Source organism: Mameliella sp. CS4, assembly GCF_019392335.1.
Taxonomy (GTDB): domain Bacteria; phylum Pseudomonadota; class Alphaproteobacteria; order Rhodobacterales; family Rhodobacteraceae; genus Antarctobacter.
The window spans coordinates 52997-108429 of sequence record NZ_JAHXRQ010000011.1; the positions used below are offsets into that span (position 1 = coordinate 52997).

The following is a 55433-nucleotide window of genomic DNA, read 5'->3' on the forward strand; positions in this document are numbered from 1 at the left end:
AGGGGTTCCTCAAGGCGATCGAGGTCACAAAGGAGATCTGCGGGACCGAAAAGGTCAACGCTGTCGGCTATTGCATCGCCGGAACGACGCTCAGCCTGACGCTGTCGCTGATGAAGAAACGCGGCGACAAATCGGTGAAATCGGCCACCTTCTTTACCGCGTTGACCGATTTCAGCGACCAGGGGGAATTCACGCCCTTCCTGCAAGACGATTTCGCCGACGGGATCGAACAGGAGATCGACCAGGAAGGCATCCTGCCGTCCTTCATCATGGCGCGCACCTTTTCCTTCCTGCGCTCGAACGACCTGATCTACGGCCCCGCGATTCGATCCTACATGATGGGGGAAACGCCACCTGCCTTCGATCTGCTTTACTGGAACGGCGATGGCGCCAATCTGCCGGGGCGGATGTTCAGCCAGTACCTGCGCGGGCTCTGCCAGCGCAACGAATTCGCCGAGGGCACATTTGAGATGTTCGGGGAAAAGCTGAGCGTCAAGGACGTGGACGTGCCACTGATGTCCATCGCCGCCGAGACCGATCACATTGCCGCGGCGCGCGACGTCTATCGCGGCGTGCAGATGATGGGATCGCGGTCCAAGCAGTTCGTCGTCGGCCAGTCCGGCCATATCGCCGGCATCGTCAATCCGCCGTCAAAGGGCAAATACGGTCACTACGTCAACGACGACCTCACGGGCGATTACGACACCTGGAGAGAGGCCGCCGAGTTCCACGAGGGCTCTTGGTGGCCGCACTGGGAAGGCTGGCTGCGCAAGCGGTCGGGCAAGAAGGTCCCCGCGCGTGAGCCTGGCGATTCGGGCTACGCGCCGCTGGCGCCCGCCCCGGGCACCTATGTAAAGCTGAAGGCGGCCCAGCAAAACCAGTGACTTGTCAGTGACATGCTGCGGCGCAGAAATTTTCCTTGAAATGCCGCGTCGCAGCATGCATATTCCAGTCAGTTGCTGAACGACGGGGCGGGCCCGGGGCAGCAAAAGACAAGGATTGACTGAGATGGCACAGACCCAGGACATCACCGCGATGATGAAAGAGATGATGGGCGCATTCCCCGTGGACACGAAAGCCATGGAAGACGCGTTCAAAACCACCGCGACCATGAATGAAAAGCTGTCGGCGGTTGCTCTGGAAGCCGCCGGTAAGTCGACCGAGCTGTCGGCCACCTGGACCAAAGACACCCTGTCCAAACTGGCAGACATGTCGAAAGCCAAGGCAGAGCCGGCCGACTACGCAAAAGCGATCACCGATTTCGCATCGGGTCAGGCCGAAGTGGCAGCCGAGAACATGGCCGCCTTCGCCGAGATCGCCAAGAAAGTTCAGATGGACACCGTCGAGCTGCTGATGGCAGCCGGCAAGGACTTCTCCGAGGACGCGACCGCGGCCGTAAAGAAGGCCACTGACGAGATGACCGCGACCGCCAAGAAGGCAACCGCCGCGGCCAAGTAATCGGTTTCGACCGAAAGATTTTGCGCCCTCTCCTCCCAAATTTGGCGCAATATCCTGGGGCAGGATCTTCGGATCCTGCCCCTTTTTCTTTGCCTGACAGGAACTTGCCATTTGCCTATTTATGCCTGCGACAGGGGGTGCGACATAATTTTTGCTGCAGCGCAGCAGAAAAATCTTGAAATGCTGCGATGCAGCATCCATCTTTGGGTCAGTGAACACAGACCGCCGGAAACGGCGCAACATTGAAAGAAGGATCAAGACAGATGGCAAAGACCGACGATATCACCGCGATGATGAAAGAGATGATGGGCGCATTCCCCATGGACACCAAAGCCATGGATGACGCCTTCAAGACCACTGCGACCCTGAGCGAGAAGCTGTCCGGCGTCGCGCTGGAAGCCGCCAAGAAATCAACCGAACTGTCGGCCAGCTGGACCAAAGACACCTTGTCCAAGATGACCGAGATGTCGAAAGCCAAGGCAGAGCCGGCCGACTACGCCAAGTCGATGACCGATTTCGCATCCGCTCAGGCAGAGATCGCAGCAGAAAACACCTCGGCCTTCGCCGAGATCGCCAAGAAGGTCCAGATGGACACCGTCGAGCTGCTGATGGCTGCTGGCAAGGATTATTCCGAGGACGCCTCCGCGGCGGTCAAGAAGGCCACCGACGAGATGACGGCGACCGCCAACAAGGCGACGACCACCGCCAAGAAGGCCGCAACGGCCAAGTAATTCGGTTTAGACCGGACGGGAATTGCGCCTTTCCTCCCACACAGGCGCAAGGACCTGGGGCAGGATCTTCGGATCCTGCCCTTTTCTTTTGGTCCGCATGGCCGAAACGAAAAAGGGCGCGACCCGGCGTGTCGCGCCCTTCGATCCGAGATCTTTCCGGGGATCAGACGAGGGTTGCCTCGGTCGCGGCGCGCAGCTCTTCCTCGGTCACGCCCTCGGCGCATTCGACGATTTTCAAACCGCCTTCAACCACGTCGAGAACGCCCAGGTTGGTGATGATCCGGTCGACCACGCCCTTGCCCGTCAGGGGCAACGTGCATTCCTTGAGCAGCTTCGAGTCACCGTGCTTGTTGGTGTGGTCCATCACCACGACCACCTTCTCGACACCGGCCACGAGATCCATCGCGCCGCCCATGCCCTTGACCAGCTTGCCCGGGATCATCCAGTTCGCCAGGTCGCCATTCTCGGCCACTTCCATCGCGCCCAGAATCGCCGCCGCGATCTTGCCGCCGCGGATCATGCCAAAGGACATGGCGCTGTCAAAATAGGATGTCCGCGCCAGTTCCGTGATGGTCTGCTTGCCGGCGTTGATCAGGTCCGGGTCCTCTTCGCCCTCGAAAGGAAACGGCCCCATGCCCAGCATGCCGTTTTCCGATTGTAGCGTGATGTCCTTGTCGCCCACGTAGTTGGCGACCAGCGTCGGGATACCGATCCCGAGGTTCACGTACATGCCGTCTTCGAGTTCCTGAGCCGCGCGCGCGGCCATCTGGTTACGATCCCAGGGCATTACGCTTCCTCCCGCTTGCGGACGGTCCGCTGTTCGATCCGTTTCTCATGCTCGCCCTGGATGATCCGGTGCACGTAGATGCCCGGCAGGTGAATGTGATCGGGGTCGAGCGAGCCGCGCGGCACGATTTCCTCGACCTCGACCACGCAGACCTTGCCGCACATCGCCGCCGGCGGGTTGAAATTCCGCGCCGTCTTGCGGAACACGAGGTTCCCGGTGTCGTCCGCCTTCCAGGCCTTCACGATCGACAGATCGGCAAAGATGCCTTCCTCAAGGATATAGTGCTCACCGTTGAAGACCTTGACTTCCTTGCCTTCACCGATCTGCGTGCCGTAGCCGGTCTTGGTGTAGAAGCCCGGGATGCCAGAGCCGCCCGCGCGCATCCGCTCGGCCAGGGTGCCCTGCGGATTGAATTCCAGCTCCAGTTCGCCGGACAGATACTGGCGCATGAACTCGGCGTTTTCGCCCACGTAAGAGGACATCATCTTCTTGATCTGCTTGGTGTCGAGCAGCTTGCCCAGGCCGAACCCGTCGACGCCGGCGTTGTTCGATGCAACCGTCAGATCCTTCACGTCGCTCTCGACGATCGCGTCGATCAGAAGTTCAGGGATGCCGCAGAGGCCAAAGCCCCCGGCGGCAATCAACATGCCGTCTTGTAGAAGACCGTCCAGCGCCTCAGCCGCCGAACCGTAGACCTTTTTCATGGGACTCCCCCTGTTCACCTGAATTGGCGCAAGTTGTCGCCGCTCTGCAGCAAAGAGTCAACGCGGGCACGCCGCCCTGGACGCGCCCGCGAGATATAGGAGACGACCTAAAGGGTATCAGATCAGGCGAACCTGTGTGCCGATCGGGGTGATCTCGTACAGTTCGGCGATCTTTTCATTGTAGAGACCGATGCAGCCATCCGACGACGGGCGCCCGATCTTGCGCGTGTCGTGGGTGCCGTGGATCAGGTAGGCGGGCCAGTCGAAATACATCGCATGCGTGCCAAGGGGATTGTCCGGAGCGCCCCCTTTGACCGGGCGCCAATCCGGGAAACGTTCCATCTGCGACGCGGTCGGCGTCCAGGACGGCGCCTCCTTTTTGCGCACGATCTTGGTGTATCCGCGTTTCGTCAGTTCGTCGGTCTTGGGAACCGAGGTCGGGTAGACGCGATAGTCGCTGCCGTCCGCGTTCCAGTAGTGCAGCGCCCGGCTGGCGGTATCGCAGACGATGCAGCCAACGCCCAGGTCGTCGAAGTGATCACGCCAGTCCTGGCTCGAAAAGCTCGAGATATTGCGCCGCACGCCAGTCGACTCCTGGCGCACCTCGGCCCGGGCCCGTGCCGGGACGATCAGCGCCGCGCCGCCCGCGATCAGCAGGCCGCGGCGGGACAGTCCGTTGTTCATGATGCTCTCCTTGCCTGTATTCCAAGGCAAGCCATACCCTTCGCCGCGATGCGGCACCAATCACATCCAGTTGACGAAATGTGTCTTCAGCTCTCGTCGTCCGCGGCCTTTTTCGCAGTGGATTTCTTGGCGGTAGTCTTTTTCGTCGTGCTCTTCTTGGCCGCCGGTTTCTTGGCGGCGGCTTTCTTGGGCGCGGGTTTCTTCTTGCCGCTCTTGGCAGCCTTCTCGTTCACCAGCGCCACAGCCGCATCCAGCGTGATCTCTTTTGGATCGGTGTCCTTGGGCAGGGTCGCATTGACCTTCTCCCACTTGACGTAAGGCCCATAACGCCCTTCGTAGACGCTGAGCGCGCCACCGTCCGGGTGGTCGCCGAGCTCGCGCAGCGGCTTGGCTGCCGCGCCGCGTCCCCGCCCCGGGTTGGCGCGTTTTTCGGCCAGCATTTCCACCGCACGGTTCATGCCGATCTCGAAAACCTCCTGGAATTCCTTGAGGTTGACGTAGACCGGTTTTTCCTCGTCCGGCTTCTGGTGCATGATGAACGGACCAAAGCGGCCCAGGTTCGATTTGACCACGCCGCCTTCTGGGTGCATCCCGATCTCTCGCGGCAGTGTCAGCAGGGTCAGCGCCTTTTCCAGCGTCATTCCATCAGGCTCCCAACCCGGCAGGAACTGGCCGCGTGCCTTGGGCAGCGAGGCCCGCGGCGGCTTCTTGTTCTCGGGGGTGGGTTCGCCGCGCTGGACATAGGGGCCAAAGCGCCCGGCCTTCAGCCAGATCTCGTCCCCCGCGTCTTCACCCAGCAGGCGTTCCTCGCCCTCTGCGCCCTCGCCCGCGATGGGACGGGTATAGGTGCATTCCGGGTAATTGCCACAGCCGACAAACCCGCCGGTGCGCGAGGTCTTGAGGTGCAGTTGCCCCTGCCCGCATTTCGGACAGATGCGCGGATCGCTGCCGTCCTCGCGCGGCGGGTAAAGCTGCGGGGCCAGCGCCTCGTCCAGCACATCCAGCACCTCGGAGATGCGCAGCTCTGAGGTTTCGGCGATGGCCGCGCTGAAGTCGCGCCAGAACTTGGCCAGAAGGTCCTTGTAGTCCTCGTTGCCTGCGGAAACGCTGTCCAGCTCATCCTCGAGCGCGGCGGTGAAATCATATTCGACGTAGCGCTTGAAGAAGTTCAGCAGGAAGATCGTGACGATCCGGCCCTTGTCCTCGGGGATCAGGCGGTTCTGCTCCTTGCGGACGTATTCCCGCTCTTGGATCGTGGTGACGATCGAGGCGTAGGTGGAGGGGCGGCCGATGCCCAGCTCTTCCATCCGCTTGACCAGCGTCGCCTCGGTGTAGCGCGGCGGCGGGTTGGTAAAGCTCTGCGTGGCCAGGGTGGCGCCGTCATCGGACATGACGGCATTGCGCGCGTCACCCACCGCCTTCTCGACTGCCTTGGCATGTTCGCCTTTCAGGGCGCCCGCGTCGAACTTGGCCGCCTCGCCCTGCATGATCTGCGGCAGGCGCTTGTCGTCATCCTCGACCGGCTCGTCGCGCCCTTCTTCGTAGATCTTGAGGAACCCGTCGAAGAGGACCACCTGCCCGGTCGCGCGCAGGCCCACCTGGCCGTCGTCGCTGCCGATCTCGACAGTGGTGCGTTCCAGCCGCGCCGCTTCCATCTGGCAGGCCAGCGTCCGTTTCCAGATCAGGTCATAGAGCTTGCGCTGGTCGGGCTCGGACAGGCGCAGGCTCTCGGCGTCCTTGGTCATGTCCGTGGGCCGGATGCACTCGTGCGCTTCCTGCGCGTTCTTGGCCTTGTTCTTGTACATGCGCGGGCTGTCGGGGACGTAGTTCGCGCCGTAACGATCCTTGATCGCATCGCGCGCCGCCGTCACGGCCTCTGGCGCCATGTCGATGCCGTCGGTCCGCATGTAGGTGATATGCCCGGCCTCATACAGGCGCTGTGCCGCGTTCATCGCCTGGCGCGCGCCCATGCCGAACTTGCGGCTGGCCTCCTGCTGCAGGGTGGAGGTCATGAAAGGCGCGGACGGGTTGCGCGACGTCGGCTTGGCCTCGACCGAAAGGACCTTCAGCGCGCGTTTCTCGATAGCGCTGACGGCCATTTCGGCATCGGTGAGATTGGCCAGGTCGTAACGGTCGAGCTTCTTGCCCGCGAGATTGGTCAGCCGGGCCTCGTAGCTCTGCCCGCGCGGCGTGGTCAGCTGCGCCTTGACCTGCCAGAACTCGCGCGGCTTGAAGGCCTCGATCTCCATCTCGCGCTCGACGATCAGGCGCAGGCAGACCGACTGAACCCGGCCCGCCGAGCGTGCGCCCGGCAGCTTGCGCCACAGAACCGGCGACAGGTTGAACCCTACCAGGTAGTCCAGCGCGCGGCGCGCCAGATAGGCCTCGACCAGCGGCGCGTCGATGTCGCGCGGGTTCTTCATCGCCTCGCTGACCGCCTGCTTGGTGATCGCGTTAAAGGTCACGCGCTCGACCTTGGTTGATTTCTTGATCGACCGGCGCTTGGTCAGCGCCTCTTTCAGGTGCCATGAAATCGCCTCTCCCTCACGGTCGGGGTCGGTGGCGAGGATCAGTTCGTCGTCTGTTTTGAGCGCTTCGGCAATCGCCGCGACGTGTTTTCGCGAATCGTTTGCGATCTCCCATTTCATCGCGAAATCATGATCGGTATCGACCGACCCATCCTTGGGAGGCAGGTCGCGAACATGGCCGTAGGACGCCAGAACGGTGTAGTCGGACCCCAGATACTTGTTGATTGTCTTGGCCTTGGCAGGGGATTCGACGACGACGACGGGCATGGGGTTCTGCTACCTCGTAAAATTTCTTTGAGGCCTTGCGAGGGCCTTGTCTTGAGCCGCGTATGGCGGCGCAAGATGTGGTGCGCAAGGAGGATTTGTCAATCCGGGGCGCCGTGACGCTGGCGATGCCGCTTTCCGCGCCGCTCCGTTTTCGGCTAGATTCACCGCATATCACGGAGAAAGTGCCATGACCCGATTTGCCCCCATTCTGGCCGCCATCGCGCTGGCCATCGCCCCGTTGTCGGCCAACGCCTGGGAAGAACCAGCACGCGGCACGGCCCTGCGCGGCAACCTGATGGATGCGGTGCGCCCGCATGCAGAATGGGTGCTGGGGGCGCCGGTTATCTTCGTCGTAAATGACCTGCGGGTCAGTGGCGACGTCGGGTTTGCCAGCCTGCATCCGGTCCGCCCGGGTGGGCGGGAAATCACGCGGGGCGAGATCCCGGTCCGGCCCGGCTGGGACAACCCCTTCGACTGGGGCGGGCCGAACATACAGGTGCTCTACCAGCGCTCCGGGGCGACCTGGGTCGCCGTCCAGCACGCCATCGGGGCCACGGATGTCTGGTGGTCGGACCCGGCCTTCTGTCCCATCTGGGGGCCGGTGATCCCCGAGTTCTGCTGACCCCGGGGTCAGTGTCGAACAACCAGTGACAGCAGCCCGCCCGGCTGGCGCCTGATCTGCCCATCCAGTTCAAGGTCCGTCAGCACTGGCGAGACCTTGCCCGCAGGCGCGCCAAGGTCGCGGATCAACTGGTCCTCGGCCACTGGTGAGGGGCCAAGCCGGTCAAGGATCTGCTGGTGCAGCGCCGCAACCTTGCGGAGGGCCGGGTTTCCGGCCGAGGCTGTCCGGGACGGTTCCGCGCAAGACGCGGCCTGCTGCCGAGGTGCAAGGCCCTCGTCCGGCTTCGGAAGATCAAGTTCGGGCTGGGGCCCGGCGCGCGGCGTCTCCATCGGCGGCAGCGCCTCGACGATGTCCTCGACGTTGCGGATCAGGCGCGCGCCATCGCGGATCAGGATGTTGCAGCCGCTGGCGCGGGCATCCATCGGGTGCCCCGGCACAGCCAGAACTTCGCGCCCCTGGTCAAGCGCCGTGCGCGCGGTGATCAGCGACCCGGATTTTGCCGCCGCCTCGACCACCACGACACCGCACGACAGTCCAGAGACGATTCGATTTCGGGTCGGAAAATGCCGGGCCACCGGCTGCAGGCCCATCGGTTGCTCGCTCAGCCGGCAACCGCCGTTCTGACATATCTCGTCGGCAAGGCGCGTATTCTCTGACGGATAGAGCACGTCGACCCCACCGGCCATGACGGCAACGGTGCCGCTTTGCAGCGCACCGACATGGGCCACGGTGTCGATCCCCCGGGCCAGCCCCGAGACAACCACGAACCCGGCCTCGCCCAGCCCCTCGGCCAGGCGCCGTGCCATGCGCGTGCCCAGCGAAGAGGCACTGCGCGCGCCGACCAGGGCGATCATGGGCCGGCGCAGTACCGCCCGGTCACCGATCCCCCAGAGCAGCGGCGGCGCATCGGGAAGTTCGGCCAGATCAGAGGGATAACCCGGCTCTCCGCGGCAGAGCAGCCAGGCCCCGGCGCGACGCCCGGCGGCCAGTTCCGCCTCGGCCACGCCGCGCGGGCAGGCCTCGTATTTTTCGACCCCGGCGGCACGGGCGACATCCGGCAAGGCCTCGATCGCGGCAGCCGCGCTGCCGTGTTCGTTCATCAATCTCCAGAAGGTCGTCGGCCCCACACGACGCGAGCGCAAGAGACGGAGCCAATCCACACGATGATCTTCCGTGGTGGGTGGGAGTGGGGGGTGAGTGGAAGAGTAGCTTTCGTCGCGCATCCTGACCCCGTCTTCTTGCAGGACAAGTGATAGCGCCGGAGTGGTTAATCACAGGTAAACCAAAACGCATTCTGTGCCCGTCACAGGACTAACCCCTTGCAATCGCGGCAGAACAGAGACCCGCCGGGTGATCCCTGGCGGGCCCGCCCGACGAAGGGTCAGGCCTGGGCGCCGCCGACCGTCAGCCCACCGATCATCACGGTCGGCTGACCGACGCCCACCGGCACCCATTGGCCCTGCTTGCCGCAGTTGCCCATTCCCGGGTCCAGTTCCATGTCGTTCCCAAGCGCCAGGATGCGGTTCAGCGCATTTGCCCCGTCACCGATCAGCGTCGCCCCTTTGACCGGGGCCCCCACCTTGCCGTTCTTCACGCGGTAGGCCTCGGTACAGGAAAAGACGAACTTGCCGTTGGTGATGTCCACCTGTCCGCCACCAAAGCCTACGGCCCAGATGCCATCCTTGAGGTCGGCAACAATATCAGCCGGATCCGAATCGCCGCCCAGCATGTAGGTGTTGGTCATGCGTGGCATCGGAATATGCGCATAGCTCTGCCGCCGCCCGTTGCCAGTCGGTTCGACACCCATCAGGCGCGCGTTCTGCCGGTCTTGCATGAAACCGACCAGCTTGCCGTCCTCGATCAGAACGTTCTTGCCCGAAGGCGTGCCCTCGTCATCGACGGTAATCGATCCGCGCCGATCAGGGATCGTGCCGTCGTCCAACACGGTCACACCCTTTGCGGCCACCTGCTGGCCCATCAGACCGGCGAAGGCGGAACTGCCCTTGCGGTTGAAATCGCCCTCCAGGCCGTGGCCTACCGCCTCGTGCAACAGGATGCCCGGCCAGCCGGGGCCAAGCACGATGTCCATGACACCCGCAGGCGCCGATTCTGCCTCGAGATTGACCAGTGCGACGCGCAGCGCTTCGCGCGCCTTGGCCTGCCAGTCCTGCGGTGCAAGCAGCCCGTCCAGCGCGACGCGCCCGCCACCGCCCGCGGTGCCGGATTCGCGGCGGCCGTTCTCCTCGACGATGACCGATACATTGACCCGCGTCATCGGACGCACGTCAGAGACAAGCGTGCCATCGGCGCGCAGGATCGAGACCTCCTGCAGCGAGGCCGCAATTGTCGCCGTCACCTGTACCACACGGCGGTCGAGATCGCGGGTAAAGGCGTCGATCTCGCGCAGGGTTTCCAGCTTGACCGGGAAACTGGCCCCTTCGATCGGATCGGCGTCCGTATAAAGGTGCCGGTTGGTGCCCGCCGGCGGCGGCGCCATGATCCCGCCGCCATCACCGATGGCCAGGCGCGCGGTTTCCACCGCGCGTTTCAGCGCCGCTTCGCTGATCTCGGAGGCATGGGCATAACCCGCCACCTCGCCGCGTACCGCGCGCAGGCCGAAGCCCTCGGAGGAATCATAGCTGGCGGTCTTGACCCGCCCGTCATCGAGGACAAGGGCTTCGGATCGGGCGCGCTCGATGAAAAGCTCGCCGTCCTCGGCCCCAGAGAGCGCATCGCGGACAAGCGCTGTGGTGGCATCGAGGTCCAGATGGGTCTCGAAGGGGCGAAAGGGAGCATTGGACATGTGAAACTCCGGGATCGGTCATGGCGTCTGTTGCCCACAGACCTAGCCCATCGGCATCGGCTTGGCCACGGCGGAGGCCGGGCACATTTGGGAAAGGCGGCCGCTCGTGGTAGGCTGCGAGATCTTTTGGGAGGACGATCCATGCGCACGACAGTTGCCACACTGATCCTTGCCATCTGCGCCACCGGCGCTTCGGCCCAGTATATCGACCTGATCGAAATGATACAGGCGCCCCCCGGCAGCGCCGGGGCAACTGTGGACCCGCACACGCGGACCCTGACCATCGAAAAGCCCGGGGCCCTGCCGCCCATGTCGGAAAACGTGCCGCACAAGGTGGACGGCGCCGGGATCGGCATAGAGACCGGGCCAGACACCAGGGGCCAACCCATCGGCAAGTAACCGGACCTGTCCGCCCAGCGCTTCGGGGTTGCAAAATCTGCCCGCCGAAGGCTGGAAACAGCGCCCGAATTGCCCTTGCGGGACAAAGACTGCGACACCGTTGCTTGATCTGGATCAAAAAAAGCGGCGGTTTGCCGCAAGGACCGAGCTTTCCCGGCATTCCAGAATATGATTTTAAACAGACAGAACGCAAAGGGGGGTGCGTGAACTGCCGTGTCCACCGCGGTGTTCCTCCCGTCCGACCACACTCGCAACCGATCAGGGTGAGACATGCAAAGCAAACCGATGCTTTTGGGCCTTCTGAGCGCCTTCATCGCCGCGCCGGCACTGGCGCAGGACCTTCCCGTCGTGGGCAAACCCCATGACGGTGGCATGGGCTTTCAGCCCGCCGCCACCGAACTGGCGGCCGATCTGCAGTGGCTGGACGGCATGATCCTCGTGATCATCACCGCCATCTGCCTGCTGGTCGTCGCCCTGATGGCCTTCATCTACGTGCGCTTCAACCGCAAGGCCAACCCGACCCCGGGCACCTTTACCCACAATTCGCCGCTTGAGGTGGCCTGGACCATCGGGCCGATCGTCATCCTGGTTTTCATCGGCGCCTTCTCGCTGCCGGTCCTGTTCAAGCAGCAGGAAATCCCCGAGGGCGACATCACCATCAAGGTGACCGGCTACCAGTGGTACTGGGGTTATGAATATGTCGGCACCGACCTCGCCTATGACGCCTACATGATCGGGTCTCCCGCCACCGGCGGCGATAACCGCATGACCCCGGCTGTCGAAGAACAGCTGGTCGATGCCGGTTTCGAAAAGAGCGACTTCCTGCTGGCAACCGATACCGCCATCGTCCTGCCCGTCGGCAAGACCGTCGTGATGCAGGTGACCGGTGCGGACGTGATCCATTCCTGGACCATCCCTGCCTTCGGCGTGAAACAGGACGCGGTCCCCGGTCGTCTGGCCGAACTGTGGTTCACCCCCGAGAAAGAGGGCGTCTACTACGGCCAGTGCTCGGAACTCTGCGGTATCGCGCACGCCTACATGCCGATCACCGTCAAGGTCGTCAGCGAAGAGGCCTACGAGGCCTGGCTGCAGCGGTCGATCGACGAAGGTGGCTACACCGACGTCCGCGCAGTCCTGACCAACTGAGTCCGGATGGGTTTGAAAGCCCATCCTACGCCAAACCTGCAAGGTGCGCCGCTCCGGCGCATCTTTTGACCACAGGGACCCACGATGAGCGACGCCAGCCTGCACGCCAGCCCCTACGAGAACGAGGCCCAGTTCGGTGACTATTTCGCCCTGCTGAAGCCGCGGGTGATGACGCTTGTCGTCTTTACCGCCTTTGTCGGCCTGCTGGCCGCGCCGGTCGGTGTGCACCCCTTCGTCGGCTTCTGCGCGGTGCTCTTCATCGCCGTGGGCGGCGGTGCCTCGGGCGCGCTGAACATGTGGTACGATTCGGACATCGACGCGGTGATGAAACGCACCGCCAAGCGCCCGATCCCCGCCGGCAAGGTCACCCGGGACGAGGCGCTGGCCATCGGCCTGACCCTGTCCGTCTTTGCCGTGGTCTTCCTGGGCCTCGCCACCAATTGGGTGGCGGCGGGCCTGCTGGCCTTTACCATTTTCTTCTACGTCGTGGTCTACACCATGTGGCTCAAGCGGCTGACGCCGCAGAACATCGTGATCGGCGGCGCCGCCGGGGCCTTCCCCCCGATGATCGGCTGGGCCGCCGCGACCGGTGACATCTCGACCGCCTCTGTCCTGATGTTCTGCCTGACCTTCCTCTGGACGCCGCCGCATTTCTGGGCGCTCGCCCTGTTTGTCCGCATGGACTATGACAACGCCACTGTGCCGATGCTGACCGTGACCCACGGCCGCCGCGCCACCCGCCGTCATGTCCTGGTCTACACCGTGCTGCTGGCCGTCTTTGCCATCGGGCTTGGCTTTACCCAGGTCGGCGGGCCGGTCTACCTGGCCACTTCGGTGCTGCTGAACGCATTGTTCCTGAAAGGCGCCGTGCAGATCGCACGCCGCGACGAGGCGCAGGCCGAGGCGGACAGCTACAAGGTGGAAAAGAAATTCTTCAAGCTCTCGCTGCTCTACCTCTTCGCGCACTTCGGCGCGATCCTGGTGGACGCGGGGCTGGATCGCCTGGGAGTCTGGGGATGAGCCTGGTCAAGGAACACGAACTGCACAAGCGCAGGCGGGGCCGCAACATCGGCGTCGGCCTGGTGCTGGCAGCCTTCATAGCCATCATATTCGGGCTGACCTTTGTGAAAGTCACCCGGGAGAACTTCCAGGTGCAACCGCAACAGGGAGTGACTGATGGGAATTGACGGCAAGTCTAAAACGGTTCTGCAACTGGTTGGCGTTGTCGTCCTCATGGGCGGGCTGGCCTGGGCCTCGGTGCCCTTCTACAACTGGTTCTGCCGGGTCACCGGCTTTGGCGGCACGACCAACGTCGCGACCGCAACCACCGGCGAGATTCTGGATCAGACCATCAAGGTCCGGTTCGACGCCTCGAAGGATCGCGGCATGCCGTGGGAGTTCAAACCGGTCCAGACCGAAATGACCCTGCGCATCGGCGAACAGGGGCTGGCCTTCTACGAAGCCTACAACCCCACCGACCGGCCCATCGCCGGGCAGGCGACGTACAATGTCGCCCCTTATGAAGCGGGCGCTTTCTTTTCCAAGATCGACTGCTTCTGCTTTACCGAACAGGTGCTGATGCCCGGTGAGCGCGTGCAGATGCCGGTCAGCTTTTTCGTCGACCCCGAGATCGTCACCGACCGGGATGCCAAGCACACCAACCACATCACACTGTCCTATACCTTCTACGAGATCGACCTGCCCGAAGAGACGCAGGCCGCGCTCGACGCCAAGAATGACGCGAAAGCGTCCGTGAACTAACGCCTAACGAGGGAACCGCAATGGCGCATGCAAAGAACCACGACTATCACATTCTGAACCCCTCTATCTGGCCCTTTCTCGGGGCGGTGGCCGGCTTCGTCATGTTGTTCGGCGCGGCGCTGATGTTCCATGACCACGGGCCCTGGATGTTCCTGATCGGTTTCGTCGGTGTGCTCTACACCATGTTCGGCTGGTGGTCGGACACGGTGACGGAAAACCAGGTCGGCGATCACACGCCCGTCGTCCTGATCGGCCTGCGCTACGGCTTTATCCTGTTCATCATGTCCGAGGTGATGTTCTTCTTCGCCTGGTTCTGGTCGTTCTTCAAACACGCCCTCTACCCGATGGGCCCGCAAAGCCCGGCCGTCGACGGCGTCTGGCCGCCCGCTGGCATCGAGACATTCGACCCCTGGCACCTGCCGCTGATCAACACGCTGATCCTGCTGTGCTCGGGTGCGGCCGCCACTTGGGCACACCACGCCCTGGTGCACGAGGACAACCGCAAGGACGTCAAGTCCGGCCTGATCATCGCTGTCTTGCTGGGACTGCTGTTCACCTTCTTCCAGGCTTATGAATACAGCCACGCGGCCTTCGGTTTCTCCGGCAACATCTACGGCGCCAACTTCTTCATGGCGACGGGTTTCCACGGCGCGCACGTGATCATCGGTACGATCTTCCTGTTCATCTGCCTGATCCGTGTCTACCGCGGCCATTTCACCGCCACGAACCACCTCGGCTTCGAAGCGGCGGCCTGGTACTGGCACTTCGTCGACGTTGTCTGGCTGTTCCTCTTCGCCGCTGTCTATATCTGGGGCGGCTGAAGGTGCGGCGGGGAGCCCCCCGCCCTACATCAGGCCTTGAACCTCACGGCCCACAAGGTACACCAAGGCGCGCCCACACCGGGCGCGCCTTTTTCGTTTCCGGAGCCCCTGCTTGAGACGCTACATCGCCCCCCTGCTGATCGGCCTGACAGGCATCGCCATCCTGCTGTGGCTGGGCACCTGGCAATTGCAGCGGCTGGACTGGAAACGCGGCATCCTGAATGAGATAGAGACTACCATCGCGGGCGCGCCGCAACCCCTGCCCCGGCTGGTCGATCCCGGGGCACAGCGCTACCAGCCGACGACCCTGACCGGTGAGATCGGCGCCGAGACGCTGGCGGTACTTGTCTCGGTCAAACAGCGTGGCGCGGGCTGGCGGCTGATCTCCCCCTTCCAGACAGAGGATGGGCGGCGCGTGCTGGTCGACCGCGGGTTTGTCCCCGTCGACCAAAAGGACGCCCCGCGCTACAGCGGACCTGCGGAGGTGATCGGCAACCTGCACTGGCCCGATGACCGCAACTCCTCGACACCGGACAACGACCCCGCGGACAACACCTGGTTCGCGCGGGATCTCGCCCCGATGGCAGACAGGCTCGACACCGAACCCCTGCTGGTCGTGACACGGACGATGTCGCCCGCCGACGAAGGTGTGTCGCCCCTGCCCGTCGATATCAGCGGCATTCCCAACGATCACTTGCAATACGCCCTGACGTGGTATTCGCTCGCCGCGGTCTGGCTCATCATGACAGGCGTCTGGATCAGGCGGCTGAAAACAGGCAGGGAGGCCTGACATGCGTTACATCTCCACCCGCGGACAGGCGCCCTCGCTGACCTTCGAAGAGGCGATGCTCTCGGGCCTCGCGCGTGACGGCGGCCTCTATGTGCCCGAAACCATCCCGCAGATGAGCGCGGGTGACATCCGCGCCCTGCATGGCCTCAGCTACGAAGAGACCGCGTTTCGCGTGATGCGCCCCTTTGTCGGCGACGGGTTCACCGACGAGGTCTTTGCCGACCTGATCGCCAAGGCTTACGCCGGTTTCGGCCACGGCGCACGGGCGCCGCTGGTCCAGCTGGCGCCGGGACATTTCCTGCTCGAGCTGTTCCACGGGCCGACTCTGGCCTTCAAGGACTTCGCCATGCAGCTGATCGGCCAGCTGTTCCAGGAGGCGCTGGAGCGGCGGGGCGAGCGTGTGACCATCGTCGGCGCGACCTCGGGCGACACTGGCTCTGCCGCCATCGAGGCCTTCAAGGGACTGGAAAATGTCGATGTCTTCATCCTTTTCCCGCATGGCCGGGTGTCCGAGGTTCAGCGCCGCCAGATGACCACACCGGCCGAGGCCAATGTCCACGCGCTCGCGCTCGACGGGCATTTCGACGACTGCCAAGGCCGGCTCAAGGACATGTTCAACCATTTCGAGTTCCGCGACAGCGTACGGCTGGCAGGCGTCAACTCGATCAACTGGGCGCGCGTCCTTGCGCAGGTCGTCTACTATTTCTCCGCTGCCGTGTCGCTGGGTGCGCCCGATCGCAAGGTCAGCTTCACCGTGCCCACCGGCAACTTCGGCGACATCTTCGCGGGTTACATCGCCAAGAAGATGGGCCTGCCCATCGACCGGCTGGTGGTCGCCACCAACCAGAATGACATCCTGCACCGTTGCCTGTCGTCGGGTGACTACAAGACCTCCGAGGTGCATCCCTCGATCAGCCCCTCGATGGACATTCAGGTCAGCAGCAACTTTGAACGCGCGCTTTTCGACGCCTACGGCCGCGACGGGGCGGCGGTGGCGCAGCTGATGGACGAGCTGAAGGCCGGTGGCTTCAAGGTGTCCCAGGGCGCGCTTGAGGCGCTGCGCGAGCACTTCGATTCGGGCCGCGTGTCCGAGGAAGCTACGCTGGACACGATCCGCACGGCCCATTCCACGATGGGAGAGCTGCTTTGCCCGCATTCCGCCGTCGGTGTCCGCGTGGGCGAGGCACAGCGCCAAGCCGACACACCGATGATCACCCTGGCCACGGCCCATCCGGCCAAGTTCCCCGACGCGGTGGAAAAGGCCAGCGGCATTCGCCCCCCTCTTCCAAATCGCATGGCCGATCTGTATGAGCGTCCGGAACGGGTGACGCGGGTACAGAACGACCTCGCCGCCCTCGAAACCCTCATCCAGGAGCGTATTGCCAAGTGAGTGTTCAGATCGCCACCCTTTCCAACGGACTGCGCGTCGTGACCGAAAACATGCCGGGGCTGCAAAGTACCGCAGTCGGACTATGGGTCACTGCCGGAGGGCGGCACGAGCGCGAAGAACAGAACGGCATTGCGCATTTCCTGGAACACATGGCCTTCAAGGGCACCAAGACTCGCAGCGCCCTGCAGATCGCCGAGGCGATCGAGGACGTGGGCGGTTATATCAACGCCTATACCTCGCGCGAGGTCACGGCCTACTACGCCCGCGTTCTGGAACCGGACGTGGCACTGGCCGTGGACGTGATCGCCGACATCCTGCGGGACCCGGTTTTCGACCCCAAGGAAATCGAGGTCGAGCGCCACGTCATCCTGCAGGAGATCGGCCAGGCGCATGACACGCCCGACGACGTGATCTTTGACTGGCTCCAGGAACAGGCCTATCCGGATCAGCCCATCGGCCGCACGATCCTGGGCGAGGCGGCCCGCGTGCAGGGGTTCGACCGGGGCGATCTGGCGGGCTTTGTGAACGAACATTACGGGCCAGACCAGATGATCCTCTCGGCCGCTGGCGCGGTCGATCACGATGCGCTGGTCAAACAGGCCGAGGCGCTCTTTGGCGACATGGTCCCGCGCAGCGCCCTGTCTGCCGACCCGGCCCGCTTTCACGGCGGCGAGACGCGTCACACAAAGGACCTTGAACAGGCGCACCTGGCGCTGGCCTTCGAGGCGCCCGGCTATCGCGACCCGGAGTTCTATGCCGCGCAGATCTATTCGGTGGCCCTGGGCGGCGGCATGTCCTCGCGCCTGTTCCAAGAGATCCGCGAGAAACGCGGCCTCTGCTACACCATCTTTGCCCAGAACGGCGCCTATGCCGACACTGGCATGACAACGATCTATGCCGGCACCTCGGGCGCCGAGATGCCAGAACTGATCACGCTGACCGTGGACGAGATGAAGCGCAGCGCCGAAGACATGAGCACCGCCGAGATCGAGCGCGCCCGCGCCCAGATGAAGGCCGGCCTCCTGATGGGTCTCGAAAGCCCCTCCTCCCGCGCCGAACGCAGCGCCCGCATGGTCCAGATCTGGGGAGAGGTGCCGGATATCGAACGCACCGTCGCCAAGATCGACGCAGTCACGCGCGAGGATGTCCTGCGCTTCGCCGAGGCGCAGGCCGCCGAGGCCGCCGCCGCGATGGCGCTCTACGGCCCCGTGGCAGAGGCGCCCACGCTCTCCGAGCTGCAGGCACGCCGGGCGGCATGATGCTGGCGTTCCGGCGCAAGGTTCAGCTCGAGACAGAGCGCCTGACGCTGCGCCCGCCCGTGCATTCCGATTTCACGCCCTGGTCGAACCTGCGTCGCGAAAGCCACGAGTTCCTGACCCCCTGGGAACCGTCATGGTCGTCCGACCACCTGACGCGCAAGGCCTTCACCAACCGCGTCTACTGGGCCTCACGGTCGATCGGCACAGGCTCTGCCCTGCCGCTCTTTCTGATCCGCCGCGAGGACCAGGCGCTGCTGGGCGCGATCACGCTGGACAATATCCGGCGCGGCCCGGCGCAGGCGGGCACGCTGGGCTACTGGATCGGCGAACGCTATACCCGGCGGGGCTACATGTCAGAAGCCATCGCCATGATGGTGCACCAGGCCTTCGAGAAGATGGGCCTGAGCCGGATGGAGGCCGCGTGCCTGCCGGAAAACGTCGCATCGCGCGGTCTGCTGGAACAATCCGGCTTCAAATATGAGGGCGTGGCGCAAAGCTACCTGCAAATCAACGGCCGGTGGCGGACCCATGTGCTTTATGCCTCGCTGCGTTCCGACAGGCGCGGTCGGACCGAAGTCGGCTAGAGGCCCCGGGGCCACCCCCTGCTGCACAGAAAAGCGGCCCGGCGCCCGCCGCGCCCCTGACCGGGCCCCACCCGGCGAAATTGTGAATTTGGCCAGCGGCGCGCCCGCGCTACCCTTTCCGGGACGTCACCCGACAGGAGCGCCCGATGATCCGCCTCGCCGCCGCCCTTTTCTTCCTGACCGCCACGCTGGTGCAGGCGCAGGAACAGCGCCGCCCTTCGCATTGTATCGCCATCGCCGATGCGGCCCCCGGAATCGAATACCTGCACAAGGCCAGCTGGACCGCGCCGATCCCCGAATACAGCGTGCGCATCCACTACATCGCCCATGCCTCTTTCCTGATCCAGACACGCGGCGGGCTGGAGGCGGTGACCGATTTCAATGGCAATATCGGCACCACGCGAATGATCCCCGACATCGTCACCATGAACCACGCCCATACGACGCATTGGACCAGCGCCGTCAACCCGGCCATCCCCCACGTGCTGCGTGGCTGGGGAGAGGTCTTTGGAGAAGGCGCGGATCATTACCTGGACCTGGGCGAGATGCTGATCCGCAACGTCTCTACCGACATCCGCTCGGCCTATGGCGGGGATGAGCCGAACGGAAATTCCATCTTCATCTTCGAGGTCGAGGGCCTCTGTATCGCCCATCTCGGCCACCTGCACCACGAACCGACCGACCGGCAATACGCCGCGCTGGGCCGGGCGGATGTGCTGATGGTGCCGGTGGACGGGGGCATGACAATGCCACTCTCGACAGTCAAACGCATCGTCGAACGGCTGAAAAGCTCGATCGTGATCCCGATGCACTGGTTCTCGGGCTACGCGCTGGAACGCTTCCTGGCCGATGTCAGCGACACGTTCCAGATCGACCGGCGCACCACTGCCTCGCTCGAGATATCGCTGCGCGACCTGCCCCGTCGACCCACCGTCATCGTGCTGCAGCCGCGCTACCTGACCGACCCGGACTGACCCGGTCTTCTTTGGGCGGCAAATACTCCGGGGAGCGCGAGGGGCTGGCCCCTCGCTGACCCGCATGCCACAAGTGCGGGCATCCGAATAAAGAGGATGCCATGCCGCTTGCCCCTGCCGATCATGCCTTTGTCCAGCGCCTCTCGGCGCTTCTGCCCGATGATACCCTGCGCCCGACCGAGGCCCGCCACCGCGAAGAACCGCGCGGGCGCTGGACCAGCACGGCGGAATGGATTGCCCTGCCGCGCTCGACAGAAGACGTCGCCACGATCGTACGGGCCTGTGCCGGTGAAGGCGTCGGGATCATCCCCCTTGGCGGCGGCACCGGGCTTGTTGGTGGCCAGTTGAAACCGGATGGCCCCGCCCCTCTGATCGTCTCGCTGGAACGCATGTCGGCGATCCGGGCGGTCCACCCGCAGGAAAATGCCGCCGTGGTCGAGGCCGGCGCGATCCTCGCGGATGTCCAGCGTGCCGCCGCCGATGTGGATCGGCTGTTTCCGTTGTCGCTGGCCTCCGAAGGGTCCGCCCGGATCGGCGGATTGCTGGGCACCAACGCGGGCGGCATCAACACCCTGCGCTATGGCAATGCCCGTGACCAGGTGCTTGGACTCGAGGCGGTCCTTCCCGACGGTTCGATCTGGCACGGGCTGAAGCGGCTGCGCAAGGACAACACCGGCTATGACCTCCGTCACCTACTGATCGGGGCCGAGGGCACCTTGGGCATCATCACGGCCGCCAGCCTGAAACTTGCCCCCTGCCCGGCCGCGACCGGCACGGCCCTGCTGACGGTCCCTTCCCCCGAGGCGGCGCTGACTCTCCTGGCGCTGGCCCGCAGCCAGCTGGGCGAGACCATCAGCGCCTTCGAGCTGATGCACCGCACCGGGTTCGACTTCCTGGCAGAGAAACTGCCCGACCTGCGCCAGCCCTGGGACACACCGCCGGACTGGTCCGTGCTGATCGACATCGGGCTGGGACGCGGCGCCGATCCGGCCGAGGCGCTGGAAACGCTTTTTGCCGAGGCGTACGAGGGCGACCTTGTCACCGACGGTATCGTGGCCCAGTCGCTGACCCAGTCCGAGGCGCTCTGGACCCTGCGAGAGCACATGTCCGAAGCCAACCGTCTGGTGGGCGCTGTCTCCAGCCACGATATTTCCGTCCCGCTTGGTGCCATCCCCGAGTTCATCAGCCGGGCCGGGCCGGCGCTGGCCCGGCTGGGCGACTGGCGCATCAACTGTTTCGGCCACGCGGGCGACGGCAACCTGCATTACAATGTCTTCCCGGCGCCGGGCCGCACCAAGGCCGACCATGTCGATCAGCGCGACGCGATCAAGACCTGTGTCCATGACCTGGTGCATGAACTGGGCGGTTCGGTCAGCGCCGAGCACGGCATCGGGCGGCTGAAGGTCGATGACCTGGAACGCTATGGCGACCCCGCGAAACTCGCCGCCATGCGGGCGATCAAGGCGGCGCTGGACCCGAAGGGCATCATGAACCCCGGCGCCGTCCTGCGGACCTGACCGCGGCGAGGTCCCGGATCAGGTCCGGGACCGGCTCCGCTCTACGGTGACATCACCCGGAACACGCAGCCATCCGAGATCAGCTCGGGCGGGGTCAGGCATAGGCCCTTGGCGACCTGGAAGGCGGCCAGGACCTTGGGCACATAATCCCTCGTCTCGGCATAGGGCGGCACGCCCCCGTGCTGACCGATGGAGTTTTCGCCCGCATTGTAGCCGGCAAGGACAAGGATCGGGTCGCCCTCGAACTTTTCCATCAGGAAATCGAGAAAGGCCACCCCGCCCCGAATATTCTGCACCGGGTCGAAGGCATCCTTGACGCCGAAACGCTCTGCCGTGGCGGGCATCAGCTGCATCAACCCCTGTGCGCCGGCCTTGCTCTGCGCCCGGGGCGCACCGGCAGATTCCACCGCGATCACCGCCAGCGCAAAGGCCGGAGAGACGCGGGTGCCCACCGTCTCACGCAGGAGATCGACACCGTGGACCTGCGCGATGTCCTGCAGCGCCTGCAAGCGCGGGCCGCCAACGCTCTGGCCCTCGGGACCCTTGGTCAGCGTGGCCAGCGCAGGGGCCAGCCGTCCGGGCCCCGTGGCAGAAGCCTCTGGCGAGACGGCGGTCCAGAACCAGGAATAGCTGCCCGTCGGGACAGAGGGCACAGCGGCAAGTGCGGCGGCGGCCTGGGGTGCAGCGGTCGGCGTCTTGGCAGGGGCAGAAGGTGGTGGCGGCGCCACGGCCGGGTTGGCGCGCGGCGCGATCTGAACGGTGATGCGCTTCTTGACACCGGCCTTGGGCGGCTTGACCCGCTTGAAGGTGAAATCCTGCACCGGTGCCCCGGCACCATCCTGTGCCTGAGCGCCCTGCGCACAGGCCAGAGTGGCCGCAATTGCGGCGCAAACTAGCGTTTTGACGACCATGGGCCTGCTCGATCCCCGTTTTTCGGTCTGACTTTTCCACAGTCTCGCACAATCCTTGGAATTTATCCATCAGTGTTGCGAAACACCGAACTGCCGACGTCGAAAGCGGACATTCCAAGGTCGAAATTAACACTTTCAACATACAGAAATTAGTTAATTATCCATATATTACATATGGTTATAGATATTCCTGCAAAAATCTGACCCGGCTACAAAATCAATCCATTGGAGCCACACTCTCGCCCCAAACCAACTGCTTAATAAGTTCATACCGACGAGGGACAGGGCAAGGTGAGAGAGGCCCGCAACGCCCAAGACGGTCGCTGAAAGCAAAGCAAGATATCTACGGAGAGAGACCATGATCAACTTCATCAAGAACTTCCGCAAAGACGAAGACGGTGCCGTGACTGTCGACTGGGTCGTCCTGACCGCAGCCGTCGTGGGCCTGGCCGTCGCTGCCTACACCACCATCGAGACCAACTCGCAGACGCTGATCGACAACGCCGCTGCACGCGTCGCTCTCGAAAACGACTTCTAAGTCGGGCGCGGCCTGAGCGCCGCGTACCCCTCTGGGCCCGGCCGCCTGGCGGCTGGCCCTCCCTACCGCACATGACATGACCGACCGAGAGGTCGACCGGAGAAAACCAATGATCAACTTCATCAAGAACTTCCGCAAAGACGAAGACGGTGCCGTGACTGTCGACTGGGTCGTCCTGACCGCAGCCGTCGTGGGCCTGGCCGTCGCTGCCTACACCACCATCGAGACCAACTCGCAGACGCTGATCGACAACGCCGCTGCACGCGTCGCTCTCGAAAACGACTTCTAAGTCGAGCGCGGCCTGAGCGCTGCGCACCCCTCTGGGCCAGGCCGACGAACGGCCGGCCATCCCTACCGCACATGACATGACCGACCGAAAGGTCGACCGGAGAAAACCAATGATCAACTTCATCAAGAACTTCCGCAAAGACGAAGACGGCGCCGTGACTGTCGACTGGGTCGTCCTGACCGCAGCCGTCGTCGGCCTGGCCGTCGCTGCCTACACCACCATCGAGACCAACTCGCAGACGCTGATCGACAACGCCGCTGCACGCGTCGCTCTCGAAAACGACTTCTGAGTTGCCTGATCGCCCGATGGCGATCACCTGAAGACCCAGGCGCGCGCCGGCCGCGGCGCGCGCCTTTTTCAAAGCCGCATGTCTGCTTGTGCGGTTCCAGCCCGGAGTTACACCATGCGTGATCTGTTGAGTGCCTTCATGGCCGAGGAAGATGGTGCCGTGACCGTGGACTGGGTCGTTTTGACCGCCGCAATCGTCGGCTTCTGCATCGCGGCTTACACTGCGGCGGAAAACTCGACGCTCGGCCTGCGCGATGGCCTCGCCGCCGAACTTGTGCGCCAAAACGACTTCTAAAACCCCTGCTGCCACGACATTTGCAAGGGCGGCCCGTTTCGCGGGTCGCCCGTCGTCGCGTTCGTTGCCCTGTGGCACGTAGGCGTCGCCAAACCGCCCAGCGAGTGTCCCGTTCTTGCCGTATTCCCCCGCCAGGATGATCCGGGCCGGGAGACCGGCGAATCCCAGTTTGTCCAAGTGAGGTGACATATGCGACTCGTATTCGGACTTGTGCTGATCGCCGGCCTCGCCCTGGCGGGCTTTGCCGTCTACATGGCGCAGAATTACATCGGGGCCTATGAGAACGCCCTGGCAGAGGAACGCGCCAAGGCCGGCGCCTCTGTTCCGGTGACCAAGGTCTTCGTCACGAAACGCGCCATCAACTACGGCGAAGAGATCACACCCGAGGACGTGGTGCTGACCCACTGGCCCCGGCAGGCCCTCCCCGAGGATTACTTCGACGAGGAAAACCCGTTTTTCGTCGACGGCCAGGAACCGCGCCTTGCCATGCGCCCGATCGAGAAGGCCGAGGTGCTGATGAAGGTCAAGGTCTCCGAACCGGGCGGCGACGCGGGTCTGACGTCGCGCCTCGACCGTGGTCAGCGCGCCTTTGCGATCAAGGTCGACGTAGCCTCTGGCGTCTCCGGCTTCCTGCGCCCCGGCGACCGGGTCGACGTCTACTGGACCGGGCGCCTGCCCGGCGAGGTCGGCGAACGGTCCCAGGGCGAGGTGACCAAGCTGATCCAGACCGGCATCCGCCTGATCGCCATCGACCAGACCTCGAACACGGAATACAACACCGCGACCATTGCCCGTACCGTGACCGTGGCCGCCAGCCCGCAACAGGTCGCCGCCCTTGCCCAGGCCCAGTCCACCGGCAAGCTGTCGCTGTCGCTGATGTCCCAGCTGGATGACACCGTGGCAGAGGCGATCGAGGTCGATCAGCGGTCGCTTCTGGGTATCGTCGCCGAGGAACGCGCCGAGAAAAAAGTCGACAAGACCTGCACCACCCGCGTGCGTCGCGGCGCCGAAGTGGTCGAGATCCCGATCCCCTGCACCAACTGATCCTGGAATTCGAACGGCGAATTCAACTGCTTGAACAAAAAGGGCCCCTGCCACGGCAGGGGCTCTTTGTTGCGAAAATACCCGGCGTGTTGCGGGTTATCCACATAAACCAATCCGCTGAAGTCATTGATTCTTGCAAATAAACACGAAATACCGCATGTTCAAAAAAAATGCAGGCGTCAGACCTGCGTCCGAGCAGTGATCGAGAGGCAGGTCACATGACCATTGACAGATTCCTGAAGGCGGCCCTCCTGGGCCTGTCGCTTGCGGTTGCGCCTCTTGCGGCGCAGCAGGCGCAGGCAGACAATTTGCGCATCCTGCGCAACGGCACACAACCGATCCTGAACGTTCCGATGAACCGCGCGCTGGTGGTCGAAAGCGATATTCCCTTTGCGGAACTGTCCATCGCCAACCCTGCGATCGCCGATATCTCGTCGTTGAACGATCGCAACATCTACGTTCTGGGCAAGGCGCCGGGCACCACGACACTGACCATTCTCGACGCTGCTGGAGAGCTGATCTCGAACGTCGATATCCGGGTTTCGCCCGATGTGTCCGAATTCAAGGAACGCCTGCGCCAGATCCTGCCGCAGGAAAAGATCGAAGTGCGCACCGCCAATGACGGCATCGTGCTGTCCGGAACCGTCTCTTCGACCGCCCGGATGCAACGCGCCCTGGACCTTGCCCAGCGCTATGCGCCCGAACGGGTATCGAACCTGATGTCCGTGGGCGGCGTCCAGCAGGTCATGCTGAAGGTCCGCTTTGCCGAGATGGAGCGCACCGCCGCCAAGATGCTGCGGACTTCGCTGGCCACCGGCGGATCGGTTGCCGGCGGCGACCTCGGCCTTGAACTGGGCACCTTGAGTGCCGCCTCGGATGCGGCAGTCGATGCCGTCGCCGACAAGCTGGCCCCGCAGGGACTCGACGTCGAAGGCGCGGTTCTCTTCGGCTTCAACGCCGGCGGGCTCGAAGTGGGCATCATGCTGGAGGCGCTGGAACGCAAGGGCATCGTGCGGACTCTGGCTGAACCCAACCTGACCGCGCTCTCGGGCCAGGAGGCCAAGTTCTTGGCAGGCGGCGAATATCCCGTCCCGGTCAGCCAGCAGAACAGCACCATCACCATCGAATACAAGCCCTTCGGCGTGGAGCTGAACTTTATCCCCCGAGTGGTCGATGGCGACCTGATCAACCTCGAACTCGAAGCCGCGGTCTCTTCGATCGACACCAACAACTCGATTGTGCTCTCGGACATCTCGATCAACGGCTTCAAGCGGCGTGAAACCTCGACCACGGTGGAACTGCGCGACGGTGAGAGCTTTGCCATCGCGGGCCTGCTGATGGATGATTTCACCGACCGGAACTCGCAATTGCCGTGGCTGGGCGACGTGCCTGTCCTGGGTGCCCTCTTCCGCAGCGCGGAATACCAGCGGTCGCAGTCCGAACTGGTGATCATCGTCACGCCGCACCTGGTGACGCCGACCCGGGGCGAATACCTCGCCCTGCCCACAGACCGCGTTGTCCCACCGACCGAGCGTGATCTCTTCTTGCGTGGCAAGGTGGCCGGCAAGCCGGGGCAGAAGGCGCCGAATTCCGGGGCCGCGGGTGAGGTCGCCAAGCAGGACTTCACCGGCTCCTACGGATATGTGATGGATTGATGCAGAGGCGAATGATGATCAGGCTCCCCCTTTCCGCCGCGCTAACCGCGGGCCTCTTGATCGCCGGATGCAGCCAGACCCCGGTGGGGTTTGACCGCGAGGCGGGCGCGCTGATCGACACCGGTCATTTCGGCAACGCCACGATGAACAACCATCAGCTGATGACCGGCGAAAAGCAGATCATCTACGATCTGTCGCAGCGCTTTGCCTCCGAAGTCATGACCACGGTCAACTTTGCCTTCAACAGCGCCGTACTGGACCACGGCGCGCGCGACACACTGCGCGAACAGGCCCAGTGGATCCGCCAATTCCCGGAAATCCGTTTCCGTGTCTACGGCCACACTGACAAGGTCGGCAGCAACGGCTATAACAAGAGCCTTGGCCTGAGGCGGGCCAATGCGGTCGTGAACTACCTCGTCAGCCAGGGCATCAGCCGCTCGCGGCTTGAAGCCGTCGTTTCCTACGGAGAGACACAGCCGCTGATCGTGACCGAAGGCCGCGAACGCCGCAACCGGCGCACCGTGACCGAGGTGTCGGGCTTTGTGTCCAGCCATCCCAACGTGTTGGATGGCAAGTATGCCGAAGTGATCTACCGCGAGTATATCAACAGCGCCGAACCCAAGACGGGGTTGACCGGCCAGCAGGGCCAGGACCTCGCGATCACCGAGTGATCCCGACTTGGGGTCGGCAAGGGAAAGGGGCCAATCGGCCCCTTTTTTTCATGTCTGCCCAACGGAGGCCCGTCCTTGCGGTAACCCGATACTCGCATGAATTGACCCGACAATAGTCTTGACCACCGGAGGGAGGCCAAGGTGTTCCCAGCCGGGCTATCAGTCCCTGTTCACCGTACAATTTCGGTTTTTTGGCCCAAATGTTGCCTCGTTTGTGGGGGAATGTCCCCTTGGAGAACCAGTGCGTGCGCAGACCCGAGTCGCGCACCGCGGGTCCGGGGGGACAGGGCTTCGCCACGTCCACCCGGTCCGGCAAGAGTAAAGGACGACAGGCATGACCAACGCGACACAACAGCAAACGGAGCCGGCACCGATCGTCGCCTGCACCATCAGCCGCGACGTCCAGAACTTTGACCTGCTCATCGATGACATGGAAGCCCTGCTTGGCGAAGGCTGGGGGGACCTAGGGTTCGACGAGGCCACGGCCTTTCTGAACCAGCCCGACGGGCGGTCGCTGGAATTCGTGGCAATGGCCATCGACGCCATCGACGAACCGGATTTGCCGATGCTGTCCGGGGTCATCCGTGCCGCCAAGGAAAACGGCGTCAAGGTCATCCTGATCGCCGAGGATGTGACGCCGGCCTCGCTGCACCACCTCTTGCGTGACGGGGCCGATGAATTCGTCCCCTACCCGTTGCCAGAGGGTGAACTGGCCGGGGCGCTGGAACGTCTGCGCCAGCCCGTGCCCGCCGCCGTTCAGCCCGACCCTACGCCAGCCACCAATGCCGAGGGTGTCCGCCTGTCCGGTGGTGGCGATGGCGTGCTGATCGCCGTTCACGGCCTTGCTGGCGGCGTCGGCGCAACCACCTTGGCCGTGAACCTTGCCTATGAGCTGGCCACCGGGGGCAAGGAAAAGCAGCCCAAGGTCTGCCTGATCGACCTGGGTCTGCAATTCGGGTCGGTCTCGACCTATCTCGACCTGCCCCGCCGCGAGGCGGTCTACGAAACACTCTCGGACATCGAGGCGATGGACGGTGACAGCTTTGGACAGGCGCTGGTCAGCTTCGAGGACAAGATGCAGGTCTTCACCGCCCCCTCGGACATCCTGCCGCTGGACATCATCGGCCCGGCCGAGATCAAGCGCCTGCTGGACATCACGCGCGAGCATTTCGACTACGTCATCGTCGACATGCCTTCGGCGGTGGTGCAATGGACGGAAACCGTCCTGGCCGAGGCGCAGCTGTATTTCGCGCTGATCGAACTGGACATGCGCTCTGCCCAGAACACCCTGCGCCTGAAACGGGCGCTGCAATCCGAGGACCTTCCTTTCGAGAAGATCCGCTTTGCGCTGAACCGCGCTCCGAAATTCACCGACCTGCAGGGCAAGAGCCGCGTCAAGCGGCTGGCCGACAGCCTTGCGATTTCGCTGGACGTGCAGCTGCCCGATGGCGGACGCACCGTCATGCAGGCCTGCGACCACGGGCTGCCTCTGGCCAGCCACGCTGCCAAGAACCCGCTGCGCCGTGAAATCGTCAAACTTGCCCAGCAGCTCAACGCAATCGGCGCCAGTGACGCCGAAGCCGCCTGATCCAGGGGATAGACATGTTTTCGCGCTACAAGAAAAACTCCGCTTCCGGCGCCCAGCCGGTCAAGGTCCCTGCCCCGGCGGCCCCCGTCGCCACACAGCCTGCCGCACAACCGAGCGCCGTGCGCCGCAAGGCCAAACCCGCGGCTCAGGCGGGCCCCGTGGACAAGGAGAAGAAGCGCAAGGAGCGGCTTGGCGAGATCAAGCTGGAACTGCACCGCGCCTTGCTGGAAAACCTGAACCTGGCCGCACTCGACAAGGCCTCCGAAGGCGAGCTGCGCGAGGAAATCAGCGCGATTGCCAACGAGACGCTGCAGGAAAAGGGCGTCGTCCTGAACCGCGACGAACGCCGCGCCATGATGGCCGACCTCTACGACGAGGTGAAGGGCCTTGGTCCGCTGGAACCGCTGCTCAAGGACGAGACGATCTCGGACATCCTGGTCAACGGCCCGCAGCAGATCTTCATCGAACAGAACGGCAAGCTGACGCTGTCGGACGTGACCTTCAAGGACGAACGTCACCTGATGCGGATCATCGACAAGATCGTCTCGGCCGTGGGCAGGCGCGTCGATGAATCGAACCCCTACGTCGACGCCCGTCTTGCGGACGGGTCGCGTTTCAACGCGATGGTACCCCCGGTGGCCATCGACGGCAGCCTGGTCTCGATCCGGAAATTCAAGAAGGACAAACTGGGCATCGACGACCTGGTCAACTTCGGTGCCTTCACCGAGGAAATGGCCGTCTACCTGCAGGCCGCCGTCGCCACGCGCCTGAACATCATCGTCTCGGGCGGGACCGGTTCGGGTAAGACAACCACGCTCAACGCGCTGTCCAGCTTTATCGACGACAGTGAACGCATCCTGACCATCGAGGATACCGCCGAACTCCAGCTGCAGCAGAGCCACGTCGGTCGCATGGAAAGCCGTCCGCCCAACGTCGAGGGCAAGGGCGCCGTCACCCCGCGCGACTGCCTGAAAAACGCCCTGCGGATGCGTCCCGACCGTATCATCGTCGGCGAGACGCGCGGCGAGGAAGTCATCGACATGCTGCAGGCCATGAACACCGGCCACGACGGGTCGATGACCACGATCCACGCCAACAGTGCCCGCGACGGCGTGGCGCGGCTTGAAAACATGATCGCCATGGCGGGGATCGAGATGCCGCTGAAGGCGATGCGCAGCCAGATCGCCAGCGCGGTCAACCTGATCGTTCAGGCCAGCCGCCTGCAGGACGGTTCGCGCCGGATGACCTCGATCACCGAGATCACCGGCATGGAAGGCGATGTGATTTCAATGCAAGAGCTCTTTCGCTTCCAGCGCGTCGGCCTGACGCCCGAAAACAAGATCATCGGCCATTTCACGGCCACCGGTGTCCGCAGCGCCTTTGCCGAACGGTTCCGGATGTGGGGCTACGACGTGCCCGCCTCGATCTACGAACCCTTCAGACCGGAGTAACGCCTATGCTCAGCGCAGAACCGATCATCTACGGCGGGATCTTCCTCGGCGTGCTGATCCTGGTCAACGGCGTCTACCTCGTCGCCTTCGGCAAGTCGATCAGCCTGACCAACCGGGTCAACCGCCGCCTGGAAATGCTGGACAAGGGCGAACGCCGCGAGGACGTCCTGGCCAAGCTCCGCAAGGAGATGGACCAGCACATGCAAAGCCGCTCGCTGCCCATCTACTCGATGCTGGCCAGCAAGGCGCAGAAGGCGGCCCTGGCCTTTACACCGCAACAGTTGATCCTCGTCATGGTGGCGGCCTCGGTCTTTGCCTTCGTGGGCCTGAGCATCGGGACAGAGGCAGGCGCCGCCGTCCGTGCGGTGATGTCTGTCTTCATGGGTGTGGGGGGTGTCTATTTCTGGGTCAACCATCGCGCCAAGAAACGCCTAAGCATGATCGAGGAACAATTGCCCGACGCCGTCGAACTGATGGTGCGCTCCTTGCGCGTCGGCCACCCGTTCAGCTCTGCTATTTCGATCGTCGCCAAGGAACTCAAGGATCCGCTGGCCACCGAGTTTGGCATCATCGCGGATGAATCGACCTACGGCCGCGACGTGGGTGAGGCGCTGAAACACATGGCCGAACGGTTGGACATGCAGGATCTGCGCTTCCTTGCCGTGGCCGTGGCGATCCAGCAGCAGGCCGGCGGCAACCTTGCCGAGATCCTCGACGGTCTGGCCAAGGTGATCCGAGCCCGCTTCCGCCTGTTCCGAAGGGTCAAGGCGATCACCGCCGAGGCACAATGGTCAGGCAAGTTCCTGTCCGGCTTCCCGATTGGCGCGCTGATCTTCATCCAGGTGGCCAAGCCCGACTATTACGACGAGGTGCTCGATCACCCCTGGTTCATCCCCGCCTGCTTCATCGTGGGCATCATGCTGGCCGCGAACATGATCGTCATGCGCTGGCTGGTGAACATCAAGGTCTGAGAGAGGCTGCCCCATGTTCGAAACGCTCAACACGATGATCACCGACAAACTGGGCCCTGCCGGTCCTCTGATCGTGGTCGCGGGACTGGCGGCGCTCCTGATCGTCGCCACCATCCCGATGTTCCTCAACTCCCGCCCCGACCCGCTGGACAAACTCAAGCAGGACGGCAGAAAACGCCTGGATGCGGAAACCCGCGCCGTCTTGCGGGAAAAGAGCAAGAACGAAAAGCTCAACAAATACGCGCAGTTCCTGGAACCTCAGGACGCCAAGGAATACTCCGAGATCCGCACCAAGCTGATGCAGGCGGGCTACCGGTCCAAGGATGCGGTACAGATCTACTACTTCCTGCAATTCGCGCTGGGGATCGCCCTGCTTTGCGCTGGCGTGGTGTATTACATCTTCTTCATCGACCCAGAGACGGCCACGATGCAGACCAAGCTGATGTATATCCTCGGCCCCGGCTGCCTTGGCTACATGGCGCCCAAGTACTGGGTCAACAAGCGCGTCGCCAGCCGCCAGGAACAGATCCAGCAAGGCTTCCCCGACAGCCTGGACATGATGCTGGTCTGCGTCGAGGCGGGTCAGTCGATGGACCAGTCCATCGTCCGCGTCGCCCGCGAACTGCGCAGCTCCTTCCCCCCGCTAGCCGAGGAATACGAGATCATCAGCTACGAGATGAAGGCCGGCAAGGACAAGAGCCAGGTTCTCAACGACATGGCCGACCGCTGCGGCTTGCCCGACATCTCCTCCTTTGTGACCGTGTTGAACCAGGCGACAACCTTCGGCACCTCGATTTCCGACGCGCTGCGGGTCTATGCGGGCGAAATGCGTGACAAAAGAGTCATGCGTGCCGAGGAAGCTGCCAACAAACTGCCGACAAAGATGACGCTGACCACTATGATGCTCACGGTGCCGCCGCTGCTGATCATTCTCGTGGGCCCGTCCGCGGTTGGCATTTCCGAGATGGGCTCGATGGCCGTGGGCAACTGACTGCATGAAACAGGCTCTTTGGGCCGCCCTGATGATCCTGCCGCTGGCCGCCTGCACCGCAGGCGGCCCGTTCGCGCATAAGGATCCCGCATCTCCCTATGCCCCCGGCCTCGATCCCCGGGGCGAAGCGGTGGACGGGCTGACCGTGGGACACCGGTTGATGGCAGCCGGCCAGCACGAACTCGCGCTTGAGGCCTTTACGCGCGCCGCAGCCGACCAGGGGCTGACCGCCGAGGTGCTGATGGCACTGGGGTCCGCCAACCTGGCGCTGGGGCGCCTGCATCAGGCCGAACCCCTGTTGCGCCGCGCCGTCAAGGAAGAACCGGACTGGGCCGAAGCCTGGAACAACCTTGGCATCGTGCTGATCGAAAAGGGCGAGACCGCCGAGGCCTCCGAGGTCTTCCGCCGGGCCTTTGCACTGGACAATGGCCAAAGTGACTCAATTCGCGACAATCTTCGCTTGGCGCTCGCAAAAATGGAAAATTCCGGTTATGGTGCGGAGTTAGAGCAAGAATACAAGATCATACGCCGCGGGCACGGGGACTACCTGATCCGGCGCACTGGCGGCTGACGGTCATTCGTCCCGGAAAACGGGGCACAAGAACAACCGCCGAAAAAGGCGGGCAAGAGGCAGAGCAGCACAAGGACGCAGGCAAAATGCGCCATCCCATCATCGTTTCCCTCTGCGTGGCGGGCGCCGTCGCGCTTTCGGCCTGTGACAAGGGCATCGACAGCGCCGAAATGGACCGCAAGTTCCAGGGCGTGAACGTGGTCGACGAAAGCGATCTGAACGAGGTCATGCTGACCGTCGGCGACCCGAACGAGGCCGTGGCTTATTTTCAGCGCACGCTCAAGGAAAACTCCGACCGGATCGAGATCCGCCGCGGGCTGGCCCAGTCTCTGGTCCGGGCCAAGCGCATCCCCGAGGCAAAGGTGGCCTGGGCCAAGGTTGTCGAACATGAGGACTCGACCGATGACGACCGGGTGCAACTGGCCGATGTCCTGATCCGGGCAGGCGAATGGGACCAAGCCGAAAAGGTGCTGGACGCGATCCCCCCCACGCTCGAGACCTACAAACGCTACCGGCTGGAGGCGATGATCGCCGACAGCAACAAGGAATGGAAAAAGGCCGACAGCTTTTACGAAGTCGCGGTGGGCCTGACGACCAAACCCGCCTCAGTGCTGAACAATTGGGGCTACTCCAAGCTGACGCGCGGTGATCTGCCCGAGGCCGAAAAGCTCTTTCTCGAGGCGATCCGCCACGACGACAAGCTGTATACTGCCAAGAACAACCTGGTCATGGCACGCGGCGCGCAGGGCAAGTACATCCTGCCCGTCATCCCCATGACCCAGGTCGAAAAGGCCGAACTGCTGCACACACTGGGCCTGGCCGCGATCAAGAGCGGCGACGTCAAGACCGGCAAGGCGCTCCTGCGCGAGGCGTTGGAGACGCACCCGCAGCACTTCGAGGCCGCGGCCCGGGCGCTGGCGGCCCTTGACGAGGCCTGAGGTCCATGTCGCTGAGTGCCGCCGCGGCCCTGTGGTTCCTGCCCTTCGTCCTGCCGATCTGTGTCTACATCTGCTACACTGACATGAAGGGGATGCGCATTCCCAACCATGCGGTCGTGGCGCTGTTCCTAGTCTATCTTTTCGTGGGCGTGGTCGCACTGCCGCTCGACACCTATTTCTGGCGCTACCTGCATCTTGTCGTGGTGCTGGTGGCAGGCATCGCGCTGAATGCAGGCGGAGCAATGGGGGCCGGCGACGCGAAATTCGCCGCCGCCGCCGCTCCCTTTGTCCATATCGGAGACCTGCGGTTCCTGATGGCGCTCTTTGCCGCCAACCTGCTGGCGGCCTTCGTGGCGCATCGCCTGGCCAAGCGCACGCCCCTGCGCCGCCTTGCGCCGCATTGGCACAGCTGGGAGGCCGGGTCGAAATTCCCGATGGGTCTTGCCCTGGGTGGAACGCTGGCGATCTACCTCGGGCTGGGGCTGTTGTACGGCGCGTGACCGCGCCACAGCCCGTGGCCGGTCATTTCACCATTTTGTGCAGGCACTTGCGCAGATAGACATCATCCACAATGAACTGCGGGTACTTGTTGAACCCGTTTTCGTCGAAATGCGGCGGACAGCGCAGAAGATCGGGCTTGTCGCCATCCCGGTCCAGCTCGCCATAGGGCTGGTTCGCGCAATCCAGGCGATAGCAGATGTCGCACTGGTTGGTACCGCAGAGCATCGACTTGGCAACCGCGTCCGGATTACCCCGGCCCGCCTCCACCTTGTAGCTGACCAGATAGATGCTGCCATCCTCGCTGGCCGGGGCCACCACGACGATATCCTGCGCGCTGTAACTGCGCCCTCCGAGGATCACCAACACGCCCAGATTGTCGTTATCGCTGCCGTCGTCATACTCGATCAGTTGCAGCATCCCGGCGCCCGAAATCGCCGCCTGGATATTTGGATAGAGCACCTGCCCAGCATGCACGGCGTGATAAGTCCCGCGTCCTTCCGGCGGCAGGTAGTTGCGGCCGTCGATCTTGAGGATCAGATCATCCTGCCCGCTGAATTGCTTGTCCAGGAACTCGCCGGCGGCGACACCATATTTTGCCCCGTCATAGAGATCCCCCACGCTGATGCCACCGCTGCCCGCCGCCGCCACCGCCGCGCCGATTGCGCCAAAGGCGAACTTGCCCGCCGAATCCAGCCCCCCTGCGGGCCGGATGTTCTGTATCTTGGTGATGGTCAGCAGATCGGCGGTCTGCCGCGACGGTTCGCTCCAGCACAGGTAGTTGTCGCGCCAGCCGTAGGGATCGCTGCCCTCGACCATCTGCACACAGTTCAGCCCCGCCACGGACCCCGACGGCGACCACCGCAGGGTCAGCGGCGAATTCTGCGGCAAGCATAGGTAATTGTCGCGCCAAGTGTATTGCGCGGGCTCTGCCCCCTCGATGATCTGGGTGCATTTCATGCCGGAAATCGCCCCCGAGGCAGACCAGCGCAGCCCGATGTCGCGGTCCGTACAGAGGTAGTTGTCACGCCAGGTATGGCTCGCCGGTGAGGCGCCCTCGACAATCTGGGTGCAATGTTTCCCGGCGATCGGCCCGGAGGACGACCAGTAGAACCGCGTCGCGGCCTCTGCCGGTTCGGCTGCCCAAAGACCCGCCAGCGCAATGGCAGCGCACAAGATCCCGGAAATCCTCTGTCTCATTTCATCTCCTCCCCAACCCGGGGCGCCGGGCCCCGAACCTTGAGGATACTCCAATCCGGCAGCTATTTTATTGACCGGGATCAGATCGCCCGCGCCGCGCAAGTTTCCCGCCCTTGCCGCGCTGATGACACAATCCGCTGCCAGCCTGCGGGCAAAAGCAGTTGAGGGCAGATCCGACATGAACATGGAGACCGGCACCGTCCTGGCCCCGCCGCAGCCGCGGCGGATCGAGGAAATGCAGCTTCCGCTGGTGATGATGCGTGACATCGTGCTCAAGACGATGTTCCGCAAGAACACCAACATCGTGACGGATCTTGCACGCACCGTCTGCCTGCCGGTGACGGTCACGCAAGAACTGATCGACATGTGCCGGGGCCAGGGCCTGATGGAGGCGATGGGCACGCTCGGCCCCTCGGGCAAGGTTTCCTCCGAGATGCCCTACCAGCTGACCGACAGCGGCAAGGCGCGCGCGCTGGATGCCTTGGCCCAGTCGGAATACTTCGGCGCCATGCCGATCCCGCTGGATGTTTATGCCGAACAGGTCAAGCGCCAGTCGATCCGCAACATCCAGATCACCCGGGATCAGCTGACCGGCGCGATGGGCCACCTGGTCCTGCCCGAAGACCTGATCTCGAACCTCGGGCCCGCAGTCTCTTCGGGCCGGTCGATTCTCATGTACGGTCCGCCGGGCAACGGCAAAAGCTCGATTTCCAACGGGATCCGGGACGCGATGGGCGACAAGATCTACGTCCCCCGTGCAATCGAGTACTCTGGCCAGGTGATCACGGTTTACGATCCGATTGTGCATTCCCAGGCCGAGGACGACAGCGAAGACCCCAACGCGCTGCGGCGGCGCGCCCGCTTTGACCGGCGTTACGTCCTGTGCCAACGGCCGACGGTCATTACCGGGGGCGAACTGTCGCTGAACATGCTCGACCTTGTCTACAATCCCACCGCGCGCACCTACCAGGCGCCGCTACAGCTGAAATCCACGGGCGGCATCTTCATCGTCGACGACCTCGGTCGCCAGGCCGAACCGCCGCAGAAACTGGTCAACCGCTGGATCGTGCCACTGGAGGAAAGCAAGGACATCCTCGCCCTGCAATCGGGCGAAAAGTTCGAGGTGCCTTTCGACACGCTTGTCATCTTCTCGACCAACTTCCACCCCAACGAGATCTTCGATCAGGCCGCGCTGCGCCGGATCTTTTTCAAGATCAAGATCGACGGACCGAACCAGCAGGATTTCCTCAAGATCTTCAGCCTGGTCGCGCGCAAGAAGAAGATGCAACTGGACGAGGCCAGCCTCGTGCACCTGCTCAAGCACAAGTACCCGACGATCAAGAACATCTATGCGAACTACCAGCCGGTGTTTCTGATCGACCAGATGATTTCCGTCTGCGATTTCGAGGGTATCCCCTACAAGATGACCCCCGACCTGATCGACCGAGCCTGGAGCAACATGTTCGTCAAAGACGAGCAAATCGTGAAATAAGACGGGGTTGCCGGGGCCATGCCTTGAGCTGGGGGGACTACCCCTCCCTGATCCGCGCCACCCAGATCGGCAGCAGCAGGCTGAGGATCAACAGCCGCATCACGTGGTGCGCGGCCACATAGGCCGGATCCAGCCCGAGGGTCACGGCGATGGCTGCCATCGCCTCGACCCCGCCGGGCGCATAGGCCGCGATCAACACGGCGGGCGGCACCCCCATGAGGACAAAGGCCACGGACACAGCCAACAGGGTCGTGGCCACGTTCACCACGGTCAGCCAAAGCCCTGCCACAACGGAATTGCGCAGCACCGCCCCGCTTTGCCCCGCGAAACGCGAGCCGATCAGCGTTCCCATGACCACAAAGGCCGCGTCGTCCAGGCCCGCCGAGAGGCGCCCGGGCGTCAGGTCGGACACATGTCCCAGCGCGCTGACCGTCATGCCCGCCATCAGGAAGGCGGCCGGCACCCGCAACGCCTGATAGCCATAGCCCAGCGCAAGCGCTGCAATCGCCAGCAGCCCCAGCGAGACCAGCGTCATGTCTGCCACCGGCAGCAGGTCCGCCCCGCTTGCACCGAAGAACAGGCTGACCAATAGCGGCACGCAGAGCGTCAGGAACAGCACCCGGATGCTCTGGATCACCGCGATCTGCGCCGTGGGGCCACCCTGTTCCAGCGACATGCTGAGCACATAGCTCAGATGCCCGGGCGCAGAGGCCAGGACCGCGTCACGCCGGCTGAACCCCATCCAGCGCACCATGCCCACCTGCGCGATCGCCAGTCCCAGCGGCAGGCTGAGGCCGAGGATGGCCATGCTGAGCGGCCAGGAGGCCGCCGCCTGCAGCGTCTCCGGGGTGACACCGGTTCCGATGTTGATTCCCAGCAGGATAAAGGCCGCCGTCCGCATCCAGACCGGCAGATCGAACCTCAGGCCCGCCAGCCCGGCCAGCGTGACCCCCACGGCGGATCCGGTCAGCGCCGCGGCCGGAAAGCCGATCAGCCCGAAGACCAGCGCACCCAGCGCGCCTGCGAAAAAAGCCAGGAGAGTTCCGGTAAATTGGGACATGCCGCCCCGGTTTATCCATCCCGAATGACCTGCGCCAGCCCCCGGACCAGCCGCCGACGCGACCCCATGCGGAATGCTTTTGCGCGCGCGCGATTTTGCGCTTGACGGCGGCGCGCGGCTTCCGTATCCGACCTCCCACTGCTTGGCGCGGTAGCTCAGTTGGTTAGAGCGAACGACTCATAATCGTTAGGTCGGGGGTTCGAGTCCCCCCCACGCCACCACTTCCCCCCTTATGAATACAATCGCTCGCGGGCCGGACGTCCGGTCAGTCCTCAGACTTCCTGAAACGAAAAAAGGGAGGCGCAGGCCCCCCTTTCCGGTCTGATGCGACGGACCTTTCAGGCGGACAGGTCCATTCCGTCCACCTCGGCCCAGATGTCTCCCCAGACCGCCCTGGCCTTGCCGCGATGACGCGCGGCCTTCGCTGCTTCGAGATTGTCCATCATGCCCTCACCCCTGACCACGATCAGGCCGACCATGCCGACGGCGTAATGTGGCTGACACTGAAAGCCGTAGAACCCGGGTGTGTCAAAGGTCACCTCGATTTCCTCGTTGATCCGGCCCCGGAAGGGCTCTGCGCCCTCGGGGATCATATCGTCGGCAGACTGGGCGTTGTGGCCCTTGTCGGTGGCCAGGAACCGGACGCTGTCGCCGGCTTCGATCACCGAGATGCGCGGAAAGAACACCTGGCGCAATTTGCGGTCCTCGGGGTGCTTGTTCAGCATCTGGATGTCATGCGTCGTGGCCGCCAGCACCCGACCGGGCAGGGTCAGGGCCAACGAGGCCGTCGCAGCAGCAGAGAGAAGCGCGGTGCGTCGCGTGATGAAACGGGTCAAGTCGTCCTCCATCGGGTTTGCACTCCGGTCACTGGGACGGGCCGGCGCGGGATGGCCGCAGGGTGCGGCATTCGCTTGAACATTGTCCAGCACGGCCCGGCCCCATAGGCCGGTTTCCGCGTCTCGATTTATGCCGCCCGGAACGGGGGACACCCCGAACCGGGCAGGATGCGTCGCTTTGTCCCCGGTTCAGACGCAGGCGCGGTTTTGCCGCCAGGAGAGGCCCGCCGCCAGCGCCAGCAGCAGGCCAAACACCGTCAAAATGACGGCGGTCGGTGCCGTCGTCTGGACGCGTGGGACGGCCAGCTCCAGCCTCTCGCCCGGCACCAGGTGCAGGCGGCGTTCCCGGAGCTGCCCGCCAAAGCCATGATCCCGCACCAGCAGATCCACGCCCTCGGGATTGGGCAGACGAAGCGTGATCGGGGCGCTCGGATCATCGGGATAGGCCACGAACCCGGCATAGAGATAGAGATCCTGCAGACCGCGTGGCGCCTCGGGTGCGGGAACACCGCAGACGGAAATCGCCGTCAGCCCGTCCAGCGGGGTGACAAAGGGCAGAGGCTGGTCCAGCGGGTGCACCATCAGCGACATGCCTTCGAACCCCGCTGCCTGCGCGCCGATGCGTGCCTCGACCCTTTCCAACAGGGCGTCCGCGATCTGCCAGGTGCCCTGCTGCAGGCGCTCAAAAGGCACACGCCCATCCGGCCCGGTCAGCAACCGGGCCTCCAGGCCAAACCCCTCGACCGCCGTCAGGGCGGGCATGCCCAGAAAGATCTCGACCGAACGGTCGTCACGGGAGACGATCAGATCAACCTGGTCGGCCACCGCCTGCGCACAGCCCAGGCCGCTTGCGGCAACCAGCGCCGCCCGTGCCAAGATCCTTCGCAGCCGCCGCATCACGTCCTCTTCTCACATTGGCCGGAGGTTCTACCTCCGCCACCCCAGCAGGACAAAGCGCAACATGGACGCAGGCAGCCCGACGGTCATTCGTACCCCGTCATCTCAAGATAGCCGCGTCCCGCATGGCTGCCACTGACGCGCACCGGCCCTTCCCAGTAGGGGATCGAGACCGCCATCCAGGCGCCGGGGTTCACCGCCTCGACCGTCACGTCGATATCCCGCTCTGGCAGGGTCACGCGCCAGACAACCGGCACCTCTCGTCCGGCCACTTCGGCCCCTTGCAGCGGCTCTGCGGTCAGGGCGCCATTGCCGTAGGACTGTGTCCGGCCGTCCGCCCCGATCCAGGTGGCCGAGGTATAGGCGCTGCCATCGGTCTGGCGCAGGCGAAATCCCATCAACTTGTCACCGGCGTCGAAAGACAGAGAGAACCAGTCCCAGCCCGATTGTGTGCTGCTCAGAGGCTGCGAGGAGTATTCGCGGTCCAGCCAGGCCTTGCCACTCACCGCCACCGGGCCGTCGGGCAATTCCAGAGTGCCTTCAACGCGGTAGAAGGGCTGCGAGTAGTAGTAGCTGGCCTGCCCTTCCGCCGATTTCACCGAAAACCCTCGATCGCCGTGAAAGACGAGCGGCCCCTGCGCCTCCAGCCGCAGATCATAGCGGAACTCCGGCCCGCTGGCCGTCAGGGTCACGTTGTCCAGCGTCTCTCCGGCCATCTGCCAGTCGTCGATCCAGGCCTCGAAGGGCTGCGCCGTGACGCCCGCCTGACCGATGCCGCCACGGGCAAAGCGTTCGGCAACGTGGTGTGCCCTGGGCGTGGTCACTGCCGCATGGGCGAACCAGACCTGAGGCGAGGTCCAGCCCGCGCCCTCGCCCGGCGCCAGCGCCGAGCGGAACAGCGTCCACTGCACCCCATAATCGGTGCCATCCGGGCCGGTCAGGTTGGCGGTCACGTACCACCATTCGATGCGGTAATCCGGGTGCGGGCCGTGATCGGCGGGAAAGTCAAAGACCGGGTCCGGAGCAGGCACGGCAAACCCCGTCGCATCCGTCCCCAGCCCGGCAAAACCCTGCCCCAGCGCGGCGACTGGCCAAAGCAACAGGAACACGATCAGCCTATCGTTCATTGGCAAAGACCCTCAGCAATTGCGACACAGGCGTGCGCGCCATGCGCAGCGCCGGCCAGAGCGCGGCCAGCGCCGCCGCCAGCAGGGTCAACAGGCCCAACCGCGCATAATCCAGCGGAAAGAGATACATCGGCAGGCGCCAGCCAAAAGCCTGCACGTTGACCATCGCCAGCAGGACCCAGGCCAGCGCCAGCCCCAGCGGCAGGGCCAGCAGCGCCGTCAGTGCCGCAAGAACCAGCGCCCGGATCAATTCGACCCGCGCAAGCGCGCCGCGCGTCAGCCCCATCGCCCAGACCGGCGCAAGCTGTGGCAAGCGGATAGCAGACAGGGTCAGAAGGCTCATCAGGATGGCAAAGCCCGCCACCGCCAGCGTCAGCACGTTGAGCGCCGCCGTAACGGTAAAGGTCCGCTCGAAGACTCCCAGGGAAAAGGCCTTGACCGATGACTGGTCCACCACGCTGCCCGGCGGCAGGCCAAATCTCTCGCCCAGCGCGCTGCGCAGCTCCTCGGGGTCTAGGCCCAGGACACCGAACTGGCGGGGTGTCTCGTCGGGGAAAACCACGCCAAAGCGCGTCTCGGAGATGACCGCCTGGCCCACCGGGTTGCCATAGTCGCCGTAGACACCGGCCAGCGGCAGGCGCAGGCCTCCGCCAAGATCCAGCATATCGTCCAGCCACAGCCCGGCCCGGCGCGCCAGTTGTTCGTTGACAATCACCGCCTCACCCGCCGCGACCCGGGTCCATGCCTCTGGACGCGCCGCGACAAAGGTCCAGTTGGTCTCATAGGCGGGGCCCACCCGCGCGCCCATCAGCTCTGCCGGGACGCCGGCAAGGCGGCTGTCGACCCGCAACAGAGGCAGGACCGTCGCCCCCCGGTCCTGCAGAAACGCCTCTATCCCGGGCATCCGGTCGCGGTCGACGCCACGGATGTAGGCATCCGCAAACAGGCGCTGATCCAGGAAATCGATGAAAGTCAGGCGAAAGCTGGACACCATCGTCGACACGCCCACATTGGCCGCCATCGCCAGCAGAAGCGCCATGAGCGCAAGACTGAGGCCGGGCAATTGCTGGCGCGTGTCGGCCCAGAACCAACCGCCGATCACGCCTTTGGCGCGCGACTGGCCCAGCGCGAGGACAGCGCCAAGGATCAGGGGCAGCGCCAGTGCGGCGCCGATCAACAGACACCCCAGCAACGCAAAGGCGGCGATCAGACCGGCATCGGCCAGGGCAATCCCCGCCGCCACCGCCAAAAGAAGCACCGCCGCCGCCCCCTGCAGCCAGCGCCCACGGCCCGCGGCCATCGCCCAGGCGCGCGGACGGGCGCTGGCCAGGATCGGCATCCGGGCGATGCGCCAAAGCGCCCCGGCCCCCGCCAGACCTGCGCCCAGCACGGCAATGGCCAGCCCGGACAGCCACCAGACCGGGCGCAATTGCAGACCGCCCGATACCTGCGCGCCATATAGCCCCTCAAGCGTCGCGGCCACGTCGGGCAGCAAAAGGGCGGCGATGACATAGCCCAGCACCACACCGATTCCGCCTGCCAGCAGCGACAGGACCAGCAGCTCTACCGCCATCAGGAGGATCAGCCGCCGCAAAGGCACCCCCAGCGTGCGCAGGGTTCGCACCATGCCGCGGCGCTGTTCAAAGACCAGGCCGATGGTGCCATGCACGATAAAGATGCCCACGGCAAAACTCAGCAGCCCGAAGGCGGTCAGGTTGAGGTGGAAACTGCCGGTCAGCTGCCCCACGTCGCTGCCAGATTGCGCGGCGACGCGCGTCAGGCCCGGCGCGACCTGTTCAAGCGGCGGCAGGCCCATTGGCTGTTCTGGCGCCAGGATCAACCGGCTGAGCCGCTCCGGCCGGTCCAGAAGGCGTTGCGCCACGCCGACATCGGTCAGGGCCGTGTCCGGCGCCACCGAGGTGTCGGTGACAACCTCTTGCGGCAGGTCTGCCAAACGTCCCGCTGTCGCGGCATCCGCGAACAGCACCCCCACCGTCAGAAAGCTGTTCAGGTCAATGTCGCGGGCACCACCGACCGGGCTGAGCGCGCCCGGCGTGGTCAACGGGTCCAGCCCGACGATCCGGACCCGCCCGGCATCGGTGCGCAAGACACCTTCGACCGCCGGCGACACCTGCCACCCCGCCCGTCGCAGCGCGACATAGGTTTCTTGCGGGAGGCTGTCCCCGGCCCTTGGCACCAGTTGGTCAAAGCGCCCCTCGCCCAGTGTGGCGGCGGCGGCGTCATAGCTGGCCCGCGCCTCGGCATTGATCGCCTGCACGCCGGACCACAGCGCCGTCGCCAGGGCAAGCCCGGCGAGAAAGGTGAAAAACTGCAAGGGGTTGCGCCGCCAATGCGCGGCCAGCGCCTGCAGCACCGCGCGCGTCATGCCAATTGTCCGGCGCGCAGATGCAATTGCCGGTCCATCCTTGCGGCCACGGCGGGCGAATGGGTCACCACCATCAGCGCCGCGCCGGTTTCGCCCACCAGCGCCAGCATCTGGTCCAGCACCTCACCCGCCGTCGCCTCGTCGAGGTTGCCGGTGGGTTCATCCGCCAGGATCAACCGGGGCCGCGCCGCCAGCGCCCGCGCAATCGCGACCCGCTGCTGCTGGCCGCCGGACAGCTGTTCGGGGTACTTGTGCCGGTGATCGCCCAGGCCCAGCGCCTCGATCAGACGCGCAACCTGTGCCGCATCCTCGCGCCCCGCCAGCCGCGCCTGGAACCGGATGTTGTCCGCCACGTCCAGCGAGGGGATCAGGTTGAACTGCTGAAAGATCACCGCCACGTCCGAACGCCGCAGAGCCGCCCGCCCGGCCTCGTCCAGCGCGGCGACATCGCGACCGTCGAACAGGACCCGGCCGCCATCGACCGTATCCAGCCCGCCGACGATGTGCAGAAGCGTGCTCTTGCCGGACCCGGACTCGCCCTGCAGCGACATCGTCTGGCCAAGGTCCAGCGACAGGTCCACGCCGGACAGCACGGGAACCGGACCCTCTGCCCCGGCAAAGCTCTTGGTGACGCCCGAAACTTCCAGCAACATGACCTGCCCTCCGAGAGGGCGATATAGCCCCCCGGCGGGCTTAGCAAACCCGGCCCCCGCGCAACAGGCACAGACGAAAAAGGCGCCCCGTTCCGGGGGCGCCCTGTGGTCGCAGTCCGCCCCCCGCAGGCGCGGAAACGATGTCGGTCCGGGTCAGCCCAGGACCTCCTTGACCGCCTCTGCCGTCTTGCCGGCAACCTCTTCGGCCTCTTCGCGAGTAAGACTGAACGGCGGTGCGAAACCCAGGATGTCGCCCTGCGGCATCGCGCGCCCGATCACGCCGCGCGACAGCAGAGCGGAGGCCACGCTGGGCCCGACTTTCTTTGCCGGATCGAAGAACGTGCGGCTGTCGCGGTCGGCGACGAATTCCACCGCCGCCATCATGCCTTCGCCGCGCACTTCGCCGACGTTCGGGTGATCGCCCAGCGCGTCGTGCAGGGCCTTCTGGAAATGCGCCCCCACCTCGCCTGCGTTCTGCACCAGGTTCAGTTCGTCCAGCAGCTTGAGGTTGGCGACACCCGCCGCAGCCCCGATGGGATGCGCCGAATAGGTCCAGCCGTGGCCGATGGGGCCGCTCTCATCCGTTCCCTGCTCCAGCACCTTCCACATCTTGTCGCCAACGATGGACCCGGACAGCGGCGCATAGGCCGAGGTCAGGCCCTTGGCGATGGTGATGAGGTCGGGCTTCAGCCCGTAGTGATCCGAGCCCATCATGGTGCCCAGCCGGCCAAAGCCGGTCACGACCTCATCCGCGATCAGCAGGATGTCGTGCTTTTGCAGAACGGCCTGGATCGCCTCCCAGTAGCCGGGCGGCGGCGGCACGATGCCGCCCGTGCCCAGCACCGGTTCCCCGATGAAGGCCGCGATGGTGTCGGCGCCCTCGCGCTCGATCAGCGCCTCCAGCTCTGCCGCGCAATGGGCGGTGAACTGTTCCGGCGTCAGGTCCAGGTTGTCGCGGCGATAATAATACGGCGCCTCGGTGTGGATCACCTGGGTCAGCGGCAAGTCGAATTTCTTGTGGAACAGCTCCAACCCGGTCAGAGAGCCGGTCATCAGGCCCGACCCGTGATAGCCGCGCCAGCGCGAGATGATCTTCTTCTTTTCCGGACGGCCCAGGATGTTGTTGTAGTACCAGACCAGCTTGATGTTGGTCTCGTTCGCGTCGCTCCCCGAGAGGCCGAAATAGACCTTGGACATGCCCGCAGGCGCACGGTCCAGGATCATCTTGGACAGGGTGATCGACGCCTCGGTGCCGTGGCCGACGTAGGCGTGGTAATAGGCCAGTTCCTTGGCCTGCGCGGCAATCGCCTCGGCGATGTCCTGACGGCCATAGCCCACGTTCACGCAGTAGAGCCCGGCAAAGGCGTCCAGCAGGCGATTGCCGTCCCGGTCCTCGATATGGCAGCCCTGCCCGCCGGTTATCACGCGGTTGGGCACATTGCCCCGGGCGAATTCGGCCAGGTGGGTCGACGGGTGGAAAAAGTTGTCGCGGTCCCACTGGTCCAGTTGATCATTTCTAAGCATCTCGGTCCTTTCCTCGCCTCACGCCCAATCGCGACAGACGTATTTGATGTCCATGAATTCTTCCATCCCCCGGCGGGCGCCTTCGCGGCCAAGGCCGGATTGTTTCGTCCCGCCAAAGGGGATCGGCGCGCCTGTCACCTTGGTGCGGTTCACCGCCACCATACCAAATTGCAGCGCCCGGCTGAGCCGGTAGATCCGGCGCGGGTCCAGCGAATGGACATAGGCGACCAGCCCGTATTCGCCCGCATTGGCACGCGTCACCACCTCGTCCTCTGTGTCGAAGGGCGTGATCGGGGCGACGGGGCCAAAGGTTTCCTCACTCATGATCTGCGCGCTGTCGGGCACGTCGGTCAGCACCGTCGGGTCATAGAACAGCGGGCCCAGCGCGTTGCGTTTGCCACCGCAGGCCAGCTTGGCGCCCTTTTCCAGCGCATCGGCAACATGCTCTTCCTGTTTCTTCACTGCCGCTGCGTTCATCAGCGGCCCGATGTCCGGATCGCCCATGCCCGCGCCGATGCTCAGCGACTTGGTCGCGGCCACGAATTTCTCGCAGAAGGCATCATAGATGGGCCGTTCGACGTAGATCCGATTGGCGCCGAGGCAGTCCTGGCCGGAGGTGGCGAATTTCGCCTTGATGGTCTCGGCCACAGCCTCGTCCAGGTCCGCGCCCTTGAAGACGATCACCGGCGCGTGGCCGCCCAGTTCCATCACCAGTTTCTTGATCGTCTCGGCAGAAGCGCGGTAGAGCAGCCGCCCCACCTCGGTCGAGCCGGTGAAGGACAGCGCGCGCACGCGCTTGTCATCGGTCCAGGGCGGCACCACGGTCGAGGCCCGTCCCGTCACGACATTGAACACGCCGGGCGGAAAGCCCGCGCGTTCCGCCAGTTCGGCCAGGGCCAGCGCGCTGAAGGGGGTTTCATGGCTGGGATGGGCGACCACGGTGCAACCCGCCGCCAGCGCCGCCGCCGCCTTTCGGGTCAGCATGGCCGAGGGGAAATTCCACGGCGTGATGAGCGCGGCCACGCCAACCGGTTCCAGCCAGAGTTCTACCTCGGCGTCCGGCAGGTGGCTGGTCACGCCCTCGATGTTCGGGCGCTTGGATTCCTCGGCGTAATATTCGACGAAACTTGCCGCATAGTCGATTTCGCCCCGTGCCTCGGAAATCGGCTTGCCCTGCTCCAGCACCATGATCCGGGCGAGATCTTCCTTGTGCTTGATCATCAGGTCGAACCAGCGGCGCAGCAGCGTGGACCGCTCCTGCGGCAGGGTCACCGACCAGGACGCAAAGGCGCGCTGCGCGGCGTCCACGGCGCCGGCGCTGTCCTCGGCGGTCAGGCTGGCCACCTCGCCGACCACGGCGCCACTGGCCGGGTCCGTCACCTGCAGCACCGCATTGTCCCGCGCCGCGATCCATTTGCCGCCGACATAGGAAAAGCTGCGGACCAGCGACTTGTCAGAGACTTCCTCACGCGCGGAAAGAACCGTCTGGGTCATGTCACACCTCCATCATCTGGGGTGCAGAATGTCCTGCATCGGGCATGACCTGAGACCAAATCCGCCCACCTGACCAGAGGATTCCACTCCTCAGTGGCCTTGCGGCAGCCCAAACCTTTGGTTTCAGTCACCCAGCAGCGCATCCAACGGCGGCATGGCCGAAGATTTCACCGGCTTTGTGACGATGTAGGTGTAATAGCGCGCCAACCCGATCCGCGCCTCCAGCATGGCGTCGATGAGCCGCTGGTACGAGTCGATGTCCCGCGCGACGATCTGCAACAGGTAGTCGAACCCGCCCCCCAGTGCCCAGCAGTTCACCACCTCGTCATAGCCCTGCATGGCGCGTTCAAAGCCCTGCATGCTGGCTGCCATGTGGTCCGCCAGTTCGGCGGCGACGAAGACCGTGACATGGGGTGCGATCCGCTTGAGGTCGATCTCGGCCCGGTAGCCGGTGATCAGACCCGCCTGTTCCAGCCTCTTCAACCGCTCCCAACAGGGGGTCGCGGACAAGCCGACCTTGTCGGCAAGCGCCGCCTTCGTGATGCGGCCTTCGCGGGACAGCACGCTGAGGATCTTCACGTCGCGGGCGTCAAGACGGGTCATGTGGCGATGACCGTTCCCGCAGTACCACGGGCCTGCATCACATGGGTGGCGATGGCCGTGTCCTGCGCGCCGGTGCCGGTCAGGTCACATATGGTGATGTCTTCGGGCGTGCGCCGCCCCGGAACCTTGCCCGCGATCACGTCGCCCAGTTCCACCGGGGCCAGGTCCAGGCCCGCCGCGCGCGCCGCCTCCAGTTCGCCGCTCACCTCGCACTGGCTGATCCGGTCGCAGACATAGCGATCGGCTCGCGCCAGCGCCGCCGGATCGATTTCGGTCTTGCCGGCCTGATCCGAACCCATCGCCGTCACATGCAGCCCCGGGTGCAGCCAGTCAGCCATCAACACCGGCACGCGCGACGGGGTTGTGGTGATGACAAGCTGGCTTTGCGCCACCAGCTCGCGCGCATCGGTCATGACCTCGGCCTGGATCCCCAGCGCCTGCGCAATATCCGCTGCGCAGGCCGCCGCCCTGGCCGGATCGCGGCCCCAGACCAGCGCCCGTTTGAAGGGCCGCACAAGGTGCGCCGCCTGCATCTGCAAGCGGGCCTGCACCCCGGTGCCGATCACCCCCGCCGTTTCCACCTCTGTCGGGGCCAGATGCCGCGCGGCCACCGCCCCCGCCGCCGCCGTGCGCACATCGGTCAGATAGCCGTTGTCCAACAGCAACGCCTCGACCAACCCGGTCTTGGCCGAAAACAGGATCATCAACCCGTTGAGGCTGGCCAGGCCCAGCTTGGGATTGTCAAAGAACCCCGGGCTGACCTTGATCGCGAACCCGTCGAAACCGGGGATGTACGCGGTCTTGACGTCCACCTCTCCGTTCACCTGCGGCAGGTCCATCGACAGGATGGGCGGCATGACCACCTCTCCCGTGGCCAACGCGGCAAACGCGCGCTCGACCACATCGACCGCCGTCAGGTCCAGCGGCACCGCCCTGCGCAGGTCGGCCTCTGTCAGGATGGTCACGTCACGGCTCATAGCGCGTCCCCTTGATGGTCAGCTCCCCCAGTGTCACGTCCTGCCCGGCCATGATTGCCGCGTGCAACCCCATGTCGAGGTTGCGCCCGGTGATGATCGTGGCCGTCGGGCCGCGCAAACTGACCTTGCCTGCCTGAACGGCTGCAATCCCCACCACGCAGGCGCCTTCGCAGACGATCCGATCCTCGTAGTAGATCGTCTGGAGTGCTTGGTAGATCTCTTCCTCGGTGACCAGCACCACGTCGTCGAGGTAGTCTCGGCACAGCGGAAAGGACAGCCGGTTCTGCAACCCGATGCCGCCGCCCAGACTGTCGGCGAGGCTGGCGACCTCTGTCACCTCAACCGGATGCCCCGCTTGCAGAGAGGCATACATGGCCGCGCCCCGCTCCATCGTGATGCCGATGACACGCACCTTGGGGTTGATCGTCTTGGCGGCAAAGGCGACACCCGCCGCCAGCCCGCCGCCCGACAGCGGCACAAGGATCGTATCCAGGTCGGGCCGCGACTCCATCAGTTCCAGCCCGATGGTGCCCTGCCCCGCAATCACCGCCGGGTCGTCGAAAGGCGAAATCTCGGTCAGTCCCTCCTCGGCCACCAGTCGTTCTGCCTCGGCCTGGGCCTCGTCCTGGCTATGGCCGACGATCCGCGCCTCGGCCCCCAGGGCGCGCACGCCCGCCACCTTGGCCTCGGGCGCCAGATGCGACATGCAGACAACCGCCCGCAGCCCCCGCGCCCGCGCGGCATAGGCCACGCCACGCCCGTGGTTGCCCGTGGAACAGCAGGTCACACCGGCCACATCGCCCTCTAGCCCGAAAATCGCGTTCACGGCCCCGCGCAGCTTGAAGGCGCCCACCGGCTGGGCGATCTCCAGCTTCAACAGGAACTCCTGCCCAAAGCGCGCGTTGAGAACCGACGGAACCAGAGGCGTGTGGTCGGCAATCCCGGCGATCCGGGCCCGTGCGGCGAAGACGCGGTTCAGCGCGAAGTCGGTCATAGAGCCCTCACCCGGTCGTTTTCGGACCAATCGGTGTCGGTCCCCCTGCTGCACAATGACCAATCGCCCCCTACGACTTCAAGCTGTCCCAAGAGGTTTTTCCTTGAAGTTCCTCCGTTTCGCCAAAACATGGCGGAACGGACAATGATAAGAGGTGCAATAAATGTCGGCCCCGAACCTTCCCTTTTCGCAGACGGAATACGACCGGCGCCTGCGCCTGGTCGAGGCGCGCATGGAAACCCTGGGGCTGGATGCGCTGTTCGTCGAAGACCCGTCGAACATGGCCTGGCTGACCGGCTATGACGGATGGTCCTTCTACGTGCACCAGGGGGTTCTGGTCATCCCGGGCGAGGCGCCGTTGTGGTGGGGCCGGTCGATGGACGGCTACGGCGCGCTGCGCACCGTCTGGATGGACCCTGACCGCATCCTTGGCTACGCCGACGATTACGTGCAGGCGACGGATATTCACCCGATGCAGGATCTGGCCGCGCATATCCGGGCGCGCGGGCTGGACACCGGGCGGATCGGCGTCGAGATGGAGAATTATTATTATTCCGCCCGGGCACACATGACGCTGGTCGAGGAACTGCCCGACGCGCAACTGATCGATGCCACGGCGCTGGTGAACTGGCAGCGGGCGGTGAAATCGAACGAGGAAATCACCTTCATCCGGCGCGCGGCGAAGATTTCGGAAAAGATGGTCGACGGCATCCTGGAACGGGTCGAACCGGGCCTGCCCAAGAACGAGCTGGTGGCCGAGATCTATGCCGACGCCATTCGCGGCTCGGACGGTCACTGGGGCGATTACGCGGCCATCGTGCCGCTGCTGCCCTCGGGGCTCGATGCCTCGGCCGCGCACCTGACATGGGACGGCCGCCCCTTTGCCGAGGGTGAGGCCACCTTCTTTGAACTGGCGGGATGTTATCGCCGCTACCACGCGCCCTTTTGTCGGACGGTTTTCCTGGGCAAGCCGCCGCAGCCCATGCTGGATGCGGAAAAGGCCCTGGCCGAAGGGTTGGAAATGGGGCTGGAAGCGGCGCGCGCCGGCAATACCGCCGGCGATATCGCCCGCGCGCTCTACGCGGCGCTGGCCAAGGGCGGCATCCAGCGCACCGGGCGTTGCGGCTATCCCATCGGCCTCAGCTATCCCCCCGACTGGGGTGAGCGGACCATCTCGATCCGCACCAGCGACGAAACCTTGCTACAACCGGGCATGACCTTCCACTTCATGCCCGGCCTCTGGATGGAGGATTGGGGGCTGGAAATCACCGAATCCATCCTGATCCGCGAAGACGGACCGGCGGAATGCCTGTGCGACCGTCCGCGCAAGCTCTTCGTCAAGGACTGACCCGAAAGACTGATATGGACCTGCTCTACCGTACAGAGGAATTGCTGGGCGAGCTGATCGCCTTTCCGACCGTCTCGGCGGACGGCAACCTGGACCTGATCGCCTGGGCCGCGAACTATCTCAAGGACCTTGGCGCAATCTGCGACGTGACGCTGGACGAGACCGGGCAAAAGGCCAATCTTTTTGCCAGTTTCGGCCCCGACGGCGATGGGGGGCTGGTGCTATCCGGCCATTCCGACGTTGTCCCGGTCGAGGACCAGGAATGGTCTTCGGACCCCTTTGTCATGGAGGATCGCGAAGGGCGGCTTTACGGGCGCGGCGCCTGCGACATGAAGGGGTTTATCGCCTGCGTGCTGGCGTTGGCCCCGCGCATCGCCGAATGGCCCTTGACCCGCCCGGTGCACATCGCGCTGACCTATGACGAGGAAGTGGGCTGTTTCGGGGCCCGTGCGCTGGTCGATGATCTGCGCGCTCGCGACATCCGCCCGGCGATGGCGATCCTCGGCGAACCGACGATGATGCGCGTGATCAACGGGCACAAGGGCTGTTACGAGTATACCACCCATATCACCGGCTGCGCCGGGCATGGGTCCGCCCCCGATCACGGGGTCAATGCCGCCGTCTGCGCCGCACGCTATGCCGGGCGGCTGATGGAACTCGAGGGGGAGTTGCGCAGCCGCGCCCCCGAAGGCAGCCCCTTTTCGCCTGCGTGGACCACGCTGAACATCGGTCGCATTTCCTCCGGCCACGCGCATAACGTCATCCCTGACCATGCCGAGATCGACTGGGAAATGCGCCCGGTCCAGCGCTCTGACGCCGATCATGTCCTGGCCGAGATCGACCGTTTCGCCGAAGAAATACTGCCCGCCATGCTGGCCGTGCATTCCGAGGTCACGATCACCCGCGAGGTCATCGCCGAAACCCAAGGATTGCACCCGGTCAAGGGCAGCGAGGTCGCCACCATCGTTTCGGCCCTGACCGGGGCCAACGGACTGGACGTTGTGGCCTTTGGCACCGAGGCGGGGCTGTTCCAGTCGTTGGGCATGGACTGTGTCGTCTGCGGGCCCGGGTCCATCGAACAGGCGCACAAGCCGGACGAATATGTCAGCCGCGATCAGCTCTCCGCTTGCCTGCATATGCTGCAGGGGCTGGAACGGCACCTGACCTGAACGCCCCTCGACAAGGCCCTGCCCCATCCCCATCATGGCGCCCGGAAACGGGAGGAGCCGCAATGAAGACCATCGTCGCCCACGGTGCGCATGACCTGAGGATCGAAGACCGCGAGATGCCCGTTCCGGGGCCGGGACAGGTCCTCGTCCGGTTGGAAACCGGCGGCATCTGCGGTTCAGACCTGCACTACTACCACAAGGGCGGCTTTGGGACGGTCCGGCTGAAAGAGCCGATGATCCTTGGCCACGAGGTCGCCGGACAGATCGAGGCACTGGGCGCCGGGGTCAGCGGGCTGGCAGAGGGGTTGCGGGTCGCCGTTTCGCCCTCGCGCCCCTGCCATGCCTGCCGGTTCTGCCATGCAGGCCAGCCGAACCACTGCCTGAACATGCGCTTTTACGGCTCTGCCATGCCCTTTCCGCACATCCAGGGCGCCTTTCGCGAATACCTTGTGGCCGATGTCGCGCAATGCGCGCCCGCCGGGGAGCTGAGCGCGGGCGAGGCCGCGATGGCCGAACCGCTTTCGGTGGTGCTGCACGCCGCCCGCCGTGCCGGGGACCTGCTGGGCAAGCGGGTGCTGGTGACGGGCTGCGGCCCCATTGGGATGCTGGCGGTGCTGGTGGCCCGCGCGGCGGGCGCGGTCGAGATCGTCGCCACGGACCTCACCGATTTCACGCTGGACATGGCGGCCCGTCTGGGCGCCGACCGGGTTGTGAACATGGGAAAACACCCCGAGGGGCTGGCGCCGCTGGCCGCGGAGAAAGGGCAGATCGACGTGCTTTTCGAATGCTCGGGCGCGGCGCCCGCGCTGGTTTCGGCGATCCCCACCATGCGGCCCGGGGGCGTGATCCTGCAGCTTGGGCTGGGCGGCGACATGACCCTGCCGGTGCAGGCAATCACCGCCAAGGAGCTGGAACTGCGCGGGTCCTTCCGCTTTCATGAAGAATTCTTTGCCGCCGTGGAATTGATGCGGAAGGGACGCATCGACGTGAAACCCCTGATCACCCATGAGGTGACGCTGGAAAAGGCCGAAGAGGGCTTCAAGCTGGCCTCGGATCGGAGCAAGGCGATGAAGGCGCAGATCCGGTTTTCCTGAAGGGTCCAGCACGGGGCACGTTCTACTGAACCCGGCAAAGGCCCGGAGCGGTCACGCCTGCGGGCCCCGTCCTCGGGGCTTTGGTCAGCCGCCGAACCGCGTCCGGTCACCCGCCCTCTTGCCGAACCCGCCACGGGAGATCGCAGTGGCGCGGGACATGGGCTTGGTGCCGATGGTCGAGGCCGGGCGCGTGAACTGGGAGGTGCCAAGCTTGGTCGCGCCCCGGTTGCCCGAAAACACGCTGGTGCCTGCGGCATTGGTAAAGCGCCCGTCCTGCGTCCGGTACAGCGGTTGCGCCGCGGCCATGCCGGACCGCCCGCTCATCATGTTGCCGATCAGGTAGCCCGCGAGAAGCGGCATGAAGATGCTGCCGGACCCGCCTTCTGTTACCGCTGCCTCGGTCCCACAGGCGCCCGGCCCGTGCAGTTCCTCACAGACCTCGCGGCTGTCGTAGCGCGGAGCGGCCTCGACGTGCAGGGCCTGGGCCTGAGTGAACTGGATCTCGCAATCCTGGGCCGAGAACATGCCCCCGCGCAGCGCCTCGTCCTTGCAGGTTTTCAGATCCGGAAAGGCGGAGGCGTCCACCTGTTCCTCCTTGCAGCCCGCAAGGGTGAATGCGGCGGCGCCGACAATCGCAATGGCAACCCGTTTCGAACGTTTGGACATGACACTCTTTCCTTTTGCCCGGTGGGCGTCCCGTTGGTTGCGCGGCTTATGCCTGAATATAGTGGGGTTTGAACCGCGACAAATCCTGCGTGATGCGGGACCTGTCTTCCCTGATGCCGATCCCCACGCAGGCCTGTCCCACGATCCAGGCACCGACGACAGGGCGAAAGCCATCGAATTGAGGCAGGGGCGCATAGGCCTGCACGATGCGCGGGTGTTCGGAATACTCCGTGTTCTGGGCCGCCTCGATGATCTTGCCCGCTTTCACGATCGAGACGGAGGCGCCTTCGCGCGACAGGATCGGTTTGCGCACATGGCCCGCGGCAAGGTCGGCTTCGGCCCGCGCAAAGGCCTCTGCGACCCCGGCGGACGGGGCCCCCGTGCCGGCCAAGGCCTCGGCGATCTCTGCGTCGAAGAACGCGGGCAAGAGGTTGGGGTGGCCTTCGAACATCTGCCAGAGCACCGGCAAGAGCCCCTTGTTCGACAACAACGCCTTCCACGCGGGTTCGAGGAAGAGACACCCCGACCCGTCGATGTGATCGGCATAGTCGTCAAGAAAGAGGTCTTCCCAAGGGTAAAGCTTGAACAGGACGGCGATCCGGCGATCCTCGTCGTCAAGGAACTGGCCATCCTCGCTCAGCCCGATCTTGTCGAGGTCGCAGTAATGCGCGCCAAGCCCCGCCTCGCGCGCGGCCCATCCCATCGCCTCCACCGTGCCGTAGTCTTCCGGATTGTCAGCGACGGCTGTGAAATGCAGGTCGCTGTCGGCCTCAAAGACCTCGCCGAACCGCGCGACCAGCGCCTCGTGGATGCCGTTGAACTGGTCGGTGCCTTCGGGCAGAACACCGGCGGCCAGCTGATCCTCCAGCCACTGCCACTGAAAGGCCGCGCTTTCGTAAAGCGAGGTCGGCGTATCGGCGTTGTATTCCAATAACTTGGCCGAACCCTTGCCGTCGTAGGCGAAATCGAAACGGCCATAGATCTCGGGATCGCCCCTCTTCCAGCTGTCGGCAACCAGGTCCCGGCGGTTTTCCGGGATCGCCAATTGTTCCATCAGGCGTTCGCTGGCGATGATTTCCGCAACCGCCTCGCGGCACATGGCGTGAAGCTCGGTCGCGGGGTCTTCCAGATCGTTTTCGATCTGGTCGAGCGTGAACGCGTAGACCGAGCTTTCGTCCCAGTAGGGCGCGCCGTACATGTCGGCGAAGGTAAAGCCGACCTCCTTGGCATGGTCGCGCCAATGCGGCCGCTCGGGCAAATGGATCTTCTGCACGTGCCTGCTCTCCTGTTGCCTTGCGGCAGCTCGTTGGTGGTGATGTCGGGTGCGGTGCCCGGTCCTGCAAGGGCGGGGCGCGGTCCGTTTACGGGGGAAAAGTCGGCGCCTGGCCGCGCGTTCAGATCTTGAGCTTCTTGAACACCGGCTCGGGGATGTTGCGGATGATCGCCATGACCAGCCGCCAGATGCCGCGCACGTAGATGACGTTGCGCCCCTTCTGCACCGCCTTGAGCACCGCTGTGCCGACTTCCTCCGGTTCGGCGGTGAGTTTCGCGGGCAGGTCCAGCCCTTCGGTCATGGCCGTGTTGACAAAGCCCGGCAGCACCGTGACCACATGCACGCCCTTCTTTGCCAGCCGGTTGCGCAGGCCGGACAGGAAGGCGGTGAACCCCGCCTTGGCGGACCCGTAGACATAATTGGTGGCGCGCCCACGGTCACCCGCGACCGAGCTGATGCCGACCAGCGTACCCGACCCCCGCGCCTCGAACCGGTCGGCGAGCAGGGCGAGGATGCCTGCCGGACCTTCGAAGTTGCTGCGCAGGACCAGAGATGCCTTGTTCAGATCCTGTTCGTTCTGCGCCTGTTCGCCCATGTAACCAACGACGCTGACCGCGACCTGTGGCAGCGCGGGCAGGCCGTCGAGGAAAGGGACAAAGCCGTCGCTGTCCAGCACGTCGAAATCATGCAGTGTCACCTCGACCCCGTGGCGCAGG

The 55433-nt window shown here is 64.5% G+C and carries 56 protein-coding genes and 1 tRNA gene (2 of these 57 running past the window's edge); 35 read left to right on the forward strand and 22 right to left on the reverse strand.

Features of this window, described 5'->3' with window-relative positions; all coding sequences use genetic code 11:
* The 3 genes from KZZ07_RS14500 to KZZ07_RS14510 form a co-directional block, all read left to right on the forward strand.
* Positions 1–884, forward strand: the end of a protein-coding gene (locus KZZ07_RS14500) for a PHA/PHB synthase family protein (protein WP_219515080.1). The gene continues 919 nt to the left of window position 1, outside the view; only the last 884 of its 1803 coding nucleotides appear in the window; the start codon falls outside the window, past its left edge; the stop codon is at positions 882–884.
* A gap of 124 nt (positions 885–1008) precedes the next feature.
* On the forward strand, positions 1009–1458 hold the full coding sequence (locus KZZ07_RS14505; RefSeq protein ID WP_219515083.1) for a phasin, PhaP: 450 nt from the start codon (positions 1009–1011) through the stop codon (positions 1456–1458).
* A 263-nt stretch (positions 1459–1721) separates the two neighbouring features.
* On the forward strand, positions 1722–2189 hold the full coding sequence (locus KZZ07_RS14510; protein ID WP_219515084.1) for a phasin, PhaP: 468 nt from the start codon (positions 1722–1724) through the stop codon (positions 2187–2189).
* A gap of 163 nt (positions 2190–2352) precedes the next feature.
* Here KZZ07_RS14510 and KZZ07_RS14515 read toward each other — a convergent pair whose 3' ends face one another.
* The 4 genes from KZZ07_RS14515 to topA form a co-directional block, all read right to left on the reverse strand.
* A complete protein-coding gene (locus tag KZZ07_RS14515; RefSeq protein WP_219515087.1) occupies positions 2353–2976 on the reverse strand; it encodes a 3-oxoacid CoA-transferase subunit B in 624 nt (207 codons plus the stop codon).
* Entirely contained in the window at positions 2976–3680 is a 705-nt protein-coding gene (locus tag KZZ07_RS14520) for a CoA transferase subunit A (RefSeq protein ID WP_219515089.1), read from the reverse strand. The genes KZZ07_RS14515 and KZZ07_RS14520 overlap by 1 nt, the downstream gene beginning before the upstream one ends.
* Positions 3681–3797: 117 nt before the next feature.
* Positions 3798–4364, reverse strand: a complete 567-nt coding sequence (locus tag KZZ07_RS14525; protein WP_219515091.1) for a L,D-transpeptidase — start codon at positions 4362–4364, stop codon at positions 3798–3800.
* A gap of 86 nt (positions 4365–4450) precedes the next feature.
* Positions 4451–7159 carry a type I DNA topoisomerase gene (gene topA / locus KZZ07_RS14530; RefSeq protein ID WP_219515093.1) on the reverse strand — a complete coding sequence of 903 codons (2709 nt, stop codon included), beginning with the start codon at positions 7157–7159 and terminating at the stop codon, positions 4451–4453.
* Between the two features lie 187 nt (positions 7160–7346).
* On the opposite strand from topA, the gene KZZ07_RS14535 reads away from it, so the two are divergent.
* Positions 7347–7781: a hypothetical protein gene (locus tag KZZ07_RS14535; RefSeq protein WP_219515094.1), complete on the forward strand. Its 435-nt coding sequence runs from the start codon at positions 7347–7349 to the stop codon at positions 7779–7781.
* Between the two features lie 8 nt (positions 7782–7789).
* On the opposite strand, the gene dprA is transcribed toward KZZ07_RS14535, so the two are convergent.
* Together dprA and tldD are read right to left on the reverse strand one after the other, a co-directional pair.
* A complete protein-coding gene (gene dprA, locus KZZ07_RS14540) occupies positions 7790–9004 on the reverse strand; it encodes a DNA-processing protein DprA (RefSeq protein ID WP_219515096.1) in 1215 nt (404 codons plus the stop codon).
* A 158-nt stretch (positions 9005–9162) separates the two neighbouring features.
* Positions 9163–10584, reverse strand: coding sequence for a metalloprotease TldD (gene tldD, locus KZZ07_RS14545; protein WP_219515098.1), 1422 nt, complete (start codon positions 10582–10584; stop codon positions 9163–9165).
* A 141-nt stretch (positions 10585–10725) separates the two neighbouring features.
* Here tldD and KZZ07_RS14550 point away from each other — a divergent pair, with 141 nt between their 5' ends.
* The 12 genes from KZZ07_RS14550 to KZZ07_RS14605 all read left to right on the forward strand — a co-directional run bounded on the left by KZZ07_RS14550 (position 10726) and on the right by KZZ07_RS14605 (position 21225).
* Entirely contained in the window at positions 10726–10983 is a 258-nt protein-coding gene (locus KZZ07_RS14550; RefSeq protein ID WP_219515100.1) for a hypothetical protein, read from the forward strand.
* Positions 10984–11253: 270 nt separating this feature from the next.
* Positions 11254–12129, forward strand: coding sequence for a cytochrome c oxidase subunit II (gene coxB / locus KZZ07_RS14555; RefSeq protein WP_219515102.1), 876 nt, complete (start codon positions 11254–11256; stop codon positions 12127–12129).
* A gap of 84 nt (positions 12130–12213) precedes the next feature.
* A complete protein-coding gene (cyoE, locus tag KZZ07_RS14560; protein WP_219515104.1) occupies positions 12214–13149 on the forward strand; it encodes a heme o synthase in 936 nt (311 codons plus the stop codon).
* Positions 13146–13316 (forward strand): cytochrome c oxidase system small membrane protein, encoded by a 171-nt coding sequence (locus KZZ07_RS14565; protein ID WP_219515107.1) that lies wholly within the window; start codon positions 13146–13148, stop codon positions 13314–13316. Before cyoE ends, KZZ07_RS14565 begins: the two co-directional genes overlap by 4 nt.
* Positions 13306–13890, forward strand: coding sequence for a cytochrome c oxidase assembly protein (locus KZZ07_RS14570; protein WP_219515111.1), 585 nt, complete (start codon positions 13306–13308; stop codon positions 13888–13890). The genes KZZ07_RS14565 and KZZ07_RS14570 overlap by 11 nt, the downstream gene beginning before the upstream one ends.
* Before the next feature lie 20 nt (positions 13891–13910).
* Positions 13911–14711, forward strand: coding sequence for a cytochrome c oxidase subunit 3 (locus tag KZZ07_RS14575; protein ID WP_219515115.1), 801 nt, complete (start codon positions 13911–13913; stop codon positions 14709–14711).
* Between the two features lie 112 nt (positions 14712–14823).
* On the forward strand, positions 14824–15501 hold the full coding sequence (locus KZZ07_RS14580) for an SURF1 family protein (protein ID WP_219515118.1): 678 nt from the start codon (positions 14824–14826) through the stop codon (positions 15499–15501).
* A gap of 1 nt (position 15502) precedes the next feature.
* Entirely contained in the window at positions 15503–16891 is a 1389-nt protein-coding gene (thrC, locus tag KZZ07_RS14585; protein WP_219515120.1) for a threonine synthase, read from the forward strand.
* A complete protein-coding gene (locus KZZ07_RS14590) occupies positions 16888–18150 on the forward strand; it encodes a M16 family metallopeptidase (protein WP_219515122.1) in 1263 nt (420 codons plus the stop codon). The genes thrC and KZZ07_RS14590 overlap by 4 nt, the downstream gene beginning before the upstream one ends.
* A complete protein-coding gene (locus tag KZZ07_RS14595) occupies positions 18150–18734 on the forward strand; it encodes a GNAT family N-acetyltransferase (RefSeq protein WP_219515302.1) in 585 nt (194 codons plus the stop codon). The genes KZZ07_RS14590 and KZZ07_RS14595 overlap by 1 nt, the downstream gene beginning before the upstream one ends.
* Before the next feature lie 146 nt (positions 18735–18880).
* Complete coding sequence (locus KZZ07_RS14600) at positions 18881–19708, forward strand: MBL fold metallo-hydrolase (RefSeq protein ID WP_219515124.1); 828 nt, start codon at positions 18881–18883, stop codon at positions 19706–19708.
* A gap of 101 nt (positions 19709–19809) precedes the next feature.
* Positions 19810–21225, forward strand: coding sequence for an FAD-binding oxidoreductase (locus tag KZZ07_RS14605; RefSeq protein ID WP_219515127.1), 1416 nt, complete (start codon positions 19810–19812; stop codon positions 21223–21225).
* Between the two features lie 41 nt (positions 21226–21266).
* On the opposite strand, the gene KZZ07_RS14610 is transcribed toward KZZ07_RS14605, so the two are convergent.
* The gene (locus tag KZZ07_RS14610) at positions 21267–22136 is read right to left on the reverse strand and encodes a lytic transglycosylase domain-containing protein (protein ID WP_219515129.1); all 870 of its coding nucleotides are present in this window, start codon (positions 22134–22136) and stop codon (positions 21267–21269) included.
* A 358-nt stretch (positions 22137–22494) separates the two neighbouring features.
* Here KZZ07_RS14610 and KZZ07_RS14615 point away from each other — a divergent pair, with 358 nt between their 5' ends.
* From KZZ07_RS14615 to KZZ07_RS14680, 14 genes are all read left to right on the forward strand, one after another.
* On the forward strand, positions 22495–22674 hold the full coding sequence (locus KZZ07_RS14615) for a hypothetical protein (protein WP_219515130.1): 180 nt from the start codon (positions 22495–22497) through the stop codon (positions 22672–22674).
* Between the two features lie 109 nt (positions 22675–22783).
* Positions 22784–22963, forward strand: a complete 180-nt coding sequence (locus KZZ07_RS14620; protein WP_219515130.1) for a hypothetical protein — start codon at positions 22784–22786, stop codon at positions 22961–22963.
* 109 nt (positions 22964–23072) lie between these two features.
* Entirely contained in the window at positions 23073–23252 is a 180-nt protein-coding gene (locus tag KZZ07_RS14625; RefSeq protein ID WP_219515130.1) for a hypothetical protein, read from the forward strand.
* Between the two features lie 114 nt (positions 23253–23366).
* Complete coding sequence (locus tag KZZ07_RS14630; RefSeq protein ID WP_219515132.1) at positions 23367–23546, forward strand: Flp family type IVb pilin; 180 nt, start codon at positions 23367–23369, stop codon at positions 23544–23546.
* A gap of 189 nt (positions 23547–23735) precedes the next feature.
* The gene (gene cpaB, locus KZZ07_RS14635) at positions 23736–24590 is read left to right on the forward strand and encodes a Flp pilus assembly protein CpaB (protein ID WP_219515134.1); all 855 of its coding nucleotides are present in this window, start codon (positions 23736–23738) and stop codon (positions 24588–24590) included.
* Positions 24591–24808: 218 nt separating this feature from the next.
* Positions 24809–26245, forward strand: coding sequence for a type II and III secretion system protein family protein (locus KZZ07_RS14640; protein WP_219515136.1), 1437 nt, complete (start codon positions 24809–24811; stop codon positions 26243–26245).
* A gap of 14 nt (positions 26246–26259) precedes the next feature.
* On the forward strand, positions 26260–26916 hold the full coding sequence (locus KZZ07_RS14645) for an OmpA family protein (protein ID WP_255564364.1): 657 nt from the start codon (positions 26260–26262) through the stop codon (positions 26914–26916).
* Positions 26917–27250: 334 nt separating this feature from the next.
* The gene (locus KZZ07_RS14650) at positions 27251–28504 is read left to right on the forward strand and encodes a CpaE/TadZ family protein (protein WP_219515141.1); all 1254 of its coding nucleotides are present in this window, start codon (positions 27251–27253) and stop codon (positions 28502–28504) included.
* Between the two features lie 14 nt (positions 28505–28518).
* Entirely contained in the window at positions 28519–29955 is a 1437-nt protein-coding gene (locus KZZ07_RS14655) for a TadA family conjugal transfer-associated ATPase (protein WP_219515144.1), read from the forward strand.
* A 5-nt stretch (positions 29956–29960) separates the two neighbouring features.
* Positions 29961–30926: a type II secretion system F family protein gene (locus KZZ07_RS14660; RefSeq protein WP_219515147.1), complete on the forward strand. Its 966-nt coding sequence runs from the start codon at positions 29961–29963 to the stop codon at positions 30924–30926.
* 13 nt (positions 30927–30939) lie between these two features.
* Positions 30940–31917, forward strand: a complete 978-nt coding sequence (locus tag KZZ07_RS14665; protein ID WP_219515150.1) for a type II secretion system F family protein — start codon at positions 30940–30942, stop codon at positions 31915–31917.
* A 4-nt stretch (positions 31918–31921) separates the two neighbouring features.
* Positions 31922–32488 (forward strand): tetratricopeptide repeat protein, encoded by a 567-nt coding sequence (locus tag KZZ07_RS14670; RefSeq protein ID WP_219515152.1) that lies wholly within the window; start codon positions 31922–31924, stop codon positions 32486–32488.
* Between the two features lie 86 nt (positions 32489–32574).
* Entirely contained in the window at positions 32575–33426 is an 852-nt protein-coding gene (locus KZZ07_RS14675; RefSeq protein WP_219515157.1) for a tetratricopeptide repeat protein, read from the forward strand.
* A 5-nt stretch (positions 33427–33431) separates the two neighbouring features.
* Positions 33432–33926: a prepilin peptidase gene (locus KZZ07_RS14680; RefSeq protein WP_219515160.1), complete on the forward strand. Its 495-nt coding sequence runs from the start codon at positions 33432–33434 to the stop codon at positions 33924–33926.
* 22 nt (positions 33927–33948) lie between these two features.
* On the opposite strand, the gene KZZ07_RS14685 is transcribed toward KZZ07_RS14680, so the two are convergent.
* Complete coding sequence (locus tag KZZ07_RS14685) at positions 33949–35124, reverse strand: hypothetical protein (RefSeq protein WP_219515162.1); 1176 nt, start codon at positions 35122–35124, stop codon at positions 33949–33951.
* Between the two features lie 178 nt (positions 35125–35302).
* On the opposite strand from KZZ07_RS14685, the gene KZZ07_RS14690 reads away from it, so the two are divergent.
* A complete protein-coding gene (locus tag KZZ07_RS14690; protein ID WP_219515165.1) occupies positions 35303–36616 on the forward strand; it encodes a DUF8689 domain-containing protein in 1314 nt (437 codons plus the stop codon).
* Positions 36617–36653: 37 nt separating this feature from the next.
* Here the strand turns inward: KZZ07_RS14690 and KZZ07_RS14695 are convergent, their stop codons facing one another.
* Positions 36654–37676 carry an AbrB family transcriptional regulator gene (locus KZZ07_RS14695; protein ID WP_219515168.1) on the reverse strand — a complete coding sequence of 341 codons (1023 nt, stop codon included), beginning with the start codon at positions 37674–37676 and terminating at the stop codon, positions 36654–36656.
* A gap of 144 nt (positions 37677–37820) precedes the next feature.
* On the opposite strand from KZZ07_RS14695, the gene KZZ07_RS14700 reads away from it, so the two are divergent.
* Positions 37821–37897, forward strand: a tRNA-Met gene (locus KZZ07_RS14700).
* Positions 37898–38014: 117 nt separating this feature from the next.
* Here KZZ07_RS14700 and KZZ07_RS14705 read toward each other — a convergent pair.
* The 10 genes from KZZ07_RS14705 to eutB form a co-directional block, all read right to left on the reverse strand.
* Positions 38015–38512 carry a pseudoazurin gene (locus KZZ07_RS14705; RefSeq protein WP_255564365.1) on the reverse strand — a complete coding sequence of 166 codons (498 nt, stop codon included), beginning with the start codon at positions 38510–38512 and terminating at the stop codon, positions 38015–38017.
* A 189-nt stretch (positions 38513–38701) separates the two neighbouring features.
* Complete coding sequence (locus KZZ07_RS14710; protein ID WP_219515173.1) at positions 38702–39409, reverse strand: hypothetical protein; 708 nt, start codon at positions 39407–39409, stop codon at positions 38702–38704.
* A gap of 86 nt (positions 39410–39495) precedes the next feature.
* Positions 39496–40536: a lipocalin-like domain-containing protein gene (locus KZZ07_RS14715; protein ID WP_219515176.1), complete on the reverse strand. Its 1041-nt coding sequence runs from the start codon at positions 40534–40536 to the stop codon at positions 39496–39498.
* Entirely contained in the window at positions 40526–42922 is a 2397-nt protein-coding gene (locus KZZ07_RS14720) for an FtsX-like permease family protein (protein ID WP_219515179.1), read from the reverse strand. Before KZZ07_RS14720 ends, KZZ07_RS14715 begins: the two co-directional genes overlap by 11 nt.
* A complete protein-coding gene (locus tag KZZ07_RS14725; protein ID WP_219515182.1) occupies positions 42919–43575 on the reverse strand; it encodes an ABC transporter ATP-binding protein in 657 nt (218 codons plus the stop codon). Before KZZ07_RS14725 ends, KZZ07_RS14720 begins: the two co-directional genes overlap by 4 nt.
* Before the next feature lie 153 nt (positions 43576–43728).
* Positions 43729–45099 (reverse strand): aspartate aminotransferase family protein, encoded by a 1371-nt coding sequence (locus KZZ07_RS14730; protein ID WP_219515184.1) that lies wholly within the window; start codon positions 45097–45099, stop codon positions 43729–43731.
* Positions 45100–45117: 18 nt separating this feature from the next.
* Positions 45118–46593, reverse strand: a complete 1476-nt coding sequence (locus KZZ07_RS14735) for an NAD-dependent succinate-semialdehyde dehydrogenase (protein ID WP_219515186.1) — start codon at positions 46591–46593, stop codon at positions 45118–45120.
* A 123-nt stretch (positions 46594–46716) separates the two neighbouring features.
* Entirely contained in the window at positions 46717–47196 is a 480-nt protein-coding gene (locus KZZ07_RS14740) for an Lrp/AsnC family transcriptional regulator (protein WP_219515187.1), read from the reverse strand.
* A complete protein-coding gene (locus KZZ07_RS14745; RefSeq protein WP_219515188.1) occupies positions 47193–48173 on the reverse strand; it encodes a cyclodeaminase in 981 nt (326 codons plus the stop codon). Before KZZ07_RS14745 ends, KZZ07_RS14740 begins: the two co-directional genes overlap by 4 nt.
* Positions 48163–49167: a hydroxyectoine utilization dehydratase EutB gene (gene eutB, locus KZZ07_RS14750; RefSeq protein WP_219515189.1), complete on the reverse strand. Its 1005-nt coding sequence runs from the start codon at positions 49165–49167 to the stop codon at positions 48163–48165. The genes KZZ07_RS14745 and eutB overlap by 11 nt, the downstream gene beginning before the upstream one ends.
* 163 nt (positions 49168–49330) lie before the next feature.
* On the opposite strand from eutB, the gene KZZ07_RS14755 reads away from it, so the two are divergent.
* The 3 genes from KZZ07_RS14755 (at position 49331) to KZZ07_RS14765 (ending at position 52778) form a co-directional block, all read left to right on the forward strand.
* A complete protein-coding gene (locus KZZ07_RS14755) occupies positions 49331–50515 on the forward strand; it encodes a M24 family metallopeptidase (protein ID WP_219515190.1) in 1185 nt (394 codons plus the stop codon).
* 14 nt (positions 50516–50529) lie between these two features.
* A complete protein-coding gene (gene argE, locus KZZ07_RS14760) occupies positions 50530–51684 on the forward strand; it encodes an acetylornithine deacetylase (RefSeq protein WP_219515204.1) in 1155 nt (384 codons plus the stop codon).
* 62 nt (positions 51685–51746) lie between these two features.
* Complete coding sequence (locus KZZ07_RS14765) at positions 51747–52778, forward strand: L-idonate 5-dehydrogenase (protein WP_219515207.1); 1032 nt, start codon at positions 51747–51749, stop codon at positions 52776–52778.
* 84 nt (positions 52779–52862) lie between these two features.
* On the opposite strand, the gene KZZ07_RS14770 is transcribed toward KZZ07_RS14765, so the two are convergent.
* From KZZ07_RS14770 to KZZ07_RS14780, 3 genes are all read right to left on the reverse strand, one after another.
* Complete coding sequence (locus KZZ07_RS14770; protein WP_219515210.1) at positions 52863–53444, reverse strand: DUF1190 domain-containing protein; 582 nt, start codon at positions 53442–53444, stop codon at positions 52863–52865.
* A gap of 46 nt (positions 53445–53490) precedes the next feature.
* A complete protein-coding gene (locus KZZ07_RS14775) occupies positions 53491–54717 on the reverse strand; it encodes a glutathionylspermidine synthase family protein (protein ID WP_219515211.1) in 1227 nt (408 codons plus the stop codon).
* A gap of 121 nt (positions 54718–54838) precedes the next feature.
* On the reverse strand, positions 54839–55433 hold the 3' portion of the coding sequence (locus KZZ07_RS14780) for an SDR family oxidoreductase (RefSeq protein WP_219515213.1). It continues 143 nt past the right edge of the window; only the last 595 of its 738 coding nucleotides appear in the window; the start codon falls outside the window, past its right edge — the gene reads right to left on this strand; its stop codon occupies positions 54839–54841.

Excerpts from the sequence above, each read along its gene's own strand:
- KZZ07_RS14600 (WP_219515124.1), top strand. The coding sequence starts at position 18,881 with ATGATCCGCCTCGCCGCCGCCCTTTTCTTCCTGACCGCCACGCTGGTG.
- KZZ07_RS14565 (WP_219515107.1), top strand. The coding sequence starts at position 13,146 with ATGAGCCTGGTCAAGGAACACGAACTGCACAAGCGCAGGCGGGGCCGC.
- KZZ07_RS14570 (WP_219515111.1), top strand. The coding sequence starts at position 13,306 with ATGGGAATTGACGGCAAGTCTAAAACGGTTCTGCAACTGGTTGGCGTT.
- KZZ07_RS14735 (WP_219515186.1), bottom strand. The coding sequence starts at position 46,593 with ATGACCCAGACGGTTCTTTCCGCGCGTGAGGAAGTCTCTGACAAGTCG.
- KZZ07_RS14625 (WP_219515130.1), top strand. The coding sequence starts at position 23,073 with ATGATCAACTTCATCAAGAACTTCCGCAAAGACGAAGACGGCGCCGTG.
- KZZ07_RS14525 (WP_219515091.1), bottom strand. The coding sequence starts at position 4,364 with ATGAACAACGGACTGTCCCGCCGCGGCCTGCTGATCGCGGGCGGCGCG.
- cpaB (WP_219515134.1), top strand. The coding sequence starts at position 23,736 with ATGCGACTCGTATTCGGACTTGTGCTGATCGCCGGCCTCGCCCTGGCG.
- eutB (WP_219515189.1), bottom strand. The coding sequence starts at position 49,167 with ATGACCGACTTCGCGCTGAACCGCGTCTTCGCCGCACGGGCCCGGATC.
- cyoE (WP_219515104.1), top strand. The coding sequence starts at position 12,214 with ATGAGCGACGCCAGCCTGCACGCCAGCCCCTACGAGAACGAGGCCCAG.
- KZZ07_RS14680 (WP_219515160.1), top strand. The coding sequence starts at position 33,432 with ATGTCGCTGAGTGCCGCCGCGGCCCTGTGGTTCCTGCCCTTCGTCCTG.
- KZZ07_RS14690 (WP_219515165.1), top strand. The coding sequence starts at position 35,303 with ATGAACATGGAGACCGGCACCGTCCTGGCCCCGCCGCAGCCGCGGCGG.
- KZZ07_RS14660 (WP_219515147.1), top strand. The coding sequence starts at position 29,961 with ATGCTCAGCGCAGAACCGATCATCTACGGCGGGATCTTCCTCGGCGTG.
- KZZ07_RS14650 (WP_219515141.1), top strand. The coding sequence starts at position 27,251 with ATGACCAACGCGACACAACAGCAAACGGAGCCGGCACCGATCGTCGCC.
- KZZ07_RS14575 (WP_219515115.1), top strand. The coding sequence starts at position 13,911 with ATGGCGCATGCAAAGAACCACGACTATCACATTCTGAACCCCTCTATC.
- KZZ07_RS14605 (WP_219515127.1), top strand. The coding sequence starts at position 19,810 with ATGCCGCTTGCCCCTGCCGATCATGCCTTTGTCCAGCGCCTCTCGGCG.
- KZZ07_RS14520 (WP_219515089.1), bottom strand. The coding sequence starts at position 3,680 with ATGAAAAAGGTCTACGGTTCGGCGGCTGAGGCGCTGGACGGTCTTCTA.
- KZZ07_RS14685 (WP_219515162.1), bottom strand. The coding sequence starts at position 35,124 with ATGAGACAGAGGATTTCCGGGATCTTGTGCGCTGCCATTGCGCTGGCG.
- KZZ07_RS14505 (WP_219515083.1), top strand. The coding sequence starts at position 1,009 with ATGGCACAGACCCAGGACATCACCGCGATGATGAAAGAGATGATGGGC.
- KZZ07_RS14655 (WP_219515144.1), top strand. The coding sequence starts at position 28,519 with ATGTTTTCGCGCTACAAGAAAAACTCCGCTTCCGGCGCCCAGCCGGTC.
- KZZ07_RS14515 (WP_219515087.1), bottom strand. The coding sequence starts at position 2,976 with ATGCCCTGGGATCGTAACCAGATGGCCGCGCGCGCGGCTCAGGAACTC.
- KZZ07_RS14645 (WP_255564364.1), top strand. The coding sequence starts at position 26,260 with ATGATCAGGCTCCCCCTTTCCGCCGCGCTAACCGCGGGCCTCTTGATC.
- topA (WP_219515093.1), bottom strand. The coding sequence starts at position 7,159 with ATGCCCGTCGTCGTCGTCGAATCCCCTGCCAAGGCCAAGACAATCAAC.
- KZZ07_RS14675 (WP_219515157.1), top strand. The coding sequence starts at position 32,575 with ATGCGCCATCCCATCATCGTTTCCCTCTGCGTGGCGGGCGCCGTCGCG.
- KZZ07_RS14620 (WP_219515130.1), top strand. The coding sequence starts at position 22,784 with ATGATCAACTTCATCAAGAACTTCCGCAAAGACGAAGACGGTGCCGTG.
- KZZ07_RS14510 (WP_219515084.1), top strand. The coding sequence starts at position 1,722 with ATGGCAAAGACCGACGATATCACCGCGATGATGAAAGAGATGATGGGC.
- KZZ07_RS14670 (WP_219515152.1), top strand. The coding sequence starts at position 31,922 with ATGAAACAGGCTCTTTGGGCCGCCCTGATGATCCTGCCGCTGGCCGCC.
- KZZ07_RS14740 (WP_219515187.1), bottom strand. The coding sequence starts at position 47,196 with ATGACCCGTCTTGACGCCCGCGACGTGAAGATCCTCAGCGTGCTGTCC.
- KZZ07_RS14770 (WP_219515210.1), bottom strand. The coding sequence starts at position 53,444 with ATGTCCAAACGTTCGAAACGGGTTGCCATTGCGATTGTCGGCGCCGCC.
- KZZ07_RS14720 (WP_219515179.1), bottom strand. The coding sequence starts at position 42,922 with ATGACGCGCGCGGTGCTGCAGGCGCTGGCCGCGCATTGGCGGCGCAAC.
- KZZ07_RS14550 (WP_219515100.1), top strand. The coding sequence starts at position 10,726 with ATGCGCACGACAGTTGCCACACTGATCCTTGCCATCTGCGCCACCGGC.
- KZZ07_RS14710 (WP_219515173.1), bottom strand. The coding sequence starts at position 39,409 with ATGCGGCGGCTGCGAAGGATCTTGGCACGGGCGGCGCTGGTTGCCGCA.
- KZZ07_RS14730 (WP_219515184.1), bottom strand. The coding sequence starts at position 45,099 with ATGCTTAGAAATGATCAACTGGACCAGTGGGACCGCGACAACTTTTTC.
- KZZ07_RS14765 (WP_219515207.1), top strand. The coding sequence starts at position 51,747 with ATGAAGACCATCGTCGCCCACGGTGCGCATGACCTGAGGATCGAAGAC.
- KZZ07_RS14610 (WP_219515129.1), bottom strand. The coding sequence starts at position 22,136 with ATGGTCGTCAAAACGCTAGTTTGCGCCGCAATTGCGGCCACTCTGGCC.
- thrC (WP_219515120.1), top strand. The coding sequence starts at position 15,503 with ATGCGTTACATCTCCACCCGCGGACAGGCGCCCTCGCTGACCTTCGAA.
- KZZ07_RS14755 (WP_219515190.1), top strand. The coding sequence starts at position 49,331 with ATGTCGGCCCCGAACCTTCCCTTTTCGCAGACGGAATACGACCGGCGC.
- KZZ07_RS14595 (WP_219515302.1), top strand. The coding sequence starts at position 18,150 with ATGCTGGCGTTCCGGCGCAAGGTTCAGCTCGAGACAGAGCGCCTGACG.
- KZZ07_RS14665 (WP_219515150.1), top strand. The coding sequence starts at position 30,940 with ATGTTCGAAACGCTCAACACGATGATCACCGACAAACTGGGCCCTGCC.
- KZZ07_RS14630 (WP_219515132.1), top strand. The coding sequence starts at position 23,367 with ATGCGTGATCTGTTGAGTGCCTTCATGGCCGAGGAAGATGGTGCCGTG.
- KZZ07_RS14615 (WP_219515130.1), top strand. The coding sequence starts at position 22,495 with ATGATCAACTTCATCAAGAACTTCCGCAAAGACGAAGACGGTGCCGTG.
- KZZ07_RS14715 (WP_219515176.1), bottom strand. The coding sequence starts at position 40,536 with ATGAACGATAGGCTGATCGTGTTCCTGTTGCTTTGGCCAGTCGCCGCG.
- KZZ07_RS14695 (WP_219515168.1), bottom strand. The coding sequence starts at position 37,676 with ATGTCCCAATTTACCGGAACTCTCCTGGCTTTTTTCGCAGGCGCGCTG.
- KZZ07_RS14640 (WP_219515136.1), top strand. The coding sequence starts at position 24,809 with ATGACCATTGACAGATTCCTGAAGGCGGCCCTCCTGGGCCTGTCGCTT.
- argE (WP_219515204.1), top strand. The coding sequence starts at position 50,530 with ATGGACCTGCTCTACCGTACAGAGGAATTGCTGGGCGAGCTGATCGCC.
- tldD (WP_219515098.1), bottom strand. The coding sequence starts at position 10,584 with ATGTCCAATGCTCCCTTTCGCCCCTTCGAGACCCATCTGGACCTCGAT.
- coxB (WP_219515102.1), top strand. The coding sequence starts at position 11,254 with ATGCAAAGCAAACCGATGCTTTTGGGCCTTCTGAGCGCCTTCATCGCC.
- KZZ07_RS14745 (WP_219515188.1), bottom strand. The coding sequence starts at position 48,173 with ATGAGCCGTGACGTGACCATCCTGACAGAGGCCGACCTGCGCAGGGCG.
- KZZ07_RS14725 (WP_219515182.1), bottom strand. The coding sequence starts at position 43,575 with ATGTTGCTGGAAGTTTCGGGCGTCACCAAGAGCTTTGCCGGGGCAGAG.
- dprA (WP_219515096.1), bottom strand. The coding sequence starts at position 9,004 with ATGCGCGACGAAAGCTACTCTTCCACTCACCCCCCACTCCCACCCACC.
- KZZ07_RS14535 (WP_219515094.1), top strand. The coding sequence starts at position 7,347 with ATGACCCGATTTGCCCCCATTCTGGCCGCCATCGCGCTGGCCATCGCC.